The organism is Microbulbifer discodermiae (assembly GCF_040742695.1).
Classification (GTDB): domain Bacteria; phylum Pseudomonadota; class Gammaproteobacteria; order Pseudomonadales; family Cellvibrionaceae; genus Microbulbifer.
The window spans coordinates 1-41,951 of record NZ_JBFLAB010000038.1; the positions used below are offsets into that span (position 1 = coordinate 1).

Here is a 41,951-nt window from a genome sequence, read left to right on the forward strand (position 1 = left end):
TGAAGGCCGAGCTGCAGCGATTTATTCGTGTTCACAACCGCGATCTTGCCAAACCATTTAAATGGACAAAGAGCGCCGACACGGTACTGGCTTCAGTGCAGCGAGCCAAAAACGTGTTACCTAATTAACCGCATGGCCCACTAGGTGCCAGTGAAAGGGGCAGCTAGTTTCTAAAACCCGGCTATGGGGCTTATCAAGCCGGCAATCCAATGGATGAGGGATCATCCACTGGATTCGCCCTTGAAAGCTTGCACCAGCATCCGCCCGGCGGTGACACACCTATGTATCGCATTAACCCGGCAATTTATCCAGTTTCCGGGTTAATAAAATGCGCTTAAGGGACAGTTATTAAACCGGGGGCCGGGGTGTCGAACTCCTTGGGTTTGTCCCTTGGTAAAACGAAGTGGTTAGCCCCTGGATTTATTGTCGGGTTTACGGACATGCTCGCAACTCCCGGTCGAGAAAAACCGGACAAGGCTTTTCAGGCGAACTGGTAGCTCCAGTCGTCCCTTCATTGTTGCTTCAATGGGGCTCTTAGACCACCACGCTATCGTAGTCACTCAACCGGCCAGTTATTCCTCTGCTATTTGATACTGCCAACCCTGATTGCAACTTAGTGACAGTAGTGTCGGTTATAGCATCTTACCAATAAAACCCTATTGGCAATTAAGGTATTCAGGCGGGAGGGCGCCTGCAGCTGTTCTTCTTTGTGAATTTAAAACAACTAAAATCCCTATCTTTACTATGAGTTCGGTCAAATAATCAATGACAGGCGATGACAAGCAATTACAGGAGATTACACTGCCTAAACCAACCGGTTTAATTATTTCTTGTAAGTATTTTTTGAAAATAAAAATAGCTATAATGCACCGCGCATAAAGAAGCACAATATTCAGTCCTAAAATAGCCCGCTAATATTTTAATAGTGAGGCAGGTCGGGATGTTTAGGTAAAAGATTTACAAATAGCTGTAAGGGGGTATGGTGAATAGGTTTTCAATGTATTTCGGCAGGAAATCCCTAAACCTGGCGATTTCTTTTTGTATCTTAATATTGGCAGTGGGTTGTGAGGATAACCGCCGACAAAATACAGTAAATACACAAAGCGTGGGCGAGGATTCGCCGGAGGCTGAATTGCGCGAATTAGTCTCAGCCAAAGGCTTAAGCGGTGATCCGGCAGAGGGGCGTGTTCTTCCCACTATAGATGATCCTGTCGCCCAACTGGGAATGAAGCTGTTTTTTTCCAAGGCGCTGGGGGGTGATATGAATGTGGCCTGTGTAAGCTGCCATCACCCGGTGCTTGGTGGTGGTGATGATTTATCCTTACCCATTGGAGTGGATGCTGAGATTGTAGATCTTCTGGGCCCAGGCCGATTTCACAGCATGGCCGGAGAGCATTTTGACGGTGGCCCAACAGTACCCAGAAACGCACCCTCCACCTTTAATATCGGTTTGTGGGACCAGGTGTTGTTTCACGATGGACGGCTTGAAAGCCTGGGCAAAACGGCAGGTGTCAATGGCGATGACAATAGGGGTATCCGCACACCGGATGTGAGTTTTGGTGAAGCTGATCCAGAGGCGGGTGATAATCTCGCTGTCGCGCAGGCGCGATTCCCGGTGACTTCGCCGGAAGAAATGAAGGACTTTGGCGCTATGGCCGGTACTACCAATGCCGAAGTGCGCGCATTTTTGGCGCAGCGTATTGGTGGTTATGGCACACCGCCTGGTGGGACATTATCGCCAAACGAATGGCTGCTTGAATTTCAGGCGGCTTTCAACGATGTTGATAGCACCCCAGAGGAACTGGTCACATTCGAAAATATCACCAAAGCAATTGCCGCTTACGAGCGATCCCAGGTGTTTGTTGAGACACCCTGGAAAGCCTATGTTCAGGGGGATAGTAGCGCGATTAGCGATAGTGCAAAGCGGGGCGCGTTGGTTTTCTTTCGCAGTATCGGCGAGGGTGGGGCGGATTGCGCTTCCTGTCACTCGGGCGACTTCTTTACCGATGAACAGTTTCATGTTGTGGCTATGCCGCAGATAGGTCGTGGTAAAGGTGATGGAACCTATGGCGATGATGACTTTGGCCGGTTTAGGGAGACTGGTGATGAGAAAGACAAGTATGCCTTCCGGACGCCTACTCTGCTCAATACCACAGTGACTGGTCCCTGGGGACATGCCGGAGGATACACCAGTTTAGCAGCCGCGGTGCGTCACCACCTAAACCCCAGGCCGCACTGGATGCCTATGATTGGGCACAGCTGGATCCAAATATTCAGGCAAGTAATATGCTTGAAAACACGCAATTGGCAATCGAAAAACTCCAGGCAAATCGCGCCGCTGGCATAGCCAGTTTGCAAAATGTGAACCTGGATAATCAGCAGTTTACCGATTTGATGGCATTTTTAGAGACACTTACGGACCCTTGTGTTGAAGACCGCGCGTGTATTGGCCAGTGGATTCCAAATGCGGGTGATACCAACCCGGATGCCTTGCGCGTTAATGCTATCGATTACAATGGCAATTTCTTATAAAATCTAAATGTTATGGTGAAAAATTAACCGGCTGTTTTGTATTTTCAGGCACCTGTTATTTTTCTGGACTAATGTAACCTTCCATACACATAAGGTAAGTACGGCTGATATTCCAGTGTGAAATCAGCCGTTTGTTTTCTGTGGCAGGTGGGGATATATCGGCGCTAACAACAAGATTTTTTAAAGCCCGGGAAAATGCGGCGCCGATGGCTGCCTTTTTCGAGGAGCCCGCCTGCGGCCTGTTGGGCTGGATTCTCCGATCGCATCAGAGAGAAATGCCGAACCGTATACGCCTTTATCCTGCCCGATAGAATGGTAAATTCAGGCGATAACCACAAAAGCCTTTAGGGTTATTAATTTCCGCCGGGTTCATTTTCATTCACAATGGTTTGGCGTAGTGCTCGTTGCATACCGAATCCAAGCGGGCCTACCTGTAGTGTAAGTCGGCCACCACGACCAAACATAAGGTTAGGGTGAAAAATATCGTCACGAAGCAGCAGAATACTGAATGCGCCCTCCTGGGCTATCAGAAGGGGGCCCGCCCGGCTTGCCAGGGTGAGAGCGACGCGGCTCAACAGACTGGTTTCGCCCACCTGGGCACCGATAATCACTGGAATCCCCAATTCTCTGGCGCGGTCAAGGATTTCAATGGACCTTAGCAGGCCACCCAGTTTCGATACCCGCAGATTCAGCAGCCAGGGCTGCGGAGTAAAAGGTTTCAGTTTTTCCAGGCATCCCAGGGTCAGGAAACTTTCGTCAAGGATAATTTTGCATCCCACAGCCGCTGCTATCTCCGCCATTGCCTCGTAGTCGCCCGCCTGCACAGGCTCTTCCACTGCGTAGAGCGGTGACCCCAGTCTTTTTAGATAGTCGATGGCGGTGGCACTGTTGTGCCAGAGGTTATTGCCGTCCAGCCGCAGGCGATATTTAACTGCTTTTCGGCGGAGGGCGGCTATTTTGACATTGTCGGACCCGAAATCCCCGCTGAGTTTGAGCTTAAAGTCCCGGATACCCAGTGACAGGTAGCCGTTGAGCATGGATTCGAATGCTGGTGGTGAAGAATTATCCAGCACTGCGCTATAGCGAAATTCCCGCCCGGTTATCGAGGGCAGCTCCAGGCATTGTTCCACGGACTTGCCGGCGGCGCGGGAAAATGCATCTAACAGTGCCAGTTCCAGTGCGCACCAGGCTGCGGGGTTTTTGTCTATAAATGTGCGGTTACACTGCACCCAGTGTCGCAGACTTTTCATATCGCTTACTTGTGCAACAACTTCTGCCATTGCGTACTGACAAAAGACCATCGCCGTCTGTAAGTTTTCTCCAGTAACATAGCTTCGCGGGCAGGATTCCCCAAACCCTATCTGACCTTTTTCCAGCTCTATGCGCACCAGCAGGGTCTCAGTGTGATCCCGGGTGGCGGATGCGTGGGAAAAGCTCCGCCGGAAGGGAGTTTGCAGTAGTTCCGGTGTAATACTGCGAATAGGATAGCTACAGTGCATTGCCTCTTAATCTCGCTTTTACTCACCCGCAGCCAGCAGGTAGTGGTCGCCAAAGTTGAATCGGTTTTCTCTCATATATTGCAGGCACAGGTATTTCAGCTGACTCTCTCGCTGACCGGCATCCAGAAGCGCACGCCGATAGTGTTTCCAGGTGCCGGGAGACAGAAATTGGACATGGACAGAGCCCAGGCGACCACTGGCCCGCTTGCATCGGTATTCAATATTGTGCGAGCTCAGGGCCTCATCCAGGTAATTTGCCAGCCTGGGCTCCGGGTCATCCCATGCCCGAATCGGGTCTCCTACCTCCAATACGAGTCGGTAATGGCTGCGTTCCTCATCGGCCAACATCAGGAAAAAGCGGGCGGATAGATCAAATGCCCGCTCGCAATCCGCTACCGCCTGCAAAACCTGCTGTTCGGATAGCTTCTCCCCGGTGATGTTGGTTACGCCCCGGCCTTTTTGTATAAAGCTCAGGCTGGGGGTTTGGTCAAATCTGCCATCTACCTGGACGATATCATTCATAAAGTAGCGGTAGAGCCCATTAAAATTAGTCACTATGACATAATATTGTTGCTCCTCCTGCAGTTGATGCAACAGCAGGTACTTTTCCTTCCCCTCACTACTGTTGGCTTCCCAGTCCGATCGTTCCACGAATTCGAAAAAATTCTGCTGCAGGCAGGGGAGCTGTTGGTAGCAACGATCTTTATTTTGTCCAGTACCAGCGGTTGCGGTAACGGTGCCACGTAATTCGGTGGCGATATAGCCCAGGTCCATCAGGTGCGTGTCGGGACTCATGGTCTGCCGGAGGTTTTTGATGGGAATGCCACAACTGCCACCGGTCCAGGTGACGACCAGCTTAAGCCCGGGCCAAATGTCGTTAAATCCGAGTTTGGGCCTGGTACTGAACAGTGTTTGCAGTTCCGCGATACGGCTCTCCCTGGCCAGTCCCTTTTTTTGTATCGCCTTCTCTATGTATGCGGGCAGCAACCCGGTTCTGGTTTTTCCCCGCACTGCATCGAGTAATTCCCAACGCTGTTCATTGAGTATTTCCAACAGCATTAGTAGTGTCGATGGATTGGCGGTGCCCAGGCAGGAGATGTGTTTTTCACAAAGACTGATTTTCAGTATTTCCCTGTAGCGGATCTGGTGGTCTTCGATATCGAATAGCTCCCGGGGGAGCACATATTTTTTTTGCGCCAACCGGGACATGCTCTGAGCCACCAGGCCGGAGGTTGATCCATAGGCGGCGCCTCCGGGCAGATAGCCCTCGACGGATGGGCTGGTGATTGTCAATAGTTTTCCCCGGTAGGCCTCAGGACAAGCCTGGTAGATACAGTATCCGGCGAGGTCCTGGCTCGCTTTCAGCATGGCCAGTGCTGTGTTGCCAACGGGAATGAATTTGGCTGCGCCGGTGGTGCCACTGGTCTTGGCGTAGATAATGGGGCGGTCGGCGGTGACGCAGGGAGTGCCGGCCTCCCTTTGCCGGCGGATATAGGGTTCCAGGGTGTCATAGGTCTGCAGCGGCAACTGACGCTTGAAGTCGGCGTAACTGCGGATTTGCGCGAAATCAAATTCCCGTCCAATCTGGGTGTTGCGGTTGTGTTGCAGAATCCTGTTCAACAGCTTCCACTGGGCGACTTCCGGTTGCTTTAGGTCGGCGAGAAACGGAGCCCAGAGCCGTTTTCCGGTCAGCCACATCCTAAGCTTGAGTCCGGTGTTCAAAAGTAGATTGCCGCATGGCGTTATTACCCGGTGGCAAAGCCACGCCCGGACAATACCGGTATCAAAGCGGTAAGGATTTGTGTGGCTGCGGATTCCAACGGCATGAGGCGTTCTATGTTCCCTATTTGTGGGTAAATAGCGGGTTCCAAAGACGCTGTCCCAGATAATGAGGTTGTTGCCGAAATTGACTTGCGCAGCTTGCGGGTCCACATGATGGTGCCAACGGTGTAACTCGCCACCACTGATCAAGTGGTTTAATGGACCGAGGCGGATATCGAGATTGCCGTGCTGGAAAAATCCGTTGGTGGCATAGAACAGGAAATAGGCTGCCAGTACCTGAGGTTCCACCGCCAATAGCGCGAAAGGTGCCGTATCCAGTAGATATTGCATGGATTTCTCCAAGGGGTGGAAGCGGGCAACACTCAGGGCATAGAGCTTTTCAGTTTCGTGGTGTACGGCATGAAAACGCCATAGCAGGGGAATCTTGTGGCAGGCCACATGCAGCCAGTAACGGAGGAGATCCGCTATAGCCACCATAAGCAGAAGCTGGACCCAGACAGGGCTGCCGTGTGGCCACAAAAAGCTGGGGACTGCTGCAGATGCTCCAACCCATGTGGCCAATGCAATTGAGAGTGCCAGAGCCAGGCCGCGTGGCAGCATTACTTGCACCACCAGCATAAACACAGCGTCAATCTTTAAGTCACTGACGCTGGGCTGCCAGTCGCCCCGAAGGGGAATGACTCTCTCCAGCAGCAGAACACACAACAGTGCACCTACAGCGGCGCCTGTGGATGCCGCAGTGGCGGACAGTCCCGCGGCCGCAAGACCTGAAAATCCCGCGAAACCCAGTAACATCACGACTGGGTATGCTGAAGCTGCCAATAGTTGCTTGCGGGATATCATCATTGAGATCCTCTCAAATGAAACCGAGCTACTAGTCCCAGATAAGCAGCCAATACCATATGGAAGAAGCTCGGCAATGCCAGTTGGAACCAGCGGATATGGGAAAGGTTGAAAAGGGCAGTCAAAAACCGCAGACACATCACGCTGAAATAGGTAAGCGCGCGATACATCAGAACCCTGCCCAATACCGGACTGGGCCGAATACCGGGTAGAGATCGGCAGAGGTGCACCATGCCCCAGAGCAGTAAGCACTGGAGGACGAACAGCTGCGGGTAGGGAATCAGGCCACTGGACCAGGCGTCGAATTCTGGCAGTGGCGCTGCTGGCCAAAGCAGTTCCAGGTACTGAGCTGCAACCCGCAGGCCAAACAGCAGCACAGCCAACCCCAACCAGGGCCTTAATCTTACGGCCACCGACTGGTACCTTCGATGTGCTTCCATATGCCAGCTCCCTTTTTGTGCGGTTTTCACCACCCTAGAAAGCAGAATCTCGAAAAACAATACTTAAAACCATTGGTATTGAATGTTGCGACTATTTGTGCTGTATTGCGATACTCCCGGCGGCTGTTCCCGGGACAATCCATGTACTGGCGAGACGCGCCCGGCGCGGGAGTGTGATTGAAATGAAGGAAAGCCAATCACTGGTGAGAACCCTAAAGCAGTGTCTTAAGGCGCATGGCCTCACCTACAGGGATATCGCCCAACAGCTGGCGCTAAGCGAGTCCAGCATCAAGCGGACCTTTGCGGAAGAGACTTTCTCCATGCGTCGGCTTGAGCAGATATGCGGCCTGTTGGATATGTCGATTTACGATCTGGCCAAGCTCAATCGATCTGCCGAAGACGAGGTGAAGAATGTGCTTACCCATGACCAGGAGCAGGCGCTGGCACACGACGAGCGACTCTTTATCGGCTTTCACCTCGCCATCAACGGCTGGACCCTGGAAGAGATACTCGAGTTCTACGATTGGAGTGAGTCCGAGGCGATAGGAATGCTTGTGCGCCTGGACAGGCTGGGGCTGATAGAACTGCTGCCGGAAAATCGCATCAAGTTGAGCACCAGCAATGTGATTCACTGGAGAAAGAATGGACCGGTGCGTCGCCGATACGAACCCCAAGTGCGGGATGAATTTCTCCGCGCATCTTTTGCAGAAAAAGATGCAATGATGATTTTCGAGACAGTTGAGCTTTCAGTTGCCTCGACTACGTTGATTTCCCGCAAGATGGAGCAGCTGGTCCGGGAAATCAACGAACTCGCAGATCTGGACAGCACATTACCTATAAGCCGCAAGGAGAGCTGGGGCATGGTACTGGCGATGAGGCCATGGGTGTTTTCACTGGCGAAAAAGTTTCAGCTATAAACCCGGGTGTCCGAAGCTGGTCGCTTCCCTTATGTAGCTAGTGCTGACTTAAATGGCTTTGTAGCTATTTGTCGATTTTAAGTGCTCTCATCAGCCTAAGGCTACCGGCATCATCTTACTCTCTGCACATCAAAAACCTGCATACACAATTGAGCCGGCTGGTTCGCGAAAGTGTCGATTCTTCCAGGCACCCTGGCCTAAGGAACCAGAATTTCTCCGGTGTGAAACTTTTGTGAAAAATTTCCTAAAAAGCTTTGCGTATTTTTCTACATTGCACGTCCTAGACAGATATCGGATCCAGCCGATCCGGTGTCTGGTACGGAGTCGGTGCCGCCCATGTGATGGGTTGCCTGTCTGAATCCCGGTTTTCTGTAGTGTTTGTAAGAGAAAGACCTGTGAGAAAAGTAATTCCCGCTATTGCTGTCCTGGCGATCGGAGGCTATTTAGCCTGGACAAAATTTAAGCCTGATCTTCAGCCGGTTACCGCGGCAGATGAAAAATCAGTACTCGTCAAGGGAGAAGTTCCTCCGCAGGCTGGTCTTGTGGACAGTGCAGGAGAGGATTCCATTACTGCCGAACCTGTAGAAGTTGTCGAGGAGGGGGAGAAAATTCTGTGGGCGGAGTCACAGCTGGCGAAGGAGGTTCTCCATGAAAATGGTCGCCTGCCGGTGGACTTGAATGGAGAAACCTACCTGGAGATAGATGTAGAGCTGCTGAATAGTCTCACAGTTGGGGACTACCTCGATATCTCTATACCCGGTGTGGAAGGCATTCACAGTGCCCAGGTGGGTGCTGTTGAGGAGCATGCCAGCGGGAATAAAAGCCTGCAGATGAACTTTCCCGGTTTGACCCGTTTACACGGCGCTACCTTCACCCTGGGCCGGAACGCCGTTTATGCCCAACTGAACCTTCCATCCGGTTCCTATTCCCTGGAGGCCCAGGGTGGCTATGCCTGGGTCGCTCCCAATGGTGCATTGATTCAAAATCATGTGGAAAAACACGATGCAGATCTATCCTCCGACGCATCCCGTGAAAAGACCTGGAAGGACGAGGATGTCCCGCTAAACGACTTTGATTAAGGCAAGAATTGATTCGGGGCAAATTGCCGCGGATTGATGCACAGGGCAAAGGGACTGGCCCCGCAAATCCTGCAAATACCGGAAGTCTATCTTCACAGGCGATCAAAAGTCACGGACGATCTTTTGGTCGAGTCAGGGTATTAACAAGCGCATTGCCGACACACTATCGCGAAGCCGGTGCTCTATCTGGCTGTCGGGAAACGGCTATGCGTTACTTATAACAACAGGAGTCAACAATGAATCTCAAGAAAAGCCTGGCTGCCTTGGCTGCGGCATTGACTGTTTCCAGCGCGGTAACAGCGGAAACAGTGGATATTGCCATTATGTACACTTCGCCTGCGGCGCAACATACTGGTGATATTTCAGCCAAGATTGATAATTACATCAGCTATGCCAATAACTCTTTCAGAAGAAACGGTATAGATATTCAGCTGCGCCTGGTGGATACCTGGCGCGCGACGTCGTCAGACCTCCGGGTGAATGAAGACACACTGGATCTGATTACCTTCCACCGCACTGTCAACAACTGGCGCGCGACAGAAAGAGCGGATATGGTGGTTTTCCTGGGCAAGGCGGAGAAACAGGTTATTGATGGTAGCACCTACACCACCTGCGGTATCGCCTGGGTAGGCAGGGGAGCAAATGGCTCCATGTATTCCAGTGCCCGTGATCGCGCATACAGCGTCACCGGTGTTGACTGTGGCTACAATACCTTCGTACATGAACTGGGTCACAATATGGGGTTGACCCACTCCACCAAACAGGGTGATACAACCGGTGGTGTTTATTCCTACGGCCTGGGCCACGGTGTGGACAATAAGTTTTCCACCATCATGGCCTACCCGTGGCGCTATGGAGCCAATGTAACCCAGTATGACTGGTTCTCCGATCCGGACTGGTTCGAGTGCGGCGGTCTGGCGTGCGGTGAAAGGCGCAATGGTGTGGATGTATCCAACGCCTACCGGGCCCTGCGTCCCATAGTGGATGATATCGCCTCCTACTATTAATGCTCTGGCTGCTGCCTATAGGCAGCGGCTGCGCAGTTATCCGGTCTTTGACTGAAAGAAAACCAGGGCGCTCCCTGGTTTTCAGCCCACTACGAAGCCAGCCAAACCTCTATTCGTCGGCCTGCAAATACTGTTCCCAGGAGGCGCACTCTTGCAGACCCGCAATGCCCAGGGCTGCTACCCGCTGGCAGCCTGCACCATTCAGCAAGCCGATTGTCCTTCCATCTGTTGGAGGTGGAGCTGCAATTGGCCCCACTCAATAATCAATTCTCCCCCGATAATTTATCAACGCTGAAGTGACATAAACCTAGACCTGATTAACTGATAGCTGTGATTACCGGGTCGGTGAGCGCCAGCAAAAAGATGGCACATCCGGTTTCTGAGAAATACGACTGTCCGCATAGATATCTATCGACTGAGGCAGGATAACTTTCAGGAGGTGAAAATCGGAATTTAGCAATAAGTATTGGTTTAAAGTTTCGATTGCTTATGGAGCACAAGTTTCGATTTTATTAGATTTAATGTGTTTTAGAATGAGGATAATCTTACTATCGAATTATTTATAGATTTTATGCCATAACTGCTAAAACTGTTTTCCAGGCGCATGTCTTCATAGCATTACAGGGAATTACAGCGCATTCACTCGAAGCTGAAAATTCCAATCCGTAAATAATTAAAACAAAAAACATCTCTCTTCAGTTTTTAGTTTGTTTGCTGGCAAACGTGACAGAATAAAATATTTTTCTATTAAAATATGTTGCAAATAAAAAATTTTCCCTTATTCCGACAAAAATAAAGAAAGTTGTAGATTTTTTTTTCGCTAGCTAGTACAAATTGACTCTACAAGGCAACTCGAGTGAGGAGACACTATAAGAAGGCCACTGACAGGATTATGAATGTATTGTCCAAAAATAAAATGAAACAGTGGTACTGATAGCGAAGTATCAATCGTCTTTTATTAGTTGAATTGTGTGTGACTAGTGGGATGACTGCAAATAGTAAAGTTTCCCTTTGGGTTGCTTAAAGTAAAATGATCATATTTGGCAGTTGATCGAGTGCGAGTATTATTGGCATGAAAAATAGAAGATAAAAATACTTGATCATTAGTTCATTGAAATTATTTATAAGACTTATATAAGTGGTTTGTTATAGAAATATTTAAAATTATCAATTTTTAAAAATTATAATTAGCAGACATTCAAGAATGTAACGTAATTTACCTATTTATTACAAAAGTCTTGAAATAAAAGTTTCATCTTTCTCGGACTGGCTAATGATAGTCTGTGCCAGGGCGCTGTTTGTCAGATAAAAATTAGGCTGGGTCTAAAAATTTAAATCAAGAAAGAAATAAAAAGAATGGATATGACTGATGTTGATTAGTTCCGGGATCTTTATTAAAGCCATTTTTGGGCAGCCGTTAAGTGAAGCAGATTTTACCAGGCGGGGCTTTAACTTGAATAGCTGTTCAAGAGATCGACTGGAGCTGGTCGCAAAAACGGTTCTTCGCGCCTATAACACCGCCCTAGAGGAGGGCTATTCATCGAAGCTGGTACAATCATTAAGAGCAACGCGACCGGAACTGAACGGGTTCTATAGCGAAGGCCTGGCGATGGGACTGTTTTTGCGCGACGCCATTAAATTTTTTCGCAGTAGTGAGTTTTTTGATTTTATCGAAAATGAAGGCGCACCGCACAGCTATATGGCCTGTGTTGGCGCTGGATTAGCTGTGGGTGCAGTGGGCTTGCCCTACAAACGTTTTATGGACAGATTGAGCCCTCTATATGACAGTCTGGTTATAAATGGGATTGGTTTCTACCATACCTATTTCAAGGCTCAGGCTAGCGTTTTTGAGCAATATCTTCCCAGAGGATTTGCCTCTAAAACTACTGGTAAACCAGTGCAGAATAACCTTTACATGGCCCAATACTACGCCGGTGCCGGTCGTGCCCTTTGGTTTATTTCCGGCGCGGATCCACATTCTCTCGAGCAATGTCTGCTGCATTACCCTGAATCGGTGCGCGCTGATCTCTGGTGTGGTATTGGCCTGGCCTGTGCCTATGCCGGCGGTATTGACGAAGCGGGAATTGCCTCATTAATCGCGATAGCGGGGGAAGAGCGCTATCAGAATGCGCTTCAGGTTGGGGCGGCACTTGCCTGCCATACGAGAATTCGTGCCGGCAATGCGGTAGGGCATAACGACCTCGCCGCAAATTGCCTGAGTAATAGCAGTGCCAGTCAACTGCATGCAATTGCAGTGAAAGCAATGGAGGGATTGGAAAGTACTGCAGAGATTGGACAAAAATCAAGTTGGGATGTCTGGCTGGAACGTATGGCTACAGTGCTATCGGAGGGAGGAGGCGGTTATGCTTCTCAGGAAAGACAAGTTAAAAAAATAGCCAATGTGAAGTAGGGAGTGTAATGATGAGCCGCGTAGTTGCCATTTTTGTGATTATTTCCTGGATCGGTTTGTATGCCTTGGTTCAGCTGCCTTCTGTTAGCACAGAGGAAAAACATGCGCTGATAGAACGATTTAACTTTCGTCAATATGCGGTTCCTGTGGACAACAGGATTCCGGCCGGTGACCGGCTGCCTGTAAACCCGGCTTTAAAACATATAGAGCCCTGGATATCCACGGTCGGAGCCAGCATCGCAGCCCTTGATTTGGATCTGGACGGATTGGAAAACGATTTGTGTATTACTGATCCCCGTACTCGCAGCCTTTATGTTGCACCGGCAATGGCGGCGGATCAGCGTTTTGCGCCTGCCACCTTGCTGGTTGTCAATCGGGATTTCAGCGAGGCATCATTTCCCAGTGGCTGTCGAGTGGGGGACTTTAATGAAGATGGCCTGGCAGATATCCTCGCAATATTCTTCGGACGCTCACCGATAATATTAATGCAAAAAAGCGATACAGATCTTCCCCTGGAGCAGAGGTTTGTCAAACAGGAACTGGTAACAGGTGATGTACAGGACTGGTATACATCGACGGCAACCCTCGCGGATCTGGACAACGATGGTCATATCGATGTGATTTTGGGTAATTATTTTCCCGATGGAAATAGCGTTTACAACGCAAACAGCACACACTACCCAAGTTTCCACAACTCTCTCTCGAATGCTGATAATGCCGGCAGCAACCGGATTTTTCTATGGAAAAAGTCGAACAGTGGTTTGGAGCCATATGTGGAATTCAAGGAAGCGGATTCCGGGATGCCGGAAGGAGACGATGAACGCTGGACTCTGGCTATAGGGGCCGCCGACATCAACCGCGATGGTGCCAGTGATTTGTATATCGCAAATGATTTCGGTCCCGATGGCATGTACCTCAATGAGTCTACTCCCGGGAGTCTAAGTTTTAGGCGCCTGACAGGTAAAAAGGGCTTTTCCATACCCAAATCAAAAGTGTTGGGGCACGACTCCTTCAAGGGAATGGGTGTGGACTTTGGGGATGTAAATCGTGATGGTTACTACGATATATTTGTCAGTAACATTGCCGGTGAGTGGAAGCTGGAAGAGGGACATTTTTTATGGATGAATACCGGTGATAGAGCGGCAATAGAGGAAGGAATTGCTCCGTTCGTAGAAAAATCCAGTTCGCTTGGAGTCGCATACAGTGGCTGGGGCTGGGATACAAAGTTTGCGGATTTTGACAATGATGGAGTCCTCGAGGCGCTTCAGGCAACAGGATTTTTCCGTGGAGAGGTCAATAAGTGGCCGGAATTACACCAGTGGTCGATGAATCTGGACCCACTGCTGAGCGACCCTAAAACCTGGCCAAATATGATTGGTGGAGACATCAGTGGGGATGAAGGAAACCCCTTCTATGTAATGTCCAGTGAAGGACATTTTGAAGACATCAGTGAAGAACTTGGTGTGGCTGGCCCATGGCTGAGTCGCGGCTTTGCGATTGCCGATATTGATGGAGATGGGGATCTGGACTATGCCGTTGGCAACCAGTGGGAAGATCATTATCTGCTACTGAATGAAACAAACAATGGCAATGGTTTTCTGAGTCTTTCCCTCCTTTTACCCCTGGATAGCAATAGCGGTTTTACCTCCTCTCCACGTCGTCCTCTGGCGAGAGAGGGTACGCCGGCTATCGGTGCGGAAGTCACGGTTACCGGGCCGAAAGGTGAAAAATTTATAGGTTTTGTCGATGGCGGCAATGGTCATGCGGGTGCGCGCAGTAAGTCGGTACATTTTGGTTTAGGTGCCGTTTCTGAAAATGAGGAGGTGAGTGTACAGATTCGCTGGCGCAATCGCCTTGGGAAATTGAACAACTGGGAAGGTAAGTTGCCAGTCGGACAGCATACTATTTTACTGGGCAACCAGGACCAGTATGCCGCAAATACAGATTTTTGAACGGATTAAGGATGGATACTGTGAGCATAATTAAAGATTTATTTGTGGGTCCGCCAAACCTGAAGATGGCGTTAATCAACAGCGCAAGCCTGGCTACTGTGTTAACGATTTTTGGTCACGCTTTTTTAGGATTTGAGCAATCTTTGATGCAGATGGTGGTCGCGCTATTAGCGGGATATTCTTCAGCTATTTTATTTGAATATATTGATGCCAAGTGCCTGAAGAGACGCCCACGCTATCTGGGCAATGGCTGGAATGGCTTTGTTTTTTTCATGTTGGCCCCCCACATGACAGCGATCACTATATCCTTCCTGATATATGTAAATGACAGCCTCCTGATGATGGTGTTTGCAGTAGTCCTGGCGATTGGTTCAAAGCATGTTTTTCGATTTAAAAATGGTGAGCGCTATCAACATTTTTTCAATCCATCTAACTTCGGTATAGCAGTAATCTTTTTGGCAGCTCCATGGGCAAATATTATTGTATATCAATTCACTGAGACCTACAGTGGATTTTGGGATTGGTTGGTCCTGATCGTTATTGCATTGTTGGGTATGCGAATGAACTTGTTTCTTACCAAACGCATGGCGATCATATTGGCTTGGGTGGCAGGTTTTTTCCTTCAGGCCTTCTTGCGTGGTCAATTATACCCCGTACAGATGGCGGCTGAAATTACTATGGTTACAGCGCCTGCATTCGTACTTTTTACTTTCTATATGATTACCGATCCAATGACTTCGCCTAGCAAGCTTATGGCGCAAATTGCGTTTGGTTTTTCTATCGCCATGGTGTATGGAATATTGATGTATTTCCATGTTGTTTTTGCCATATTTTTTGCTGTGACTATCGTTACCGGATCACGTGGTTTGTATATCATGACCAGCCTGTGGCTGGAGCGACAGAGGACGCAAACCAATCTAACCGGTAGCGCAGTACCTTCGTCCTAATTGATGTTTGCACTATAAAACTAAAAAATTGTCTTGCGGGTTGATAGGAGAAGACAAGGTGAGAGAACATAGCTCAGTAGCTATTGTTGGGATTGACTGCCGATATGCGGGTATACACAATAAAAGGGATTTTTTAGATACTGTATTGAATCTGCGCCAACAATTTCGGCGTGTTCCAGAACAGCGTCTGAATCTGGATGACTACCACAATTCCGACAGAAGCGCTAAAGATCATACTTATTCAACCCAGGCTGCGGTGCTCAATCAATATACATTTGATCGGCTGAGTTATCGAATTGCTGAGTCAACTTTTCGGCAAACAGATATGACACACTGGCTGGCTCTGGATGTGGCCAACGGTGCCCTGGACGATGCTGGCTTTCCCAATGGCATTGGCCTGAACAAGGAGCGTGTGGGTGTTGTAGTGGGGAACTCACTAGCCGGTGAATTTACCCGTGCCAATAACATGCGTTTGCGATGGCCCTATGTTGCGCGTGTCGTGAGTCAAATCTGGGAACAGCAGGATTTGGGGTTGGGGATAGAAGCCAAACACCATTTCATGCATGACCTCGAGATGCTGTACAAGAGTCCCTTTCCAGAGCCGGACGCGGATAGTTTGGCGGGGGGGCTGGCCAATACCATTGCCGGGCGTATCTGCAACTACTTTGATTTCAATGGCGGTGGTTTCACTGTCGATGGCGCCTGCTCTTCCTCGTTGCTCGCCGTTACCCAGGCCTGTGACGCACTACAGGCCGGAGGATTTGATGCAGTCATCGTCGGTGGTGTGGATTTGAGTATCGACCCGTTTGAGATCATTGGATTTTCCCGAACCGGTGCGCTGGCTCCCGAACAAATGCGGATCTTTGATCAGCACAGTCAGGGGTTCTGGCCCGGCGAGGGCTGCGGAATGATAGTGGTCATGTCTGAGGAGAAGGCACGCCGGCTCGGCTGCAATATTTACGCCACAATACAGGGTTGGGGGGTGTCCTCGGATGGTGGCGGTGCGATTATCCGACCCAAGGCTGAAACCCAGGCTCTGGCTCTGAATCGCGCCTATGAAAAGTCCCCCTATAACGCCGGGACAGTGAGCTACTTTGAAGGACATGGCACCGGTACAGCGGTGGGCGATGAAGCCGAATTGCGCGCTGTGTTAAGCCTGTTGCGAAAGACTGATCGAAACGAAGCCGCTTATATCGGTTCGGTAAAGCACCTGATTGGCCATGCCAAGGGCGCTGCGGGGATCGCGGGTGTGATTAAAGCGGCGCTGGTATTGAAGCACAGAATCCTGCCTCCCGGCATTCCCACTGATACGCTGCACTCCCTGCTTAAAGACAATCCCCTGTTATTAAAGCGATCCGACCGGCTTCTGGCCTATGAAGGCTCTGAACCTTATCGTGCAGGTGTTTCTTCCATGGGATTCGGGGGCATCAACACCCACTTGACTCTCGAGGCTGGAGACAGTGATTCAGATTCAACCCTGGGGCTTACTGCTCTAAGGAATCTGGGTTTTCTGACTGATAATCCCAGTATCGATAGTACCTGGCAGGATGCAAATCTTTTTCCCGTAGCTGGAACCAATAGAGCTGCATTGTTGGAACAATTGGAGAAACTCAAGAGCTTCGCTTGGCAGGCATCAAATTCCGAGCTTACAGACCTGTCCTCTTATTTGTGTGGAAGACCTGAAGTAATTGATAAAAAGTGTAAGCACAGAGCTGCGCTTGTAATCGAAAATGGTGCCAAAAATGGCATCACGCTCAGTAAAAAAATATTGAGTCTGATTGAAAAAATTGACAGCGGCGTCGACAGCTATTTTGATCCTGAACAGGGTATAGCTTATAGCAAGAGTGGAGGGGAGGCTCGCATTGGTCTGCTTTTCCCGGGGCAGGGTGCCCCTGTTTATCCGGATAGCGGCGCTTATAAACGTTTTCTCGACAAAGAGGAGCTCTTCACTTCAATAAATAAACGGGGAGCCCATAGTAGTCCCGTTGACACGGCGATTGCCCAACCGGCGGTCGTCAGTGGCAGCTTGAACGCGTTGCAGGTATTGGAAAAATTTGGATTCCAGGCCGAGTTGGCTATCGGACACAGTGTTGGTGAGTTGGTGGCAATGTGCTGGTCCGGATGTCTGGGCAGCAAAGATACGGTTTCCCTGGCCGCGAAACGCGGCTCTTTGATGAGTGCCCGCGGTGAAGCCGGTGGTGCCATGCTGGCTTTGCATGCCCCCAGTGAAATGGCTTTGAATCTGGCACAGGAATTCGATGTCGAGGTCGCGTGCTATAACGGACCTGAAGATACGGTGCTCGCCGGTGCTGTCGATAAATTAAAAGCCTTACAGGAGCGTATTAAAACCGATCATTTCTGTACGCTTCTTCCGGTTTCGCATGGCTTTCACTCCAGAATGATGAAAGCGGTCGATAAACCACTTGCTGACTATTTGTCAGAGCTGGATTTACAAAATCCTGCCAAGCGGGTTATATCCACGATATCGGGGAATACTGTCAATGAAGCGACTGCATGGCGCTCACTTTTGGTAAAACAGGTTTGCGATCCAGTGCAATTTTATCAGGCGGTCACGCTGGCGCAACCGGAGATCGATCTGTTTGTAGAGGTGGGGCCTGGACATACGCTGGCCAGTACCCTGAAAAATTATAGTGCTAAACCAGTAATTTCTATAGATATAGGCGGAAAGTCCACCTTTCCATTGCTGAGTTTGTTGGCCCTGAAATTTACCAGCGGAAAGATTGGCCCAACCGAATTTGGCCAGCTCAATTTAAAAAATAATGCCATCGACTGGGATTGGTCATTTGATTTCCTTACCAGTCCCTGCGAACTGATTACCGACGATGAGAGTTATGAGGCGTGGTTGCAGGAACGCCAAGCCAAGGCCATGGAAGCGGCCAGTAAGCAGGCCAGCTCGAGCGAACATGTTTCACAGGGTGACGGTGCCAGTAATGGCGGTAATCCCAAGGCGATACTGGCGTATACCAAGGAGCTAATCAGTGAGCGCCTGGAAATTCCTGTGGCTTCCATTCAGGATGACGACAAGATTTTATCTGATCTGCATATAAATTCTCTTGCCGTTGCAGAAGTGGTTTCAAAAATTGTCAAGCACTTTGGCAAGGAACACAAAGCTTATTCCACTGCAGCCCTGTTGGCCAACACCGATGGTCGCTTGAGCGAACTGGCACAACTGATTGCCGACAGCGCTGGCGATGCCCGGGCCCTAGACTCCACTGCAGATGTAGACCTGGAGGCATTACCCAACTGGGTGCACTGTTTTGAAGCGGTTAAAAAACAGTTGCCGCCGATGGATTTGGTTTCACGGCAGGAAGCCATAAATGACTGGACTTACTTTGGGACAATACTGCCCCAGTGGCGCCAGGTCTTGGATAAGCGGGGCAACGATCCTGCAGCCCAGGTGGGTAAACTTGCTTTTTACGGGCTGTCTGAAGGCAGTGCTGTCAATGACGCAATGCTGAATGAACTGGTTGAACTGTCCAAGCGGGAACTGCATTGTGTAGTTGTAATACAACCGGGAAATGCGCCAAATATGGCACCCCTTTGGCGCACCTGGCACCTCGAGAACAGTCACATACCCGTGTGCTATCTGCGCATTCCCAACATCGATACGCGCTGGGTAGACCGGTCTCTGGTGGAGGCATCTCTGGCGGCAGGTTGGCATGAGATAGAGTATGACAGCGATTCCGGGCGCTCGCAGATGCAGTGGCAGCGGATCCAACTGGATGGAGAGGCGGCGCCCTCGATACTCACCCCGCAAGACAGGCTCCTGGTAACCGGTGGTAGTTCCGGGCTGGGCTATGCATCTGCCTGCCACTTGGCGAAAACCACGGGCGCATCTATTGTCCTGCTGGGGCGGAGAAGCCTGTCGCAAGATACGGAACTCAGCAAACGTATACAAACGTTGTCTCAAGAGGGAATCAGGGCCAGCTACGTATCCGTGGATGTCGGCGACGCCCAGGCACTGGCAGGGGCAATAGACCTTGTTCAAAAGGAGGGGGGCCAAATTTCCGCTGTCCTCCATGCTGCGGGCATCAACCAGCCAAAGGTCCTGGGTGAACTCAAGCAGGAAGATTTTGACACCACGGCTGGGCCAAAAGTGGTGGGGTTGGCAAACCTGCTTAAACAGTTGCCGGCCTTGAAGCTATTGGTGGGCTATGGCTCCATCATTGCGGAAAGCGGTATGCACGGCAACGCCGACTATGCTCAGGCCAACGAAGAGATGGCGGAACTGATTGGAGCCTACGGGGCCCGCCACCCGGAGACCCGCTGCCATGTGCTCGAATGGTCTGTATGGTCAGAGATCGGTATGGGCAGTGCCGATGGTATGGAGAGACAATTATCGGCCATCGGCGTGTCATCAATCCCAGTGGAAACCGGGCTGGACATACTCGATGCGCTGCTGAGACAACAGCATCCTATTCCACTGCGCACGCTGGTTTGCGGGCGATACGCTGGGTTGCCAACCCTTAAATTTGCCTCCAACCGACTGCCATCCCATCGTTTCCTGCAATATGTTCAACACTACCATGCCGGAGTGGAACTGGTAGCGGACAGTGAGCTTTCCTTCGAGCGGGACCCCTACTTAAAAGATCACGTTTACCGTGGTCAGTGCGTATTGCCGACGGTCATTGCCCTCGAGGCTATGGCTCAAGTGGCCAGTGCATTGGTACCAGGAGCGAAAATCCAAACCATTCAGGACTTGAACATCCGTGAACCGGTCTTGATTCCGAAGCAGGGAGCCGGGCGTATACGTGTCAGCGTTGTTCGGCTCAGTAACAACCAGTTATGGGGCAGTGTGCAAAGCGGAGAAAACCGTTTTAACAGCCACTGTTATGAAGCCCGATTATTACTCAGCGCCCAGGTGCGAGAGGAGTTTCCACCTTTTCAGGATGGCGGGGAAAAACTGGCTATAAATCCCGTTGCGGATGTATACGAGCCACTATTGTTCCATACCGGTCAGTTTCGCTGTATCGATAGCTTTCAAAAAATCACACATCTTGGCGTACAGGCCAAGGTCGAAAGGCAGCAAGAAACTGTCTGGAGCAGCCAATATTCACTGGATCTTGTGTTGGGAGACATTGGGATCAACGACGCTGTGATTCACGCTCATCAGGCGGCGATACCGCACGAGAGTATTTTGCCGTCCAGTGTAGAGTCAATATCCTATATCACTGAGAGTGATGCGACTCCTTACTATATTGAAACCGAACAAATGCGGCGTTGGAAAGATGGATTTTTGGTCAATGCTAAGTTACGGGATGCCCATGGTAAGTTGCTGCAATATTGGCAGGGATTGACTTTGACTCCCGTATCCGGAGCCCAGGTATATCAAACTCTGCATCAGGATTTACTGCCGGCTTATATTGGTCACCGGTTGGGCGAGACACTGAATCAGTACAGTGTTGTGGACACCATTGCGCTGGTGGCAGATAAAGAGCATGAATTCGCGTTATCGGCGAATTCAAATCCGGTGAATTGTACTTCCCGGGTGATTAATATTGAACAACAGTTGACCCAAGGGCTGCTTAAAGCTTGGTTTGAGGCGAATGACGGTGGTGGAGCCGAGGTCTGGACCGAGATAAGGCGGCTCTTGCCTGAGTTGAAGAGCGCCAAACTCGTTTACGCTAATAGAGGTTGGGCACTGGTCAGCGCTCGTGGAGAACAATATTGGATAAGCTTAATTCCACTGAGCAGTAGGGATAAATACCTCGTACTAAGTGGTGTGTGTAAAGAGGAGGAATTGGAATATGCCTATTGTGAGAACCAATGACGGTGCATTTTTTGAGCACAGTTTTATTACCACATTTGAACAGACCAATGTGGTTGGAAATATTTACTTTGCAAATTTTGTTGTCTGGCAGGGAGGCTGCCGGGAAATGTTCATTCAGGAATATTGCCCGGATGTACTGGAAAAAATTAATAGTGGATTGAAGTTGATTACGCTGGACGTTTCGTGTCAATACCTGGATCAATTGTACGCATTTGACAAAGTGGTGATGCATATGAATATAGGTGTCTTGGGGGCAGAAAAAATGATGCTCCAGTTTCGTTATTACAAAGAAGACAATAGTGGTGAAAGAAAACTCGTATGCGTGGGTTCACAAGGCACAGCGGCCATGCAGGAAATTGATGGGAAAGTCAGAGCGGTTCCATTCCCGGACTCTATGCTCGACACCATAGATAGCTATGATATGATCGAAAAATAATAATATTTTTGAATAGATATAGTGACCAGTATGGCGAGCGATGAAATTATTATTTCATAACTTGATTCCCTAAGAGGATTAGATAGATGAAAAGTATAAAACTCAATTTTCCTTCCGCATTGCAAAAGTTTATGCCCGGTATTTTCGAAGTTGATGTGGAGGGAGATACTTTAATGGATCTCTTCCGCACACTGGATGATCATTCGCCTTCCAATGATATCAGCGAGCGTATGATCGATGATGGTGATTTGCGCCCTTTTTTAAGGATGTTTTTGGGAGAGAAGGACGTTAAACAGCAGGGTGGATTGTCAGCCCCCATAAAGGACGGCGATGAACTAACGGTATTAATGTCGAATGCAGGTGGTTGAGAATGCAGGATTTTTACATTTTTCTACTGAGTGTCCACGCCGTAAGTAACGCAATGTGGGTGGGAGCGGTATTTATGGGGTCAATTATAGATTGGCCCGCGATCAAAGCCATGGCTAAAAATGGGAAATTTCCCTTCCTATTTGTAGTCGGGCAGGGATCAAATGTATTTTTTTGGGTTTACCTAGCCATATTTTTGCAGATCACAACCAGTACCGGCCTAGCAATTATGCATCCTCCTGAAGGAAATACAGAAATATTATTTTTGGGATTGAGAACTTTTGCTTTATCGATAATGATTGGATTTACCCTGTATGGAACCTTTTCCAGCTGGCCAAAATTACAGGTTTCTTCCAGTGGCGAAGCTTGGACAATTTATCGATATTATATGTACAGGGCCTATGCTATTTTTGCCTGTGGACTGCTCAATACAGTGGCAATGGTAATGCTGTATATGGATATAACACGTTAGCAATGCCAGCGCGGGGCAGTCACTGAACGTGATATCGTTATAATAAATATTAAGGATAAGCGCCTATGTCCACAGATGATTTTTTAAAAAAGATACAGGCATCCGTCAGAGAAATTACACCCGCAGATGCATTAAAATTAGTGAGTGATGGAACCTCAAAATTATTTGATATACGCGAAGATCGGGAAATAGAATCAGGTATGGCACAGGGTGCAAAACACATCGCGAGGGCTTTCCTGGAGTTACAGATCGCACAATATGCTCAACCGAAAGATCCAATCATACTGATGTGCGCTTCTGGTAAGCGATCCCTTATAGCCGCGCATCAATTGCAAGAATTGGGTTATCGGGACGTTGTTTCCCTGGCCGGTGGATTTGACGGCTGGAAGGCATCGGATTTGCCAAGTTGTCAACCCCGTATTCTGGCAAGTCGGGAGCAATCGCGCTACGCACGTCACCTGTTGATGCCAGAGGTGAGCCTTGAGGGACAATTGAAATTGAAGGATAGCCGGGTACTGATTGTAGGTGCCGGTGGTCTCGGTAGCCCGGTGGCTTTGTACCTTGCGGCAGCGGGTATCGGCACCTTGGCTATGATTGACGACGATAAGGTCGAGTTAAGCAATTTACAGCGTCAAGTCATGTATACAGAAGATGATCTTGACAGTTCGAAAGTCCAGGCGAGCAAACATCGATTACAGGGGATGAATGCAGATATAGAGGTAGTCGCCATAGAAAAGCGGCTCAACAGCGATAATGTCGAAGAGATATTTCATGGTTACGATGTCATTATCGATGGTACGGATAACTTCAATACACGTTACTTAATAGCCGATGCTTGTACCAAATTAAAAATTCCAAATATACATGGGTCAGTTTATCGTTTCGAAGGATTGGTGTCGGTATTTGCGCCAGATGCCAATCCTTCTACACCCTGCTATCGGTGTCTTTATCCGGAACCGCCACCACCGGAATTGGCTCCCTCTTGTAGTGAAGCGGGAGTTTTAGGTGTTGTACCAGGTGTGATAGGTTGTTTAATGGCCACAGAGACAGTTAAGTGGTTACTCGGAATAGGGGAGCCGCTACTCGGTCATGTATTGAGTATCAATGCTCTGCGCATGACTTTTAAAAAACTGCCGATAGAGGCTAATCTGGAGTGTCGCTGGTGTAAAAGCAATGCTGAAGATTTCCCCGATTACGTGGAAGTGCAATCAGCTGCCTGTGCACTGTAAAAATAACAATGAGGAGTAGGCAATGAGTGATTTTTCTTTGACCCGCGTGAGTAGCATAAACCATCTTAAGGCGTTTATCGCGGGCAGTAGTTATCCGGTTATGTTTTTACCTTTGTTCGTCTTTGGGCAAATGCACCGCTTGCACCCAATAGACTTAACCAATCCAAATGGAGTTATCCGTCCACTCATTATAGAAAATATGCTGATTGTTCCAGCTTTGTACTTCGGTATATGGAATATGCTGTTTTTGTGGATTAGCAGCATGTATAGCACACACCGTTTCTCCAGGATAGTTCGCTACGGGCTAGGTGGCGCCGCCCTGGGATTTTTCTTTGCTACTTATGGCTTGATTGTACATGAAATGCCAACCGAGCTTTATAATTTACCGGCCGATCGACAATTTGTAGCACCCATTGGTGCTGCATTGGTTATGTCCATTATATACATGTTAGTGCAAAGACCACTAAATATTCTTTTTGGTGTTGAAGTCAACGATGCTACAGAAAGATATAGCGCCAATGGAGAATCTCTACCATCCTGGGGGGCAAAGATAATTTGCGCGGGTCTTCTGTTCGCTGGTCTCCCTTTAATCGGTATGTTGATTTGGAGCAGCTATTTCCCCTGGCAATATTCTGGATAAAAAATAAAGCTAATAATTAATCTTTAATTTGGTACTGAGAGCAAATGCAGAAACATATCTTCAGTACCAAATTAACTACGCAATTTACTAGGGCTGTCAGGTTGCGGATAATCAGAAAATCTATAGATAAAATATATTATATCGATATGAGTCATACGTCTTTATCCGTAATTTCTTTAAAATTAATGAACTTATACTATTCAGAAAATACATGGTAGGTTTAAGTTAAACTTTGAAATCCGCGAAATTTATGGATTATCGCTAAAAATAGATGCGACTACATCAGTTAACTAACATTGAGCTATAGAGATGAATAATCAGTATTGGATAGGTTTGGAGAAGGATCAAAAGTTTCTCTACTTATTCGCTATATTCGGTTTGATTATTGGTGCTGTTAGCATTGTTCTTTTTGCGGTCCAGGGAGGTCCTCTTACGGGTACCGTATCCTGGCGGAAACCAATTCTTTTTTCTATCAGTTTCAGCATGATACAAATTAATATTGCCTGGTTATTGAGCTATTTGCCCGTATGGAGAAGGAGATCTCTAGTTACTGTGGGCTTTATCGGCTGGGCGGTAACATTGACACTGGTGTTTGTGTTCATGCAGCAACTGCGCGGGACCATGTCGCATTTCAATTGGTTGACAGGTACTTTCAATGCCATTATAGCCAGGCTAATCATATTATTTGCGGTTTTGGCTTGTATAGGCGCACTCGTTATAACTTTTCAAAGTCATAAATCGCTATCTATGTCTATATCTCCGGCGCTGGCAAGGACTATTAGGGCAGGACTGGTCTTCTTTAGTATAGGCAACGTGCTAGGCTTTACCATTATAGCCAATGTTGTCTATTTATTATTTTATCTTGGACGTACTGATGCCAATCTATATGTTGCCGGAGAGGCAGGACGTATCCTGTTACCCCATGTAATTGCATTGTATGGGCTATCTTTCTTGAGTATAGCCTATTGGGTTATCTCAAAATTTCATAATAGCGAAACTTGCTTTAAGAGAATAACTTATTGGATTTATTTCTATTCCGGGTGTATCGGCTGGTCCATACTACAGGCATACCCTGGAGAGCATACAAGAAATTTCCATATAATTTCATATGTAACTTTTACGCTACTAGTAATCGCTCTTGCATACGGTGCATACAGGTCATTAAACAGAACATTGCATAAAAATAGTATTGTCCAAACTGTGTCATCGAATTAGGTAGGCTGAGGATGATGGAAAAGTGGGATAACCGCCTTGCAGTTTGGGTTATAGAAAAGCGCTGGTTGGTAATAGCAGTGGCGCTAATAGTAATTCTAACCGCAGCGAGCGGTATAAAAAACTTATACTTCACGAATAATTTTCGCGTATTTTTCAGCGAAGATAATCCAAATCGATTGGCCTATGAAGCACTGGAGAATACTTACACAAAAGATGATAATATACTGATAGTGCTGGCTCCGGATGACAGGCAGATTTTTACAAAAGATAATCTGAAGCTGATTAGTAGGTTCACAGACAAAGCCTGGGGAGTACCTTTCTCGACCCGTGTCGATTCAATTACCAATTTTCAGCATAGCTATGCAAATGGTGATGATCTTAGCGTTCATGATTTGGTGAAAAAAGGCCAGGCTCTGGACGAACAGTCTCTGCGCAAAATCCAGGAGATCGCTCTGGATGAGCCACTGCTATTCAAGCGGTTAATTTCTGAGGATGCGGCAGTTACGGGAATAAATATAACCGTGCAGATGCCAAGGAAAAATGAAATTGAAGAAATCCCTGCAGCAGTGAAGTTTGCCAGATCCATGGCGGATGAAATACGAAAGGAAAGGCCTGATGTAGGAGTTTATTTGACGGGAACTCTGTTGTTAAACAATGCATTTCCAGAATCATCACAGCGGGATATGAAAAAGCTGGTCCCACTTAGTTTTGCAATCATGCTTATCCTGCTGGCCGTCATAGTAGGCCGTTTTTGGGGGACATTATCAACTTTTTTGGTTATTGTTTCATCAATCGTGGTGGCAATGGGAACCGCTGGCCATCTAGGATTTCCATTGTCACCACCCTCGGCACTATCTCCATCGATTATTTTGACAGTTGCAATCGCCAACTGCGTGCACATTCTTGGGGCTATAAATTTTGCTATGCGTAGAGGTTTGGCCGGGAAAAAGGCGTTGCAGGAAAGTGTGCGAATTAATACGCAACCCATCCTGCTGGCTTGTGTAACTACCGCGATTGGATTTTTGTCGATGAACTTCTCGGATGTACCGCCTTTTAATCATCTGGGCACAATAGTAGGGGTCGGTGTGCTGACTTCCTGTTATATGTCTTTGTGTCTTTTACCGGCTTTGATGAGTTTATTTCCACTAAGACCTCAACAAGGTGAGGGAAGAGGTGGTCAATTAACTGAAAAACTCGCTGATCTGGTGGTGCGTCGCAGGGTGAGTCTATTGTGGACAACCACGGTTATTGTGGTGCTACTTATTGCAAATATTCCACGTAATGAACTTAACGATACCTTCTTACACTATTTTGATGATTCAATTCAATTTAGGGTCGATAGTGACTATACCACAAAAAATCTGACAGGGTTGTACTACCTTGGGTATTCGGTGGAGCCTGGAGAGTCAGGTGGTATCCACAATCCGAGATTTCTAGAGGAACTTGAGGCATTCGCCCAGTGGTTTCGTCAACAGCCGGAGACAATTCATGTAAGTAGCATTACTGATATTCTTAAACGTTTAAATAAAAATATGCATGGAGATGACCCGAATGCATATCGATTACCTGTTGACCGGGACCTGGCGGCACAATACATATTGTTGTTTGAGATGTCACTTCCATATGGTCTGGACCTAAATAATCAGCTAAATGTCGATAAATCATCTACACGTCTGACGATATCAGTAAAGACTCTGTCATCAAAACAGCTATTAGCATTGGAGAAAAGAGCAAATGACTGGCTTGGGAAAAATACTTCAAATTTAAAAATTACCCAAGCTACAGGCACGAATGTTGTTTTTGCAAAGCTCGGGATGCGCAACATAAAGAGTATGCTTTTAGGCACAACGGTAGCATTATTAATTATTTCTTTTTTGCTAATGCTCGCTTTTCGATCCGTAAAAATTGGACTTATCAGTCTTATTCCAAACCTTGTTCCCGCCGCTATGGGTTTCGGTTTATGGGGTATATTAGTTGGACAGATTGGACTAAGCCTCTCAGTCGTAATGGCTATTACCATGGGGATAGTGGTAGATGATACCGTGCATTTCCTAAGTAAATACCTGCGGGCCAGGCGCGAACAGAATTTTAATAGTGAAGATGCTATTCGCTACGCTTTTAAAATGGTGGGTCCGGCATTAATTACAACTTCATTTTTACTGGTGATTGGCTTTTCAATACTAGCTACATCAAGTTTTTATTTGAATTCCGGTATGGGACTTTTAACTGCTATTGTTATCGTGTTTGCACTCCTTGCGGATTTGCTATTGTTACCTGCGATACTTATGAAAATTGAGGAAAGAAAGAGTGAAAATACAGTTTCTGATCATGGTGATCCTGTGCCTGGGACTGTATAAGGGTTCTTTAGGAGCGCAAGGTGAGCAAGTTGAATCCACTGACCCAGTAATTAAAGGATTTGAAATTGCCAGTGAAATGATTCGTAAAGATTCAGGTTGGATAGATCAACATGTAGAAATGGAAATGATACTTTCCAATAGGCGGGGTGAAAGTAGTACGCGATCGCTTAATATTAGACGGTTGGAAGTAGAAAATGACGGTGATAAAACACTTACTACCTTCCATTACCCAAAGGACATTAAAGGGACTTCATTTTTAAGCTATACCCATTCGTTAGATCCAGACGACCAGTGGCTATATTTGCCTGCGTTGAAAAGAATTAAACGAATTTCGTCCGCTTACAAGTCCGGTCCCTTTGTGGGGAGCGAATTCGCATACGAAGATATGACATCACAAGAGCTGGAAAGGTACACCTATAAATGGCTCAGGGATGAATTTGTTGGCGAGCGAGAAGCGTTTGTAATCGAGCGCCAACCTGCCTACGAATATTCGGGTTATTCTCGCCAGGTAGTATGGCTCGACAAAATTATGTACCAGCCATTACGCTTAGACTACTACGACCGTAAGGACAGTCTATTAAAGGTGTTGAATTTCGAAGGCTACAAGAAATATCTGAATAGGTTTTGGCGTCCCGATAAAATGCACATGGAAAATATTCAAACTGGAAAAAAAACATCATTGATAATGACTGATTATAAATTCGAGAACGGGTTTACTGATAGGGACTTTGATCGCAATGCATTGAGACGTAACCGAGGCTAGTAATTTTACTTGTGGAGCAGTATGTCCTGCTCCAGTCAAGGCTGGAGCAGGAAACAAAGTGCTAGACCTTGCTTTTGGCTAAGTAGGAAACAAATAGTGTATATAGACAGGTTAAACCGATTACAACAACCGCCCCCCAGAATGATACGGGGAGAAGATACTCGGCATCGGAACCGCCAGTGGCGATGAGGTAAACCCACTCGTCCAGTGCCAGGCATAGGCCGATTCCAAATAATATTGTTGCAAAATTGAGAAGCTTGTCATACCCCTGCAAGATTATTAGAGGCACACAGGCAATGACCATCAAAATTAATCCAGTATAGAGGTGATGGATGTTATATGGACCTATGTCAAGATTCGTCCCAGGAGAAAAGTACAGATATGTACGCATAACAATAAAGCATACAATCATAGAAGATAAGAAAAGACTAAGACGGGTTTTGTTTAACATAATAATGAGGTCCTTTTATGATTTTGCAGTAGTTTAGCGGGCTTTACAATAAAATAAAACAGCAGTCTACAGGTATTTCTTTGACTGCCAAAAGTTTGGAGAAACTTATGACTCATTGGATACGGTATGGGCTGCCTATCGTGGCTATAGTGGCAATTTCGGCTTCGATAATTGTTGGTGATTTTCGTGAAGGGGAGAAAATAAAGTTTGATCAAGAGCATCTCGATGCTAGTGGAAATGTGATCAATCCGTCCACACAATCCCTCAACCGTTACTATTCAGTCCTTCGGGATATGGAACGTATTGACATTGAGTTTTCCGAAGAAACCAAAAGGTTATCCATGGCCATAAGGTCGGAGGATACGAACGCTGAAAATAAAAAAATATATCTAAGTCATATAGATGCAAGATTTTTGACGCCTCTGCTTCCCTATCACCACGATGTACAGATTGATAGTTTTGACAAGGCCAATCTTATGCTTGCTGAGTATGCAAGAAATGGTATTCAGCTAAGCTATCAGCAGAATAATACACTATTTGGATATTTTAATGCACAGGAAGGGTTGTTCAGCAAAGCCGATGGAGAATATGACTATCACAACGGCTTAATTCAGCCGAAACCGGATTTGAGGCCGACCCGCTTCAGTGTTACCAACAACTGTCTAAAACCCGGTTTGTGGGAACTTAACGCAACTGACTCTGTGGGAGAAATGTACCATGGTTGGTTCGACTTCCCCAAGGATACTTATTACCAGATGATACGTTCCATAAATGGAATAGAGATTTCAGATATTTCTCTGTATATGACACTGCGTTATCAAAAGGATATTTCAGATGTACCATTGCAATTGGATAAGCTGCGCACCAAGCAGGAATCCCTTTTGACTGTCAAACCCACGGTAGTGTTGGACAAGCCGATTGCGGGTTATTCTACCCAGGATTCACGGCGCAAGGTACAAAAGGGATACTTCAAAGTTTATAGAGATGACTATCAACTTGAAACCAAATATGTGTCAGAACTTAAAGAGGGTGATATTTTTCAGGTAAAGCGCTTTGTGGCACCGGGGGTTTACAGTGGAACAGAATCCGAGGAAATTCCCTTTGGAGATGACTGGAATCTGGCGGAAATAAATAGCGTATCTCCGAAAACAAGTTATATCGAAGAAAATAATTTTAAAAATGAAAACGGATATATAGAAATTTTTCTTTATAAAGGTGACGGGGACCGGGGAATAGTCGTAGGTAATATTCCGGTGGATCTCTTGGTGGCTCAAGAAGACTATGGAATATCAGCCTTCGGGGTTGGTATTTTTCCGCCAATGGAATCGATAGAGCGACGCTACCTCCGGTATCACCAGGGTCCTGTTCCCCACTACGCCTATGAAGTTCAGAAGAAAGATGGAAAGTGGGCTTTGGTAAACAATCATGAGACTGGATACGAACAGGTTTTCTTGCGACCTTTCGAGCGTGATGGCGAGTGGTACCTGCGTGTCAACATTGTTTCCTACGAGCGAATCGTCGATCTTGTAGAGTTGGAGTTACCAATTACAGGAAGCTTGAAAAATAGCATTATCAATGCAACCGATTCCTATGTGCCTCCATTGTTTAGAGTTTATGAAGATATCAATATTTTGTGAGAAAGACCGGCTATGAAGAGATTTGGTATAGGTATTGCTAGCGCAATTATAATAAGTATTGCGGTGTACTTTCCGCTGAAAAATTATATTCTCAAGAAATACGGAGTATCTGAAGTAACCGTCGCTGTTAGTGTTATTAAGCAGTACTTGGGATTAGAGAAGCCAAATGTAATACAGCAGTCGCCTGCTTATCAGAGAGAAGTACCTGAGAAGCATCCGCAAGCTATAGCAATCGATTCTGAATTTATACCTTTTCGGGACATCGGATCATCGCTGGGCGACCGGGCACTCAGAAATAACAGCATGCTCTGGGCGCAGGGGGGGGCCATATTCGATGCCAATAATGATGGTCGGGAAGATATTTATCTAGCCCACTCTGGGAGGCCTGTGTCAAAAAGGGTTGATGAACGTAATGTTTTGACTGGGGAAACTGTTCCGGCTAAACCCAACGTTCTATACATAAACCAGGGTAATAATGACAGAGGAGAGCCAGTTTATCTAAGTATCCAGGAACTTGCCAAAAACGGTAATGACCTCTTTCTGGAAGAAGAATTGCTCATCGAAAATAAATATAACCCGCGCAATTCCTCAGATGATGATGAGTTCTCTGTAGGCCGTATATCGACTGGTGCTATAGCGGCGGATTTTAACGGAGATGGCCTGTTGGATCTGTATGTACTGGCATCCCACTACGGAATTATGGCGCAGAGTCACGAATTGGGATTTCCATCTTATCCAGCAAAGAACCACCTGGGTAGGGAGGCGCGCAGCGCTCGCGAAGCCGTGGTAGTCCGGACGCCTGCTTTTCTCTGGGGTGAGCTGCAGGACGGCAAAGACGTAATGGTAAATTTTGGTGGACAGCTTGAAGCCGAGGGGAGGAACTCTCTATTTATCAACCGGGGTGATAAGGACGGAGATGGTTTGCCAGAGTGGGAGGACGTGACCCTTGAGGCAGGTGTGGGCGGGAACTGGACTTCGACCAGTGCTGCCGTGGCTGATATCGACAGAGATGGAGATTTGGACTTGTATGTTGCCAACTTTCTCGACCCCGATTATTGGGGATTCGGGGCAAAGTACTTCGCCGGCAATCGCAACCAACTTTATATCAATCAACTCACTGAAACCGGGAATTTGACCTTTCTGGATAAGAGCGAGACCTTCAATGTTGCTGGCCTGCATTTAGAAGAAGATCTCGAGGCCAGCGTGTGGCGAGATAAGCAGCAAGATTTTTTTAAAACCTCGATGCATATTGTGGAGGGTAAGCAGGTTGGCGAGCAGGCTGATCATAGTTGGTCGGCGATGTTCATGGATTTTAATCAAGATCACTGGCCAGATCTTGTTGTTGCCAATGACATGAGCAATCGCCTTAGGATCTATGAAAACGTAGAAGGCAATTCTTTTCGTTACCTGGAAGCTTTCAACGATGCTAATTGGGATGGCTGCTGGATGGGGCTTTCGGCCGGAGATTTAAATGGTGATTTAAAGGAGGAGCTATTAATAGCGAACTGTGGCAGCCAAACCATGTCGGCAAAAAATACCGGATTATTGGTTGATACTGAAGAGGAGCTGAACCTCACTGCACTCGCATACATTAATTATATGAAAGGTAAGAGCACCTTACACCACGCTGTGCTGGAGTATCACAGCGATAGTGGTAAATTTCAGGATCTTTCGGCTGATGTGAAAGTCAATCATTCATCCCATATACCGCCGGATATGTCAAATCCTATGAATTTCACTCAACGTGACAAGGCGTTTTTTGAAAGGAATAGTTTTTCTACAAGTTTACGTGCCTATGAATTCGCCTGGAACATTTCTCTGCTTGATATTGATAATGATCAGGATCTGGACCTGTATATGGCAGGCGCATTGGCTAGGGGTAATGACAATTTCATTGGTGACACACTAGGCAGCCCGGGTCGCCTTCTGGTGAATGAGGGTTCCGACGGCAGTTATGAATTCACGGACAGGACTCTAGAGTATCAATTGTTGGATATTCTACATATGGATTACGCCCACAACCCTCCACGCCGTGTAGCTCCTGGCACTGGTTGGACTAAGAGAGATTACATTTATATAGGTGATACCGATGCCTATAGCGCCAGTGGAGTTGATGCCGCGGAAAGTACTATCCGCGATATTTTTCGTATGCACGAGGCTGCCAGTGCAACTCTCAATGCGGATGTAAATGGAGATGGATTTATTGATATCTTGGTGACTCATACTGGGGGCTATAATTCTATTTCACCCCAGGCGAGAAATCTTAAAGTCGAATTTGGTGGCAGGATTCTTGCTGTTCCGGCTCCCAATAAAGTGGTTAGCCCGCCAACACAGTTTGAGGAAGGTCATACCTCACTGTACATCAACGGTGGTTCAGCTAAAAATTCACAAGGCAATTGGGTAAAGATTAACCTTCGTGATCGGAGTTCAAATAACCTGTACGCGGTCGGTGCCAAGGTAATTGTCAATGAAAATAAACTCTATTACACCCGTATTGGTGGTCCAGTATTTGGTGCTGTCACTACCGACCTGCATATTGGCTTGGGCAATGAGGCTCTACACTCTGTTGACATTACCTGGCCATCCGGTAGTACGAGCACACAAAAGATAGTCCTTGATGGAAAGCTTGTAAATCAAACGATTTGTATTGACAGGGAAATAGGTATTTATAGTTGTGAATCATTATTTTCTTATCAAGAGTAATGCAGCTATAGCTGGCGCATATTTTATTGTGAATACTATGCGGTTAAAAATATAAAAATTTAGCAATCCATATTATGTTTTTTTATAATATTTGTTTTCAGCGAGCCAACTCAGTATGAAAATCACCTTGTGGCGTACCCTGTCAGCAGGTGCTTTTTCTGTGTCTTGCTATTTCTTGTTGATAAGCCTGGTGCATGCACATGAGATTGGCGGCGAAGTTGTTTTGGACAAGCGGTTTTTTTATCATTCGCCTGTATATCAGAATCAATCCCGGCATGAAGACCCTTCGGTTTCGCTGGAGGCTGAATACTACAATAATTGGGATAATAATCGGCATTCTCTAGTATCTTCTATTTTCTACCGCTATCACAATAGTGGTCGAAAACATTTCGATATCCGTGAACTCTATTGGGAAAGTGTCTCAGATTTTTGGGAGATGCGTATCGGGGTGCAAAAAATCTTTTGGGGGGTATTGGAATTTCGGCACTTGGTCGATGTGATCAATCAAACTGATGCGCTGGAAGATCTCGACGCAGAATCCAAACTGGGCCAACCTATGGCCAATTTTACTCTGGTTAGGGATTGGGGAACCTTTGATTTATTTTTAATGCCTTATTTTAGGAAGCGGTCGTTTGCTAATACAGAAGACAGATTTCGAACTCCTCTACCTGTCGACTCCAGTGAGAGTAGCTTTGAATCCGGGGCGGAGGAAAAGCATCTCGATCTGGCTCTGCGGTATGCACATTTAATTGGAGATTGGGAAGTTGGTTTTTCTCATTTCTATGGCACTAATCGAGACCCGAGTTTGATACTGGTAAATCGACTGGATTCCTCACCTGTATTAAGACCCCATTATTCTATTATTCATCAAACTGCACTTGATTTGCAATTGACCACAGGTAATGCCCTATTTAAGTTTGAGGGTTACCGACGTGTGGAAGACAACTCTATCTTCAATACTATGGGTATTGGGTCTGAGTATACTTTTGTAGGGGTAAGGGAATCCGAAATTGATGTTGGAGTCCTGGCTGAATATTACTTTGATGATCGCGGAAATGAAGCCACAACCCCATTTGAGAACGACTTGGCGCTTGGGACCCGTATTGTTTTTAATGATTATCAAACCACCTCTTTGATTGTCGGTACGACTGTAGATATAAAAGACGATAGCCGCTTTTATACCATTGAAGGCTCCCGCCGTATCAGTGACCAGTTGTCAGCAGAATTGAGGGCACGAATATTTTCTAATACGAATGACACTGAATATAGTTATCCATTTCGACAAGACGACTATTTCGAGATTTCAATATCGTATAACTTCTAATTTTACTCGGGAGAATTTATGTTCGTTTGCCTTTACCAGAATTTATTCTCAAATGATTTATGAAGTAGAGAAAACTATATTATGCAAATGATTGGCCAAGATTTAAATTCAGATATTTGCGAAGCCATGAAGATGGGAATGAGGCGGCTTGCATCAGGAGTTTGTATACTCTCTACGAAATGTTCTGCCGGGACGCCATCTGCAATGACGGTTTCTTCGGTCACTTCCGTATCGGATACACCGCCCTCCCTACTGGTTTGTGTTAACAATAGGACATCGACCGGAGAGGTTCTGAGAGAGGGTGTACCTTTCTGCATCAATGTGCTCTCCTATAATCAGGAGCTTATCTCCAGGTATTGTGCTTCGCCAGACTCAAAAAATTTACGTTTCTCTGATAATCGCTGGAAATATGTTAGCAGCAGTGGAGCACCCTATTTGGAGGGCTCTCAGGCAGTCTTTTTCTGTGATCAGGATCAAACTATATCCTATAACACCCACGATATTTTTATTGGACGTATTCAAGAGGTATTGGTAGAGGCTGGGCCAGTATCTTCCCTGATTTATCTCGATGGGAGTTATCAAAGGCTTTGAGAGGGCGGAAAAGAATTCCGCCATTTTTGGCAATGCCTTGGCTAAGTGTTCACTCTGGCCAGCGGGGCTCCGCCATTATAGTTGACCAGCGCCTGCTGGGCCCCCTTGCTGCTCCAGCAATTGTTCCAGCGGCAGCTCAGTGCGATAGCGAACCTGCTTCAGGGAAAAACTGCTCTTGATATGGTCGATACCCGGCAGTTCGGTGAGCTTTTTATCGAGGAACTCCTGGTAGGCCTGCAGGTTGGGAACCACAACGCGAAGCAGGTAATCGAAGTCGCCGGTCATCAGATAGCACTCCATAACCTCCGGCCACTGGCCGATCACAGACTCAAAGTCCTGCAGCTCTTTTTTTACCTGGTGGTTCAGGGTTACCTGAATGAACACGCTGACCGGGAGCCCCACTTTTTGGGGTTCCAGTAGGGTAACAGCGCGCTTGATAAAACCCTGTTCGTGCAGGTTTTTGACCCGGCGGGAACAGGGAGAGGGGGAGAGACAGACTTTTTCCGCCAGCTCAATATTGGCGATGGTGGCGTTCTCTTGCAGTATCTCGAGGATTTTTTTGTCGGTGGCGTCCAGTTGGTAGGCCATAGTGGATAAGTGTCTCCTGTGGTGGATGGCTGCCTATGTCGCACATTGACAAGTCACCGGTTTATGGCTCCAGCCTGAGTGGCAGCGCAGTGAGGACCGACCTCCATCCGCTTCTTCAATATTCTCTAGCAGTGACTATTTTGAGTGTTTTATTGCATATCAGCATTAATCATTAGTGACCCGTGCCGCGATTATGCCCGATTTGGGGTTAAATTGGTATGACCTGCCCTTTGTAGCGGTGATAGCTTAGCCCCCGTAGTAATTAACAAAAGCAGGTGCTACCCATGGCGATGGTTGAAGGTGATCAGGAGCTTGGCTTTGACACGGAGTATTCGCTCCAGGCCGCCTTTACCCGGGAGTCGGGCCGTGTCTTTCTGACCGGTATCGACGCATTGGTACGTCTGCCCCTGATGCAGAAGCGCATGGATGAAATGGCCGGTATTGCCAGTGCCGGTTTTATCTCCGGGTACCGGGGCTCGCCACTGGGAGGCTACGACCAGGCGCTGTGGCGCCACAAGAAGCTGCTTGCCGGGTACGATATCCACTTCGAACCGGGCGTCAACGAGGATCTCGGGGCCACCAATATCTGGGGCACCCAGCTGATTGACCACTATCGCCAGCAGGCGACCCGGGACGGTGTCTTTGCCATTTGGTACGGCAAGGGGCACGGCGTGGATCGCAGTGCCGACGTTTTTCGCCAGGCGAATGTCCAGGGCACCGCCAAGCTCGGGGGGGTATTGGCCCTCTGTGGCGACGATCACACCGCCGAGTCCTCCATGTTCTCCCACAACACTGACCAGATCTTTGAGTCAGTGATGATGCCACTGCTGTTCCCGGCCACTATCGAGGAGTACCTGACCCTGGGTCTGGCGGGTATCGCACTGTCCCGCTTTTCCGGTCTCTGGGTGGGTTTTAAAACCATCACAGAGACGGTGGAGGCCGGTGCCTCCCTGCTGGTTCCGGAGCTGCCACAGTTTGCGGTTCCCACAGATTTTCCCATCCCTCCCCACGGCCTCAATTACGACCCCCACCTGAATTGGCCGGCGGAACGCCTGGAGTACGAGCGCCGTATGATGGAGGAGCGCCTGCCGGCGGCCCAGGCGTTTGCCTTCGCGAACCAACTGGACAGGACCACCCATGGGGCTGATCGCAAGCGTTACGGCATTGTCACCGTAGGTAAGGCCCATGGCGATCTGCTGGAAGCCCTGCAGTTGCTCGATCTGAGCGAAGAGGATCTGCGCCGGGCCGGTATTTCCATTTTTAAGGTGGCCATGTCCTGGCCACTGGAGCCCAAGGGGATTGGTCAATTCGCAGATGGTATGGAACGCCTGCTGGTGGTGGAGGAAAAACGCCCGCTGGTGGAGGATCAGCTGAAAAACCTGCTCTACGGTTGGGACCAGGCGCGCCGCCCGAAAGTGGTTGGCAAGAAAGATCTGAACGGCGAGGACCTGCTGCCGGCAATCTGGGGTTTCGGGCCGGATCAGGTGGCCAAAGCCATGGCCCGCTGGCTGGCGGATACGGACCTGGCGGAAAGATTGATTCCGGCGGCGGAAAAACTGGGTGGCGATGTGCCGCAGAAAACCCCGGGCTTGCTGGTACGGGAGCCGATATTCTGTGCCGGTTGCCCCCACAATACCTCTACCAAGCTGCCCCTGGGCAGCCTGGGCAGTGCCGGTATCGGCTGCCATATTATGGCCCTGGGGAAGGGGTTGCGCACGGATACCTATTCCCATATGGGGGGGGAGGGCGCCCAGTGGGTGGGCCTGCACCGTTTCTCCAGCAAAGGACATATTTTCCAGAATATGGGTGATGGTACCTACAATCACTCCGGCCTGCTGGCCATTCGCCAGGCGGTCGCCAGCCAGGTAAATATCACCTATAAGATACTGCTCAACGATGCGGTGGCCATGACCGGCGGTCAACCTGCGGACGGAGAGGTCAATGCCCCCAGTTTGGCTGCGCAGCTGATCGCCGAGGGGGTTGGCGAAGTGGTGTTGCTGAGCGAAAACCCGGATCACTGGCGGGAGCAGCGCCACAGATTGCCCACCCAGGTGGAGATAATGTGCCGTTCCGAGCTGGATGCAGTGCAGCGTCGACTGCGCGAGACCCCCGGCGTTACCGCAATTATTTACGAGCAGGTGTGTGCGGCGGAAAAGCGTCGGCGCCGCAAGAAAAAACAGATGTTCGATCCCCCCAGGCGCCTGCTGATCAACCACAGGGTGTGCGAAGGCTGTGGTGATTGCAGTGTGCAATCCAATTGCATCGCTGTAGAGCCCCTGGACACGGGATTCGGCCGCAAGCGCCAGATCAATCAGTCCAGTTGCAACAAGGATATGCGCTGTGCGGATGGATTTTGTCCGAGTTTTGTCAGTGTCGAAGGCGGTGAGCTGAAAAAACCACCGGTACAGACTCTGGCGCAGTCCCTGGATGCGGAAATCCGGAAGCTGTCCGCGGCACCGGTAGCCGAGTTGGCGCAGCCCCTGAGTATTCTTGTTGCCGGTATCGGTGGCAGTGGAGTGCTGACGGTGGCGGCTTTGCTGGGTATGGCCGCACACCTGGAACAGAAGGGCAGCAGTACCCTCTATTTCACCGGCCTGTCGCAAAAGAATGGCGCAGTGGTAGCCCATGTGAAAATCGCCGGGACGCCGAAGCAGATTGCCACCGCCCGGATAAGGGACGGTGGTGCAGAGCTGCTGTTGGGCTGCGATATGGTGACCGCCGCTGCTCAGAGGGCCAAGTTTGCTGTGTCCCGGCTGAAGGCGTTGGTCAATGTGGCGGAGGTTCCGGTAGCGGCCAGCGTGCACGAACTGTCCCGGGGGGAGGAGCTTGCCTTTCCGGCCGAGGCCACACAGCAGAGCATCCAGTCACTGAGTGGGGAATACCATGCATTTGATGCCAACAGCTATGCGCAGGCCCTGTTCGGGGACACGGTTACCTCAAATCTGATGATGTTGGGGTATGCAGTGCAGAAGGGGCTTTTGCCCGTTGGCGAGGCGGCCCTTGAGCGCGCAATCGAGCTCAATGGGGTCGCGGTAGAGAATAATCTGCGCGCTTTTCGCGCCGGCCGTTTGCTGGCCGAAGACCCCGCCGCCATTGCGGCGCTGGCGGTCCCGGCACAGCCGGTGCGGTTGCCTCAACCAGACGAGGGCACCGATCAGCTGATCGAACGACTCGGCGCAGAACTGGGCCGTTATCAAAATGATGCCTATGCGCACAGATTCCACCTGGCTATGCGGGCATTGCGGGCGCAGGAGAGCAAGCTGTCACCGGGGCAGGAGTCTCTGACACGGGAGGCGGCACTCAGCCTGTTCAAGGCCATGGCATACAAGGACGAATACGAGGTGGCGCGGCTCTATAGTGGTGCGGACTTTAAGCGGCAACTCGAGGAGACATTTACCGGCCGGTACCGGCTTCGCTTCCATATGGCCCCGCCGCTACTGGCGCGCCCGGACGCCAGTGGCCGGGTGCGAAAGATGGTGCTGGGCCCCTGGGTGGGCCGGCTGATGCCCTTGCTGGCCAAGGCAAGGTTTCTGCGGGGTACGATATTGGATCCCTTTGGCTATAGTCGCGAGCGCCGCAGTGAGCGCCGCTGGGCGCGACAGGTGGAGGAGGCGGTTTACACCGTGGCCACACACTTGCGCCGCGACAATATCGGCCCCGCCCGAGAACTGCTGGAATTACCGCGGAAGGTGCGGGGTTACGGGCATGTGCGGGCACGAAGTTTCGCGGAGGTGAGCGACCGTTGGGATCGGTTGCTGGCGGAATTCAGTGGCCAGGGGACTGGCATATCCCCCCAGGCGGCCAGTGTTTGAGCGGGGATGTCTCTAGCAGGCTGTTGGAATTCGAAGAATTTCGACGCCTGGTGCCGCAATATGGATGTTCCGGCAAAATCGGCGACGCCTAAGTCGTTGATTTTGGGGGAAAAGTGAAAATCACATTTTCGCTTTTCGTGTGTTGAAACAGGCAGGATGTCTTTTTCAACAACCTGCTAGGGAGCCTCTGATTAATTCAGTACTGCGTCAGGGGAGCCTGAGGTTGCACCGACTTAATCAGAGGTTCCCAAGCAAAGTTTGCGAAAGTTTGCTTCGCAACCTCCGCAACTTTGGGCATTATGTACCGGCCAGATTCAACAATGGAGCACCGATGAAGTATCTAGTTTTAACCTTTTCAGTAATGAGCTTTGCTCATACAGCCCATGCTGACGATGGGTGCCGAACCGAAGAAGGTCTAAATGAAGGTAGTCCTCTTGTTCAGGTAGCTCCCAAGGTGGGTTGGGGAGTTAAGGACGGCTCTTGTTCGGTCGTTTCCTTCAAGCTGATTGAAAAACCCGGGTCAGTGGGTAAAGCACTTATTCCCGCTGAAATAGATATCGTCTCCGGCAGCAGTAGATCACTCAATAAAAGCGTGGCATCAGCTGTTTCAAAATGGCTTTACACTGCGAAGGCACATGACACAGAGACAATTTACCAACATGCGTACCTTTATCAAAAATAGACACATAACAAGTACGGCCTGCGAGGACCGCCTTACAGTCGGCCTAAGCCGTAGGCGCTAAACATATGAAAATCAGAATTATCACTTTAATATTTATCTTATTTTTTACAGGATGCAGCACTATCGAAGTACTACTTGTGAAAGATGCCCCCTCATTCAAAAACGAAGTGGCATTAGGAAGTCCAGTTAATGAGCCCCCAAGAAAATACCCCAAAAATATGCTTGAAGCTGGTCAAGAAGGGTGGGTTATTCTCAAAGTGGATATAGATGAGACTGGTGTGCCAAATAACATTAGGGCTGTTGATTGCAGTCCCTATAGAGATTTCGTTAAAGCGGCAAAATACAATGTACGCGGAAGTATTTTCGCCCCGCACATAGTAAATGGGCAGGCAGTCTACCTAAAAGACTATATTCTGGTTACTAGTTTTAAGTTGTCAGAGGAGTGGCTTAAGGAAGTTAAGCAGCAGCGCCAGCGTAAAAAGTACGCTGGCTGGACCTCGCAGAATTCCCTCGGCCGCTGTTAACTGTGTTATGTGTCTAATTGAAAATGAGAAAGAATCTCGAGAAAGTATGGATATTTCCATTGGTGCTAGCGCTGGCTGTAATACTTGCATTTACGACAGTGCTGATGGGGCTTTCCCCGATGCCTTACTATTTTGGCTTGGTCATACCATATCTCGTAGTTGGCAACCTGGGGTTATTTGCCTATGTAGCGGCTAGGCAAAGGAAGCAGTTGCTAAAGGTGCCTTTGGTTAGTATTATTTCGCTAGGACTGGCATATATATGGGCAATACAATCGGCGTAAGTACCAAATACTGAACAAGCAAAGGCTGCATCGCTCTGCGTGCTGGATGGGCTCATGCGCACCGATGTGCCAGGCATTCAATATGATTAGAATATTTTTTCTACTCTCATTGATATTGCTTTCCCAGCTAGCAAGCGCGTCCTCAAGGCTAATAGTTCCTTGCTATGAGCTGGATCTAAAAGGAACATTGATTGATCCATTCAATAGGGTGTCATTATCAACTACTCTTAATCAAAAGGATAAATCGATCGCCTCATTTGCTCTAGTGATTGGTGCTCGAAAAGTAAACATTGACCGTAAAGTGAGCCTTCCAGAACAAGGAATAGACTTAAGTAGTTTGGAGCTTACGCAAGAATCTTCCCACTACCCCGATTCGGAAAAACTTGGGTCGTGGGCGTTGGTCCAGCTACTTTAACGATTTCGTATAAATATTATCCCGCTGACAATTGTGATTCTGATGTGGGTGAAGTTTACATGAATGTAAAAATGGCCACTCTTGAAAGTACAGTTGAGAAATATTGCAGTGGCCCACCAGAAGCCTAGTGGGCCATGCGGTTAATTAGGTAACACATTTTTGGCTCGCTGCACTGAAGCCAGTACCGTGTCGGCGCTCTTTGTCCATTTAAATGGTTTGGCAAGATCGCGGTTATGAACACGAATAAATCGCTGCAGCTCGGCCTT

Annotated in this window: 27 protein-coding genes; 23 read left to right on the forward strand and 4 right to left on the reverse strand. The window is 48.3% G+C overall.

The window, feature by feature from the left end:
• Positions 1-979: 979 nt before the first annotated feature.
• Positions 980-2,347 (forward strand): cytochrome-c peroxidase, encoded by a 1,368-nt coding sequence (locus AB1S50_RS13420; RefSeq protein ID WP_367151309.1) that lies wholly within the window; start codon positions 980-982, stop codon positions 2,345-2,347.
• Positions 2,287-2,532, forward strand: coding sequence for a hypothetical protein (locus AB1S50_RS13425; protein WP_367151310.1), 246 nt, complete (start codon positions 2,287-2,289; stop codon positions 2,530-2,532). The genes AB1S50_RS13420 and AB1S50_RS13425 overlap by 61 nt, the downstream gene beginning before the upstream one ends.
• 353 nt (positions 2,533-2,885) lie before the next feature.
• Here the strand turns inward: AB1S50_RS13425 and AB1S50_RS13430 are convergent, their stop codons facing one another.
• Genes AB1S50_RS13430 through AB1S50_RS13440 form a run of 3 tightly spaced genes read right to left on the reverse strand, consistent with a single transcriptional unit; the run spans position 2,886 to position 7,096 of the window.
• Positions 2,886-4,031, reverse strand: coding sequence for a mandelate racemase/muconate lactonizing enzyme family protein (locus AB1S50_RS13430; RefSeq protein ID WP_367151311.1), 1,146 nt, complete (start codon positions 4,029-4,031; stop codon positions 2,886-2,888).
• An 18-nt stretch (positions 4,032-4,049) separates the two neighbouring features.
• Positions 4,050-6,659, reverse strand: a complete 2,610-nt coding sequence (locus AB1S50_RS13435; protein WP_367151312.1) for a GH3 family domain-containing protein — start codon at positions 6,657-6,659, stop codon at positions 4,050-4,052.
• The gene (locus AB1S50_RS13440) at positions 6,656-7,096 is read right to left on the reverse strand and encodes a hypothetical protein (protein ID WP_367151313.1); all 441 of its coding nucleotides are present in this window, start codon (positions 7,094-7,096) and stop codon (positions 6,656-6,658) included. The genes AB1S50_RS13435 and AB1S50_RS13440 overlap by 4 nt, the downstream gene beginning before the upstream one ends.
• Before the next feature lie 182 nt (positions 7,097-7,278).
• On the opposite strand from AB1S50_RS13440, the gene AB1S50_RS13445 reads away from it, so the two are divergent.
• The 18 genes from AB1S50_RS13445 (at position 7,279) to AB1S50_RS13530 (ending at position 35,383) form a co-directional block, all read left to right on the forward strand.
• Positions 7,279-8,013 (forward strand): helix-turn-helix domain-containing protein, encoded by a 735-nt coding sequence (locus AB1S50_RS13445; RefSeq protein ID WP_367151314.1) that lies wholly within the window; start codon positions 7,279-7,281, stop codon positions 8,011-8,013.
• Between the two features lie 542 nt (positions 8,014-8,555).
• Complete coding sequence (locus AB1S50_RS13450; protein WP_367151316.1) at positions 8,556-9,092, forward strand: hypothetical protein; 537 nt, start codon at positions 8,556-8,558, stop codon at positions 9,090-9,092.
• A 236-nt stretch (positions 9,093-9,328) separates the two neighbouring features.
• Positions 9,329-10,099 (forward strand): zinc-dependent metalloprotease family protein, encoded by a 771-nt coding sequence (locus AB1S50_RS13455; protein WP_367151317.1) that lies wholly within the window; start codon positions 9,329-9,331, stop codon positions 10,097-10,099.
• A gap of 1,369 nt (positions 10,100-11,468) precedes the next feature.
• On the forward strand, positions 11,469-12,509 hold the full coding sequence (locus AB1S50_RS13460) for a DUF1702 family protein (protein ID WP_367151318.1): 1,041 nt from the start codon (positions 11,469-11,471) through the stop codon (positions 12,507-12,509).
• Between the two features lie 8 nt (positions 12,510-12,517).
• Positions 12,518-14,461 carry a CRTAC1 family protein gene (locus AB1S50_RS13465; protein WP_367151319.1) on the forward strand — a complete coding sequence of 648 codons (1,944 nt, stop codon included), beginning with the start codon at positions 12,518-12,520 and terminating at the stop codon, positions 14,459-14,461.
• A gap of 20 nt (positions 14,462-14,481) precedes the next feature.
• A complete protein-coding gene (locus tag AB1S50_RS13470; RefSeq protein ID WP_367151321.1) occupies positions 14,482-15,408 on the forward strand; it encodes a hypothetical protein in 927 nt (308 codons plus the stop codon).
• A 58-nt stretch (positions 15,409-15,466) separates the two neighbouring features.
• On the forward strand, positions 15,467-21,199 hold the full coding sequence (locus AB1S50_RS13475; protein WP_367151322.1) for an SDR family NAD(P)-dependent oxidoreductase: 5,733 nt from the start codon (positions 15,467-15,469) through the stop codon (positions 21,197-21,199).
• Positions 21,177-21,635, forward strand: coding sequence for an acyl-CoA thioesterase (locus AB1S50_RS13480; protein WP_367151324.1), 459 nt, complete (start codon positions 21,177-21,179; stop codon positions 21,633-21,635). Before AB1S50_RS13475 ends, AB1S50_RS13480 begins: the two co-directional genes overlap by 23 nt.
• Before the next feature lie 86 nt (positions 21,636-21,721).
• The gene (locus AB1S50_RS13485) at positions 21,722-22,003 is read left to right on the forward strand and encodes a ubiquitin family protein (RefSeq protein ID WP_367151325.1); all 282 of its coding nucleotides are present in this window, start codon (positions 21,722-21,724) and stop codon (positions 22,001-22,003) included.
• Positions 22,004-22,005: 2 nt separating this feature from the next.
• Complete coding sequence (locus AB1S50_RS13490; protein WP_367151326.1) at positions 22,006-22,473, forward strand: hypothetical protein; 468 nt, start codon at positions 22,006-22,008, stop codon at positions 22,471-22,473.
• Positions 22,474-22,538: 65 nt separating this feature from the next.
• Complete coding sequence (gene moeB, locus AB1S50_RS13495) at positions 22,539-23,702, forward strand: molybdopterin-synthase adenylyltransferase MoeB (protein ID WP_367151328.1); 1,164 nt, start codon at positions 22,539-22,541, stop codon at positions 23,700-23,702.
• Positions 23,703-23,724: 22 nt separating this feature from the next.
• Complete coding sequence (locus tag AB1S50_RS13500) at positions 23,725-24,342, forward strand: hypothetical protein (protein ID WP_367151329.1); 618 nt, start codon at positions 23,725-23,727, stop codon at positions 24,340-24,342.
• Positions 24,343-25,568: 1,226 nt separating this feature from the next.
• Positions 25,569-27,914, forward strand: coding sequence for an efflux RND transporter permease subunit (locus AB1S50_RS13505; protein ID WP_367151330.1), 2,346 nt, complete (start codon positions 25,569-25,571; stop codon positions 27,912-27,914).
• On the forward strand, positions 27,865-28,677 hold the full coding sequence (locus AB1S50_RS13510; protein ID WP_367151331.1) for an outer membrane lipoprotein-sorting protein: 813 nt from the start codon (positions 27,865-27,867) through the stop codon (positions 28,675-28,677). The genes AB1S50_RS13505 and AB1S50_RS13510 overlap by 50 nt, the downstream gene beginning before the upstream one ends.
• 558 nt (positions 28,678-29,235) lie before the next feature.
• The gene (locus tag AB1S50_RS13515; RefSeq protein ID WP_367151332.1) at positions 29,236-30,765 is read left to right on the forward strand and encodes a hypothetical protein; all 1,530 of its coding nucleotides are present in this window, start codon (positions 29,236-29,238) and stop codon (positions 30,763-30,765) included.
• Between the two features lie 12 nt (positions 30,766-30,777).
• A complete protein-coding gene (locus AB1S50_RS13520) occupies positions 30,778-33,468 on the forward strand; it encodes a CRTAC1 family protein (protein ID WP_367151333.1) in 2,691 nt (896 codons plus the stop codon).
• A 115-nt stretch (positions 33,469-33,583) separates the two neighbouring features.
• Positions 33,584-34,792: a hypothetical protein gene (locus AB1S50_RS13525; protein ID WP_367151334.1), complete on the forward strand. Its 1,209-nt coding sequence runs from the start codon at positions 33,584-33,586 to the stop codon at positions 34,790-34,792.
• 138 nt (positions 34,793-34,930) lie between these two features.
• A complete protein-coding gene (locus AB1S50_RS13530; RefSeq protein ID WP_367151340.1) occupies positions 34,931-35,383 on the forward strand; it encodes a flavin reductase family protein in 453 nt (150 codons plus the stop codon).
• 75 nt (positions 35,384-35,458) lie between these two features.
• Here the strand turns inward: AB1S50_RS13530 and AB1S50_RS13535 are convergent, their stop codons facing one another.
• Positions 35,459-35,971: an Lrp/AsnC family transcriptional regulator gene (locus tag AB1S50_RS13535; protein WP_367151335.1), complete on the reverse strand. Its 513-nt coding sequence runs from the start codon at positions 35,969-35,971 to the stop codon at positions 35,459-35,461.
• Positions 35,972-36,255: 284 nt separating this feature from the next.
• Here AB1S50_RS13535 and AB1S50_RS13540 point away from each other — a divergent pair, with 284 nt between their 5' ends.
• From AB1S50_RS13540 to AB1S50_RS13550, 3 genes are all read left to right on the forward strand, one after another.
• Positions 36,256-39,783, forward strand: coding sequence for an indolepyruvate ferredoxin oxidoreductase family protein (locus tag AB1S50_RS13540; RefSeq protein ID WP_367151337.1), 3,528 nt, complete (start codon positions 36,256-36,258; stop codon positions 39,781-39,783).
• Positions 39,784-40,114: 331 nt separating this feature from the next.
• Positions 40,115-40,465 (forward strand): hypothetical protein, encoded by a 351-nt coding sequence (locus AB1S50_RS13545; protein ID WP_367151338.1) that lies wholly within the window; start codon positions 40,115-40,117, stop codon positions 40,463-40,465.
• Between the two features lie 65 nt (positions 40,466-40,530).
• A complete protein-coding gene (locus AB1S50_RS13550; RefSeq protein ID WP_367151339.1) occupies positions 40,531-40,989 on the forward strand; it encodes an energy transducer TonB in 459 nt (152 codons plus the stop codon).
• The last annotated feature ends 962 nt before the right edge of the window (positions 40,990-41,951 follow it).

What these genes read in the sequence shown, in the direction of transcription:
- AB1S50_RS13420 (WP_367151309.1), top strand. Translation starts at nt 980, where the DNA reads ATGGTGAATAGGTTTTCAATGTATTTCGGCAGGAAATCCCTAAACCTG.
- AB1S50_RS13425 (WP_367151310.1), top strand. Translation starts at nt 2,287, where the DNA reads ATGCTTGAAAACACGCAATTGGCAATCGAAAAACTCCAGGCAAATCGC.
- AB1S50_RS13430 (WP_367151311.1), bottom strand. Translation starts at nt 4,031, where the DNA reads ATGCACTGTAGCTATCCTATTCGCAGTATTACACCGGAACTACTGCAA.
- AB1S50_RS13435 (WP_367151312.1), bottom strand. Translation starts at nt 6,659, where the DNA reads ATGATGATATCCCGCAAGCAACTATTGGCAGCTTCAGCATACCCAGTC.
- AB1S50_RS13440 (WP_367151313.1), bottom strand. Translation starts at nt 7,096, where the DNA reads ATGGAAGCACATCGAAGGTACCAGTCGGTGGCCGTAAGATTAAGGCCC.
- AB1S50_RS13445 (WP_367151314.1), top strand. Translation starts at nt 7,279, where the DNA reads ATGAAGGAAAGCCAATCACTGGTGAGAACCCTAAAGCAGTGTCTTAAG.
- AB1S50_RS13455 (WP_367151317.1), top strand. Translation starts at nt 9,329, where the DNA reads ATGAATCTCAAGAAAAGCCTGGCTGCCTTGGCTGCGGCATTGACTGTT.
- AB1S50_RS13460 (WP_367151318.1), top strand. Translation starts at nt 11,469, where the DNA reads ATGTTGATTAGTTCCGGGATCTTTATTAAAGCCATTTTTGGGCAGCCG.
- AB1S50_RS13465 (WP_367151319.1), top strand. Translation starts at nt 12,518, where the DNA reads ATGATGAGCCGCGTAGTTGCCATTTTTGTGATTATTTCCTGGATCGGT.
- AB1S50_RS13480 (WP_367151324.1), top strand. Translation starts at nt 21,177, where the DNA reads ATGCCTATTGTGAGAACCAATGACGGTGCATTTTTTGAGCACAGTTTT.
- AB1S50_RS13485 (WP_367151325.1), top strand. Translation starts at nt 21,722, where the DNA reads ATGAAAAGTATAAAACTCAATTTTCCTTCCGCATTGCAAAAGTTTATG.
- AB1S50_RS13490 (WP_367151326.1), top strand. Translation starts at nt 22,006, where the DNA reads ATGCAGGATTTTTACATTTTTCTACTGAGTGTCCACGCCGTAAGTAAC.
- moeB (WP_367151328.1), top strand. Translation starts at nt 22,539, where the DNA reads ATGTCCACAGATGATTTTTTAAAAAAGATACAGGCATCCGTCAGAGAA.
- AB1S50_RS13500 (WP_367151329.1), top strand. Translation starts at nt 23,725, where the DNA reads ATGAGTGATTTTTCTTTGACCCGCGTGAGTAGCATAAACCATCTTAAG.
- AB1S50_RS13505 (WP_367151330.1), top strand. Translation starts at nt 25,569, where the DNA reads ATGATGGAAAAGTGGGATAACCGCCTTGCAGTTTGGGTTATAGAAAAG.
- AB1S50_RS13515 (WP_367151332.1), top strand. Translation starts at nt 29,236, where the DNA reads ATGACTCATTGGATACGGTATGGGCTGCCTATCGTGGCTATAGTGGCA.
- AB1S50_RS13520 (WP_367151333.1), top strand. Translation starts at nt 30,778, where the DNA reads ATGAAGAGATTTGGTATAGGTATTGCTAGCGCAATTATAATAAGTATT.
- AB1S50_RS13525 (WP_367151334.1), top strand. Translation starts at nt 33,584, where the DNA reads ATGAAAATCACCTTGTGGCGTACCCTGTCAGCAGGTGCTTTTTCTGTG.
- AB1S50_RS13530 (WP_367151340.1), top strand. Translation starts at nt 34,931, where the DNA reads ATGAGGCGGCTTGCATCAGGAGTTTGTATACTCTCTACGAAATGTTCT.
- AB1S50_RS13535 (WP_367151335.1), bottom strand. Translation starts at nt 35,971, where the DNA reads ATGGCCTACCAACTGGACGCCACCGACAAAAAAATCCTCGAGATACTG.
- AB1S50_RS13540 (WP_367151337.1), top strand. Translation starts at nt 36,256, where the DNA reads ATGGCGATGGTTGAAGGTGATCAGGAGCTTGGCTTTGACACGGAGTAT.
- AB1S50_RS13545 (WP_367151338.1), top strand. Translation starts at nt 40,115, where the DNA reads ATGAAGTATCTAGTTTTAACCTTTTCAGTAATGAGCTTTGCTCATACA.
- AB1S50_RS13550 (WP_367151339.1), top strand. Translation starts at nt 40,531, where the DNA reads ATGAAAATCAGAATTATCACTTTAATATTTATCTTATTTTTTACAGGA.